The organism is Streptomyces sp. LHD-70, from assembly GCF_031157275.1.
Classification (GTDB): domain Bacteria; phylum Actinomycetota; class Actinomycetes; order Streptomycetales; family Streptomycetaceae; genus Streptomyces.
In genome coordinates, this window is sequence record NZ_JAVIFW010000024.1 from 1 (window position 1) to 57,671 (window position 57,671).

The window sequence follows — 57,671 nt, forward strand, 5'->3', positions numbered from 1 at the left end:
CCCCTGCCCTCCGCCCCCTCCTCTCCGCCCTCCCTCCTCACCGCCCCCACAGCCCGCCGTCCACCTCTCAGTTACGGATGTGAGCCCGTGGCCTCCTCGTACAGCCCCCTGCCCCGGATCAAGGCTCCGCTCGCGGGGCTCACCACGCTCGGTGTGCTGGTCGGTGCCTGGCTGATGGCAGACGGTGTGCGGGCGCAGGCGCAGCCGCCCCGGCCGCCCTCCGCGACGGCGAGCGCGGACGCCAGGGGCACGATCGAGGCGCTGCCGGTGTCCCGGCCGGTGCAGATCAGGATCCCGGCGATCCATGTGGAGGCGCCGCTCATCGCCCTCGGACTCCTCCCGGACGGCACCCTCGATGTGCCGCCGGGGAATCTGCCGCAGGTGGCGGGCTGGTTCCAGGACGGTACGACGCCGGGTTCGGCGGGCACGGCCGTCACCGCGGGCCACCTCGACTCGGCGACCGGGCCCGCCGTCTTCTACGACCTGGGCGCGCTGCGGGCCGGCAACACGGTGGAGGTGGACCGGGAGGACGGCCGTACCGCGGTGTTCACCGTCGACCGGGTGGAGCTGGTGCCCGGCGACGCGTTCCCGGACGCGCGGGTGTACGGGGAGTCGGACCGGCCCGAGCTGCGGGTGATCACCTGCGGTGGCGCGTACTCCCAGTCCACCGGCACCTACCAGGGCAACACCGTCGTCTACGCCCGCCTGACCGGCGTCAAGTAGCCCTCTGCGCACCGGAGTTCGGCAGCCGCAACGCCCCGTACGCCCCCTCCGGAACCACGGGAGAGCGCGGCGCGACCGGGGCCACGCGCGCGTACGGGGCGCCAGGCGCCGGGCGCGGGTCCTCTTCGCCCTTTGAGCCGTCGACGACGGAGATCCCCGGATGGCCGTAGAGCCGGTGGTACGGGTCGAGAACCCCCGTGTCCGCGGACCCGCCGACCGGGCAGCCGCCCAGGCGCCATCAGGTCGGAGCCCTTGCCGTAGCGGACGTTCTCGATGTGCGTGGTCGGGTTGGGGTGGACGGACGAGGTGATGGCGACGCCGCGCGTGAAGTCGGGCTCGGCGCTCGTGCCGCGGGCCTTGCGGTAGCGGCGCGGGAACGTCAACGCCCCTACCAGGACTTCGGAGTTGGTGCGGGTGAGGCGGCCGAGCGTGGCGGAGAGGCGGGGCAGGAGTCCGCGTTCGCGCAGGGTGTACAGCAGGGTCTGGTGCCGTGGGTGCCGGCGGCGAGGACCACATGGCGGGCGGTGAGGGTGCGCTGTCCCCGCCGGACGCGGCGGCCCGTCGGGCGGGTGGTGACGGCGAAGCCCTCGCCCTGTTCGCGTACGGCGACCACCGTGGTCATCGGATGGACGGTCGCTCCCGCCCGTTCGGCGAGGTACAGGTAGTTCTCCGTGAGGGTGTTCTTCGCGCCGACCCGGCAGCCCGTCATGCACGAGCCGCACTCCACGCACGCCACGCGCTCGGGCCCGGACCCGCCGAATCCGGAGCCGACGACGAGGACGCCGTAGTCGTACGCGGCTGCCCGGCCGGTGTCGTCAGCCTTGATACAGCGCCTCGATCTGCTGCTCGTACGCGCGCGCCACCGCATGCCGTTTGATCTTCAGCGAGGGCGTGAGCAACCCGTTGTCCTCGGTGAACTCGCCCTCCACGACGACGAATTTACGGATGGACTCGGCCCGCGAGACGGCCTCGTTGGCGTAGTCCACGGCCTTCTGGACGTCGGCGAGCATCCGCGGGTCCTTGATCACCTGGGACATCGGGGTGCCCCTGGGCGCCTTGCGGACGGCGAGCCAGTGCTCGACTGCGTCGGGTTCGAGGGTGATGACGGCGCCGACGAAGGGCCGGTTGTCGCCGACGACGATGCACTGGCCGATGGGCGGGCGGCTGCGGAGGCGGTCCTCCAGGACGGCGGGTGAGACGTTCTTGCCGCCGCTGGTGACGAGGATGTCCTTCTTGCGGCCGGTGATCCGCAGATAGCCGTCGTCGTCGAGCTCCCCGAGGTCCCCGGTCGCGAACCAGCCGCCGTCCAGGACCTGTTCGGTGGCGTCGGGGTTGTTCCAGTACGAGCCGAAGACGATGGGGCCCTTGATCAGCACCTCCCCGTCGTCGGCGATGCGCACCGACGTGCCGGGGACGGGCAGGCCGACGGTTCCGGGGCGCGGGCTGAGCGGCGGGATGATCGTGGCCGCGGCGGTGGTCTCGGTCAGGCCGTAGCCCTCGTACACGATGATTCCGGCGGCGTAGAAGAAGAGGTTGAGGCGGCGGTCGAGGGGCGAGCCGCCGCTGATGGCGTAGCGCAGCCGGCCGCCGATCTCCTTGCGGACGCGGCGGTAGACGAGCAGGTCGTACAGCGCCCAGGCGAGGTAGAGGCCGAGTGAGGGGCCCTTGCCCCGGTCGAGGAACTTGTCGAGGTAGGCCTCGCCGAAGCGGACGGCGATCCGGTCGGCGCGCTCGAAGGAGGAGCCGCGGCCGATCTTCTCGGCGGTGGCGCGGCCGGTGTCGTGGATCTTCTCGAAGAGGTACGGGACGCCGACGACGAAGGTGGGTTTGAACGAGCGCAGTTCGGGGCGGAGTTCATCGGGCTTGATGCTCGGGCAGTGGCCGACCTCGATCCGCGCGAGCATGCAGGCGACCTGGATGACCCGGCCCAGGATGTGCGCGAGCGGCAGGAACAGGAGCGTCGTGGCGACCTGTCCGGTGACCTCCTTGAAGATCGGGTGCAGGAGCTCGACGGTGCTGGCGGCCTCGGCGTGCAGATTGCCGTGGGTGAGGACGCAGCCCTTGGGCCGTCCTGTGGTGCCGGAGGTGTAGCAGACGGTCGCGATGGTGTCCGGGGTGAGCGCGGCCCGCCGCTTGTCCGCCTCCGCGTCGCCGATGTCCTTTCCGAGGCGGGCGAGTTCGAGGATCGCGCCGGAGTCGAGCTCCCACAACCCGGGCTGATCCCCCATCGATGCACAGGCGGCCCGTACCGTACGGGCGTTCTCCTCGGTCTCGGCGATCACGAAGCGGGCCCCGGAGTCCTCGACGATCCACGCGATCTGCTCGGCGGACGAGGTGGCGTAGATCGGCACGGTCTGGCCGCCGGCCGCCCAGATCGCGAAGTCGAGCACGGCCCACTCGTAGCGCGTACGGGACATCAGGGCGACGCGGCCGCCCGGTTCGAGGCCTGCGGCGATCAACCCCTTTGCGGCGGCGGTGACTTCACGGGCGAAGGCCGCCGCCGTCACGGGGCGCCAGGTGCCGGCCTCCTTGCGGCGCAGGACGACCGCGTCGGGCGCCTCGGCGGCGTTGGTGAAGGGGATGTCGGCGGTCGTGCCGGTGGCGGAGGCGGAGTCGAAGGCGGCGGTGCGCACCTCGCGGACGACGCCGTCCTGCCTGATCAGCTCCGTATGGACGCGAGCCGCGAGGTCGCTGCGCTGCTTCGCCCGTTTCAGATCCTTGCGTACGCCCATGGTCGGCTCCGTTGTCGGCGTGCGTGCGGTGCTGTTCGCTTCCATGCCGTGCTGTGGTGCGTGCGTGCTGCGGTGCGTGTTGCGGTGTGCCCTGCGGTGCAAGTTCTTTACGCGTCCGTCAACTTACCGATGCGTAAGCAGAAATCAATGGGGCTGGCGCATATCTGACTTCTGAGTAAGCTTACTCGCGAGTAAGGATGCGATCAGTGACGAGCGAGGAGGCTGGAGACTTCCATGGCGAGCAGCGATAACCCGAATAACCTGGACAATCTGGCGGAGTTGGACTTCGCGGGCGTATCGCCCGAGGAGTTCGCGAGGATCGTGAAGGGCCTGTCCACCAAGGAGATCAACCAGATCGCGCAGGACGAGCCCTTGCGCGCCCGGGTGCTCGCCGAGGTGTTCGGCCGCATGGGCCGGCAGTTCAAGCCGGAGACGGCGGGCAGCCTGGAGGCGCTGATCCGCTGGAAGGTGGGCGGCGGCGACAGCGAGGTGCTCTACGAGACCCGGATCGCGGACGGCACCTGCACGGTCACCGAGGGCCGCTCGGAGGCCGAGCCGCGCGTCACGCTCGTGATGGGCGACGCGGAGTTCCTCAAGCTGGTCTCCGGCAACTCCAACCCGGTCACGATGTTCATGACCCGCAAGCTCAGGATCGCGGGCGATGTCGCGCTCGCCGCCGGGCTCACCCGCTACTTCGACATCCCGAAGGCGTGAGGCCCGTATGGCCGGCTTCTCCCTCGAACTGACCGAGGAACAGCAGGACCTGAAGGACTGGGTGCACGGCTTCGCGGCCGAGGTCGTCCGGCCCGCAGCCAGCGAGTGGGACGAGCGCGAGGAGACGCCCTGGCCCGTCATCCAGGAGGCCGCCAAGATCGGGCTGTACGGGTTCGAGTCCCTCGCCGACCTCTTCGGCGACCCCACCGGCATCTCCCTGCAGATCGCCAACGAGGAACTGTTCTGGGGCGACGCGGGCATCGGCATGGCGCTGTTCGGCACCTCGCTCGCGGTCGCCGGGATCTTCTCGTCCGGTACGCCGGACCAGTTGGCCGAGTGGGTGCCGCAGTGCTTCGGCGACGAGGACGACCCGAAGGTCGCCGCGTTCTGCGTCTCCGAGCCGCAGGCCGGGTCCGACGTGTCGGCGATGCGGACCCGGGCGCGCTACGACGAGGCCAGGAACGAGTGGGTGCTGTCCGGGCAGAAGGCCTGGATCACCAACGGCGGCATCGCGAACGTGCATGTCGTCGTCGCCTCCGTCGACCCGGAGCTCGGGGCCCGCGGCCAGGCCGCGTTCATCGTGCCGCCCGGCACGCCGGGGCTCGAAGGTGCCAAGAAGATACGGAAGTTGGGCCTGCGCGCCTCGCACACGGCCGATGTCTTCCTTGACGACGTCCGCGTCCCCGGCCACTGCCTGCTCGGCGGCAAGGAGAAGCTCGACGCCCGGCTCGCCCGCGTACGGGAAGGCTCCTCCGGGGCCAAGTCACAGGCCGCGATGGCCACGTTCGAGGTGAGCCGCCCCACGGTCGGCGCGCAGGCGCTCGGCATCGCGCGCGCCGCGTACGAGTACGCCCTCGACTACGCCGGGGAGCGCGAGGCGTTCGGGCGGCCCATCGTCGAGAACCAGTCCATCGCCTTCGCCCTCGCCGACCTGCGCACCGAGATCGAGGCCGTACGGCTGCTCATCTGGCAGGCCTCGTGGATGGCCCGCAACGGCAGGACCTTCGACGCGGGCCAGGGCTCCATGTCCAAGCTCCGTGCGGGCGAACTCGCGGTCGCGGCCAGTGAGAAGGCGGTCCAGGTGCTCGGCGGGGCCGGATACAGCAGGGAGCATCCGGTGGAGCGGATGTACCGGGACGCGAAGATCTACACCATCTTCGAGGGGACGAGCGAGATCCAGCGTCTTGTGATCGCGCGGGCGATCACCGGTCGCCACATCCGGTAGACGCAGGGCCCCTTACGCCTCTCCGCGCGGACCATCCGAAGACATAACCGTGATCCTTCCGCAATCGCCCGGGCCGGTCCGATACGCCCTCTTCCGCGTCACAGTCACAAGAACTGGACGACTGAAGGGGGCGGCCGGCGATGGCTCGTGGGGACAGCTGGGTACGCAAGGGGGTGGTGGGGCTCGCCCTCGGGGGTGTGCTGCTCACCGGGTGCTCGGGCGGGGGCACGAACACCACGACGGACTCCGGCGCGGCCAAGCGGCCGGGCGGATCGGGTGAGGCGCTGCCCGCGCCCGCCGCGTCCGAACGGCCCGACGGACAGCAGGAGTCGGACGAGGGGCGGGAGTTCGTGCCACCGCCGGACTACCTCTCCACGTTCGCCCTGGACGTGGACACCGCCTCGTACGGCTATGCGCGGCGCACGCTCGGCGAGGGGCGGCTGCCCGACCCGTCGACCGTGCGGCCCGAGGAGTTCGTCAACAGCTTCCGGCAGGACTACCCGCAGCCGAAGGGCAGCGGCATCTCCGTGAACGTCGACGGCGCGCAGGCGCCGGGCGCCGCGGGCGACGACTGGTCGCTGCTGCGGGTCGGGCTCGCCACCAAGTCCGCGGACGCGGCGAAGCGGCCGCCCGCGGCGCTCACGTTCGTCATCGACATCTCCGGCTCCATGGCCGAGCCCGGCCGGCTCGACCTGGTCAAGGAGTCGCTCGGCATCATGACGGACCGGCTGCGCGCCGACGACTCCGTGGCGATCGTGACGTTCAGCGACGAGGCCGAGACCGTACTGCCGATGACGCGCCTCGCCGAGGACGCCGACCGCGACCGGGTGCACGCGGCGGTCGACGACCTGGAGCCCACCGACTCCACCAACCTGGAGGCGGGCATCCGCACCGGCTACGACACCGCCGTCGAGGGCCGGACGAAGGGCGCCACCAACCGGGTCGTGCTGCTCTCCGACGCGCTCGCCAACACCGGCGCGACCAGCGCCGACACCATCCTGGAGCGGATCTCCGAGGCCCGCCGCGAGCACGGCATCACGCTCTTCGGCGTCGGCGTCGGCAGCGACTACGGCGACGCGCTGATGGAGCAGCTCGCGGACAAGGGCGACGGTCACACCACGTACGTCTCGGATCCCGCCGAGGCCCGCAAGGTGTTCTGCGACGACCTGCCCGCGCACATCGAGCTGCGCGCCCGGGACGCCAAGGCGCAGGTCGCGTTCGACCCGAAGACCGTCGACAAGTTCCGGCTGATCGGCTACGACAACCGGCAGGTCGCCGACGAGGACTTCCGGGACGACCGGGTCGACGGCGGCGAGGTCGGCCCCGGCCACTCGGTGACGGCGCTCTATGCCGTACGGCTGAAGGAGGGCGCGGGTTCCGGCGACGGGCATGTGGCGACGGCACGTGTGCGCTGGCAGGACCCCAAGTCCCGTACGCCGCACGAGCGTTCCCAGAAGATCAGCGCCGAGCAGCTCGGGCGGCCGCTGTGGGACGGGGCGGACCGGGGCTTCCAGGTGAGCGCGGTCGCGGCGTACTTCGCGGACGCGCTGCGGGCGGCTTCGTATCGGCCTGAGCCGTCCGGGTGCCCTTACGACGACCCGACGGCGTCATGCCCCGAGCCTGCTCTCGCGGACGGCCCCGAGAGCGCGACCTCGGGCGAGGACCGGTTCACGCCGCTGCCCGGGCGGATGTCGCTGTCCGAACTGTCCGAGCACGCGGACCGGTTGGCGGGCGGGTCGGATGATCCGGCGGACGTCGACGTACAGCGTCTGGCCACGGCGGTACGGCAGGCGGCGCAGCTGCGGGCGTAGCTTCGGGCGTAGCTTCGGGCGTAGCTGCGGGCGTAGCTGCGGGCGTAGCTGCGGGCGTAGCTGCGGGCGTAGCTTCGGGCGTAGCTTCGGGGGCCGGCGCCCCCGAACCCCCGCTCCTCAACCGTGCGCCGGACGGGTGGCCCGACCCCGGGCCACCCGTCCGTGGGCTCAGCTCACAATGTCCTTGCGCGCGAAGCCGCGGAACGCGAGCGCGATCAGGATCACCGCGTACGTCACCGAGACCGCAGTGCCCTGGATCATGCCGCCCCACTCCGGGGTGGGCTGGAGTGCGTCGATCCAGGCGAACTGCCAGTGCGCGGGCAGTACGTCCCGCCAGTCGCCGAGGGCGGTGACCGCGTCCAGGACGTTGCCGACGATGGTCAGGCCGACGGCGCCGCCGACCGCGCCGAGCGGTGCGTCGGTCTTCGTGGAGAGCCAGAACGCGAGCCCCGCGGTGACCAGTTGGGACGCGAAGATGTACGCCACGACCACCAGGAGCCGCAGCGCCGAGTCGCCCGCGGCGAGCCCGCCGCCGGTGGGCAGCTCCAGTGGCCCCCAGCCGTACGCCACCGTGCCGACCGCGAGGGCGACCAGCGGCATCAGGAGCATCGCGGCGGCGCTCAGGCCGAGCGCGACGGCGAGCTTGCTCCACAGCAGCCGGGCGCGCGGCACGGGCGCGGCGAGCAGATAGCGCAGCGAGGACCAGCCGGCCTCGGAGGCGACCGTGTCCCCGCAGAACAGCGCGACGGGCACCACGAGCAGGAACCCGGCGGAGACGAACAGGCAGGTCGCGGCGAAGTTCGCGCCGGACTCGGTGGCGACCTGCATGAGCGTCGCCCCGCGCCGCGCGCTGGCCTCCGGGGTGCCGCCGATGGCGAAGGCGGCGACCAGGATCAGCGGCAGCACCGCGAGGACCGCGCCCATGACCAGGGTGCGGCGGCGGCCGAGCTGGCGGCGCAGCTCCACCCGCAGGGGCAGGGTCCGCCCGGCGCGGTAGCCGGGTGCGGCGTCCACGGCGGCGGCACTCTTGCCCTTGCCGCCGGTGACGGTCGTCGTCCCGCTCATGCCGGTCCTCCGATCAGGGTCAGGAAGGCGTCCTCCAGCCTTCGGTGCGGTCCGACGCTCGTGACCGGGACGTCGAGCCGGACGAGTTCGGCGAGGAGCTCGGCGACCGTGGCGCCGTCGAGCCGGACCAGGACGCCACTCTCCGCGGCGACGGCCGACTGCACGCCCTCCAGAGCGTCGATCTTCTCGACCAGGACCGGCTCCAGCTCCTGCTCCGTGCCGACCAGAAGCGTCTGCCCGGAGCCGACGATCTCGGCGACGGGACCGGCCTGGACGAGCCGGCCGCGGTCCATGACGACGAGGTGCGTGCAGGACTGCTCGACCTCGGCGAGGAGATGGCTGGAGACGATGACGGTGCGGCCCTGCGCCGCGTACCGGATCATCACCTCGCGCATCTCGCGGATCTGCGGCGGGTCGAGGCCGTTGGTCGGTTCGTCGAGGATCAGCAGGTCCGGCAGGCCGAGCATGGCCTGGGCGATGGCGAGGCGCTGCCGCATGCCCTGCGAGTACGTGCGCACCGCGCGGGCGAGGGCGTCGCCGAGCCCGGCGATCTCCAGGGCCTCGTCGATGTGCGCGTCCTCGGCCGGGCGGCCCGTCGCCGCCCAGTACAGCGTGAGGTTCTCGCGGCCCGAGAGGTGCGGCAGGAAGCCCGCGCCCTCGACGAACGCGCCGACCCGGGAGAGCACGGGCGCTCCGGGCCGCACGGCGTGCCCGAAGAGCCGGATCTCGCCGCCGTCCGGGGCGATCAGGCCCATCAGCATCCGCAGGGTGGTGGTCTTCCCGGCGCCGTTGGGCCCGAGCAGCCCGAGGACCTGGCCCTTCTCGACGCGGAAGGAGAGGTCGCGTACGGAATAGCTGTCCGACTTGCCGTACTTCTTGCTCAAGTCCGTGATCTGCAGCGGGACTTCGGCGAGCGTCGGGTCCGGAGCCGGTGGGGTCGTGCGGCGGCGGGCGGTGAGCAGCAGCCCGGCCGCGACGGCGAGGGCGCCCAGGGGCAGCCACCAGACCCAGGCGGGCAGCGGAGTGGCCGCGGTGGTGAGCTCGGGCACCACGGGCACGTGCAGGTCGCTCTTCGGCGTCACTGTGTAGGTGGCGGGGGCGGCCGGTGAGGCGTACCCGAGGTCGGTGGAGGAGAGGACGAGGCGCAGCCGGTGGCCGGCCCGGATCTCGTGGTCGATGGCGGGCAGCGTGAGCTCCACGTCCTTGCCGCCCTTGGCGTCCTCGACCCGGATCGGCGCGACGAGCTGGGAGGGCAGGACGCGCTGCCGTCCGTCCGGACCGACGTCGTAGACCTTGCCGAAGAGGACCGCGTCCTGGCGGTTCGACGTGATGTGCAGGTCGACCGTGGGTGAGCCGGTGATGTGCAGGTCCTGCTTCTGCGGGGCCGACTCGAAGGCGGCGTGCTGGCCGGGGAAGTCGGTGGAGAGGCCGCCGAGGCCGAGCGAGGACAGCTGGGTGAAGTTGCCGGTGAGGCCGGGGACGTTGGAGATCGCGGGCGGGCTGGCCCCGGCCGGGTTCTCGAACCGCTTGGTGCCGCCGCGCAGGGCGATGTCCCGCCGGCCGTGGTCGAGGCCCGGGTACTCGGCGTCGGTGGCGCCGCGCACCTGCGTGCGGCCGTCGGTGGAGTCGACGCCGCCGGAGCGGGTGACCCGGAACGGGCTGCCGGTGTCGGCGGACTTGTCGTCCTTGAGGTACCGGTCGAACCAGGCGGTGACGCGGGACTCCAGGCGGCTCGCCTCCATGTCGCCGCCGTCGTGTCCGCCCGCGATCCAGTCGACGGAGACGGGCGCGCCGTTGTCGCCGATGGTTCTGGCCATGGCGTCGGCGTGGGAGAGCGGGAACAGCGAGTCGGTCTGGCCCTGCATGATCAGGGCCGGTACGTCGATCTTGTCGCCGACGGCGGCCGGGCTGCGGGCCTCGAGGAGCTCGCGGGCCTTCTCGTCCGGCTTTCCGGTCTCGGCGACGCGGTTGTACATGGCGCACAGCTGCGGCTCGAAGCGGTCGCAGCCGCCGCCGGTGGACAGGAACATCCCGGCCCACAGCTTCTTGAACACGCCGTTCGGGAACAGGGCGTCGGCCAGGTTCCAGTACGTGATCGCGGGGGCGATGGCGTCCACGCGCTGGTCGTGCCCGGCCGTGAGCAGGGAGACCGCGCCGCCGTACGAGGCTCCGGTCATACCGACCAGCGGGTCGCCCTCGCCCTGCAGCTGGACCTCGGGGCGCTTCGCCAGCCAGTCGATCAGCCGGGAGGCGTCGGCGACCTCGGCCTTCGGGTCGTTGAGGCCGATGTGCCCGCCGGAGGCGCCGAAGCCGCGCGCGGACCAGGTCAGGACCGCATAGCCCTCGGCGGCGAGTTTCTCGGCCTGCGCCCTGACGTCGTTCTTGCTGCCGCCGAAGCCGTGCCCGATCAGCACGGCGGGCCGTTTCGTGTCCGCGTCCCCCGCCGTGAAGTACGACGTGTCGACGCGCACTCCGCCGCCCATGGGCAGCGCCCGGTCCTCGCGGTGCACTGCCGGTCCGTCGTCCCCTGCGGCGACGGCCGTGGCGGCGCCGGCCCCGGCGAGCACGGCGACGGCGGCCACCACTGCGAGCAGCCGCCGTCCGCGCAGCCGGGCCCGGAGCCGCCTCGGCCCTGACGTGTCTCGTTGCATGCGTTCCACCGTACGGGCGAGATCTGACAGCCGGGGCACCCGGCAGGGGGAACCTCGTCACCTCCCCCGGTCGTACGCGGCGGCTCCCGCGTACCGCAGCCGTGGTAGGAATCCGGCATGCCGACGCCGCACGACATCCGCCGCGCCACCACCGTCGGCCAACTCACTGCCGCCGGGCCGCTGTTCGACTCCCCGGCGCGTCCCGAGTGGGCCGAGCGCTTCCTGTCCGCCGCGGGCCACCACATGTTCGTCGCGTACGCCGATGGCCGGCCGGTCGGCTTCATCACGGGCATCGAGATGCTGCACCCGGACAAGGGCGTCGAGATGTGCCTGTACGAGCTGGCCGTGGCCGAGCCGTACCGGCGCCGCGGGATCGCCCGCTCCCTCATCGCCGCACTGACCGCCCTCTGCGAGGAGATGGGCTGCTACGACATGTGGGTCGGCGTGGACCTCGACAACGCCGGGGCCCTGGCGACGTACCGCGCGACGGGGGCGGCGGGCGCGGGCGGGTGCGCCGTACTGGTGTGGGATTTTGAACGGCGTTCAAAATAAGGACGAAAGTCCCTTGCCTCCCCGCAGGCCGCTCGGGCTTACTGGAGACACCGAACAAGAGCGCCGCGCTCCGGGAGCGATCCCTGGGTACGGCCCCATTGCAGGCGGGAAGCTTGCTCACCCTGAAAGGCAGCTTCCCGCACCATGCTGTTCTTCGAGTACGTCCAGATCGCCGCGGCGCTGATGATGATCACGACCTTCGCGCTGCTCTCCACCGGCACCATCCACCCGCGCAAGAGCGTCTACCCGGTCCTGCTGCTCACCGAGTCCTCGGTGATGCTCGCCGGTTCGCTGGCGCTCGGCAAGCAGACCGGGATCATCCTCCTGGAGACGGCGTGGATCGTGATCGCCGCCGCCTCGCTGGTCCGCCGCCGGCTGGAGCTGGCCAAGGTCCGCAGCGGCCGGGCCACCGACTCGACCACCACGGCGTGCGGCTGCGCCCGGGCCGCGCACTGACGCACCCATGACAGAAGCCCCCGACCACCTGCTGTGGCCGGGGGCTCATCGCCGGGTGCTCAGTGGTTGCGCGGGAAGCCCAGGTCGACGCCGGACGGGGCGTCCGCCGGGTCGGGCCAGCGGGTGGTGACGACCTTGCCGCGGGTGTAGAAGTGCGTGCCGTCGTTGCCGTAGATGTGGTGGTCGCCGAAGAGCGAGTCCTTCCAGCCACCGAAGGAGTGGTAGCCGACGGGCACCGGGATCGGCACGTTCACGCCGACCATGCCGGCCTCGACCTCCAGCTGGAAGCGGCGGGCGGCGCCGCCGTCCCGGGTGAAGATCGCGGTGCCGTTGCCGAACGGCGAGTTGTTGATGAGGGCCAGGCCCTCCTCGTACGTCTCGGTGCGCAGGACGCACAGGACCGGGCCGAAGATCTCGTCCTTGTACGCGTCGGCGGTGACCGGGACGCGGTCGAGCAGGGACAGGCCGATCCAGTGGCCGTTCTCGAAGCCCTCGACCGAGTGGCCGGTGCCGTCGAGGACGACCTCGCAGCCCTGCTCCTTGGCGCCCTGCACGTAACCGGCGACCTTGTCGCGGTGGGCGGCGGTGATCAGCGGGCCCATCTCGGACGTCGGGTCGTTGCCGGGGCCGATCTTGATCTTCTCGGCGCGCTCGCGGATCTTGGCGACGAGCTCGTCGGCGATGTCGCCGACCGCGACGACCGCGGAGATCGCCATGCAGCGCTCACCGGCCGAACCGTACGCGGCGGAGACGGCGGCGTCGGCGGCCGCGTCCAGGTCGGCGTCGGGCAGGACCAGCATGTGGTTCTTGGCGCCGCCGAGCGCCTGCACGCGCTTGCCGTTGGCGGAGGCGGTGGTGTGGATGTACTTGGCGATCGGGGTCGAGCCGACGAAGGAGACGGCGGCGACGTCCGGGTGCTCCAGGAGGCGGTCGACGGCGACCTTGTCTCCGTGCACGACGTTGAAGACACCCTCCGGAAGCCCGGCCTCCGCGAGCAGCTCGGCGATCTTCAGGGCGGCCGACGGGTCCTTCTCGCTGGGCTTCAGGATGAAGGTGTTGCCGCACGCGATGGCGAGCGGGAACATCCACATCGGCACCATCGCCGGGAAGTTGAACGGCGTGATGCCCGCGACCACACCGAGCGGCTGCCGGATCGAGGAGACGTCGACCCGGGTGGCGACCGAGGTCGACAGCTCGCCCTTCAGCTGCACGGTGATCCCGCAGGCCAGGTCCACGATCTCCAGGCCGCGCGCGACCTCGCCGAGCGCGTCCGAGTGCACCTTGCCGTGCTCGGCGGTGATCAGCTCGGCGATGGCGTCCCGGTTGGCGTCGAGGAGCGCGCGGAACTTGAACAGGACCGTGGTGCGCTGCGCGAGCGAGGACTGGCCCCAGTCCGCGTAGGCGGCCTTGGCCGCGGCGACCGCGGCGTCCACCTCGGCGACGGAGGCGAAGTCGACGCGGGTGGTCACCTCGCCGGTCGCCGGATCGGTGACCGGGCCGGAGTTACCCGACGTGCCCTGAACGGTCTTGCCGCCGATCCAGTGGTGAACGGTCTTCGTCATGGCGTACAGCTCCCTTGCGGTTCCTCACGGATGGCGGCGGCGCGGGCGTGCGCGCCTACAGGTGACGGCGGCGTGACCGCGCCTGCCGGTCGTACTCCTCACGTGCCTGGACCGCCGCCGGGCGGCTCGCGGTCTCGGCCACAGGAACATCCCACCACGCCTGCGCGGGCGGCACGCCCGACACAGTGTCGGCCGTTTCCGTCTCCACATAGACACATGTGGGTACGTCGGACGCGCACGCCTCTGCCAGCGCTTCGCGCAGGTCACGCACCGTTTTCGGGCGCAGCACCCGCATCCCGAGCGAGGCCGCGTTCGCCCCGAGGTCCACGGGCAGCGGCGCCCCGGTGTACGAGCCGTCGGGCGCCCGGAACCGGTAGGCGGTGCCGAAGCGCTCGGCGCCCACGGACTGCGAGAGCCCGCCGATGGACGCGTACCCGTGGTTCTGCAGGATCACCACCTTGACGGGCAGGTGCTCCTGCACGGCCGTGACGATCTCGGTGGGCATCATCAGATACGTGCCGTCGCCGACGAGCGCCCACACCCGCAGGCCCGGGTCGGCCAGCTGCACGCCGAGCGCGGCCGGGATCTCGTAGCCCATGCAGGAGTAGCCGTACTCGACGTGGTACTGGTGCGGGGACCGGGCCCGCCACAGTTTGTGCAGGTCGCCGGGGAGGGATCCGGCGGCGTTGATGAGGACGTCGTCGCCGTCGGCCAGCTCGTCCAGGACGCCGAGGACCTGGGCCTGGGTGGGGCGCGCCGCGGGGTCGGGGGTGGCGTAGGCGGCGGAGACCTGGTCCTCCCAGGCGGACTTGGCGCGGGTGTACTCGGCCTGGTACGCGGCGTCCACCCGGTGTGCCTGGAGGCTTTCCGTGAGTGCTTCGAGGGCGGCGCGCGCATCGGCGATCAGGGTCTGCCCGGCCAGCTTGTGCCCGTCGAAGGGCGCGATGTTCAGGTTCAGGAACCGGACGTCGGGGTTCTCGAAGAGGGTCGCGGAGGCGGTGGTGAAGTCCGACCACCGGGTGCCGACGCCGAGCACCAGGTCGGCGCCGCGGGCCAGGGCGTCGGCCGTGGCCGTCCCGGTGTGCCCGATGCCGCCCACGTCCGCCGGGTGGTCGTGGGGCAGCGCACCCTTGCCCGCCTGGGTCGAGGCGACGGGGATGCCGGTGGCGTCGGCGAGGGCGCGCAGCGCGTGCTCCGCCCCGCTGTGCCGGACCCCGCCCCCGGCGACGATCAGCGGCCTGCGGGCGGCGCGCAACTCCCGTACGGCATCGGCCAGTTCACGGGGATCGGGGTTCGGGCGGCGCACGGTCCAGACCCGCTCCTCGAAGAACCGGACCGGCCAGTCGTACGCCTCCACCTGCACGTCCTGCGGCAGCGCAAGCGTGACCGCGCCCGTGTCCGCCGGGTCGGTGAGGACCCGCATGGCCGCGAGCGCGGCCGGGATCAGGGCCTCGGGGCGGGTGACCCGGTCGAACCAGCGGGAGACGGGGCGCAGGCAGTCGTTCACGGACACGTCGCCCGCGTACGGCACTTCGAGCTGCTGCAGGACCGGGTCCGCGGGCCGGGTCGCGAAGGTGTCGCCGGGGAGCAGCAGGACGGGGAGGCGGTTGATGGTGGCGAGCGCGGCGCCGGTGGTGAGGTTGGTGGCGCCGGGGCCGATGGACGTGGTGACCGCGTGCGTGGACAGGCGCCGCGACTGCCGGGCGTAGCCGACGGCGGCGTGCACCATGGCCTGCTCGTTGCGGCCCTGGTGGAACGGCATGAGGGTGTCGTACTCGACGAGTGCCTGGCCGATCCCGGCGACGTTGCCGTGCCCGAAGATCCCCCAGGTGGCGCCGATGAGCCGCTGCCGTACGCCGTCGCGTTCGGTGTGCTGGGCGGCGAGGAAGCGGACGAGGGCCTGGGCCGCGGTGAGACGGACGGTGTCTGTTCGGTTCGGGGCGCTCATCGGTAGCCCTCCTGGTGGTCGGGGTGGAAGCAGATGTTCCATTCCCTGTCGGCGCCCGGTCCCGCCATCACGTTCAGGTAGTACATGTCGTGGCCCGGCTGGGCGATGGACGGCCCGTGCCAGCCGTCCGGCACCAACACCGCGTCGCCGCCCCGGACTTCGGCGAGCAGGTCGGTGCCGCCGGGGCGGGACGGGGAGACGCGCTGGTAGCCGAGGCCGTGCGGACCGTCGACCTCGAAGTAGTAGATCTCCTCCAGCTCGGACTCGACGCCGGGCCGGTGCTCGTCGTGCTTGTGCGGCGGGTACGAGGACCAGTTGCCGCCGGGCGTGAGCACCTCGACGGCGATCAGCCGGTCGCACTCGAAACCCTGTCGATCATCGCCTCCGGCGGGGGCAGCCGCGGCGAAGTTCCGCACCTGGCGCGCGCACTGCCCGCTGCCGCGCCGCTCCACGGGAACCTCCGGCGCGAGGCCGTGGCGGGCGGGGAGTCGACGCTCGCACTTCGCTCCTGCCAGGGCGAAGCGGCCTCCCGCGCCGGAGGCGATCTGGGCGTGGGCGTCGCGCGGCAGATAGCAGAAGTCGCTCGCCGCGCCGAACACGCTGTCCCTGCCGGTGAGTTGGAACTCCTCACCGTCCGTGCGCACCGTACAGCCACCGCTCAGCGGAAGCACGATCCATTCGCTGTCCCCGGTGTGAAAGGAGTGCGAGCCGTCCGGCCCGAGCTCCAGGATCCGCAGCGCGGCGTACGTCCATCCGGCCCGTTTCGGGTCGATGTCCAGGGCGTACGGGCCGTTCGCGGTGCTGCCCGCCGGTAGGTGCATCACGTCTCCCTCTCGGTCTGGCTCTGCGGTGCGGCCTCACTGAAGCAGCGCGGCCGCGGTGTCGACAGCCGCCGCCACGTCGTCGTCCGCCGGGTAGAGCAACGACCGTCCCACGACGAGCCCTTGCACGGTCGGCAGTTCGAGGGCCTTGCGCCAGCGCTCGTACGTCTCCTGCGGGCGCTGCCCGTGCACGTCGCCGCCGAGCAGGACGGCCGGCAGCGTGGAGGCCTCCAGGGCGCGGGCGGTGCCGTACGGCTCGTCGGTGACGGGGACCTTCAGCCAGGTGTACGCGGAGCTGCCCGCGAGTCCTGACGCGACGGCGATGGCCGTGGTGACCGCCTCCGTGGACAGGTCGTTGCAGAGCCGCCCGTCGACCCGGTGGGACAGGAACGGCTCGACGAACACCGGAAGGCGCAGCTCCGCCATCGCGGACACGGCGCGCGCGGCGGCGTCCAGGGTGGTGAGCGAGGCGGGGTCGTCGCGGTCGATACGGAGCAGCAGCTTGCCCGCGTCGAAGCGGCGGCGGCGCAGGTCCTCGGGGGTGCAGCCGGTGAAGCGGTCGTCCAGCTCGAAGGCGGAACCGGCGAGTCCGCCGCGGTTCATGGAGCCCATGACGACCTTGCCGTCGAGCGCGCCGAGCAGCAGCAGGTCGTCCAGGACGTCGGCGCTGGCGAGCACTCCGTCGACGCCGGGCCGGGACAGGGCGAGGCAGAGCCGTTCGAGGAGGTCGGTCCGGTTGGCCATGGCGAAGCGCCGCTCCCCGACCGCGAGCGCGCCGCGCGCCGGGTGGTCGGCGGCGACGATGAGCAGCCGCCCGGACTCGGCGAGCAGCGGCCTGCGCGTCCGGCGCGCGGCGGCCTCCGCCACGGCCTCGGGGTGCCGGGCACGGGTGCGGGCGAGCCCGGCGGGGTCGACGGGCCGCCGCCCGGTGGTCATCGCGCGCCCCCTTCCTCCGCGGTGCCGTCGGCCGCTCGCCCCACGGTCATCGCGCGCCCCCTTCGAGGACGGCCTCGACCTCGTGCGCGTACGGCATCGCGGGCGAGCAGGCGAGGCGGCCGGCGACGATCGCGCCCGCGGCGTTCGCGTACCGCATCGTGCGCTCGGGCGGCCAGCCCGCGAGCAGCCCGTGGCAGAGCGCGCCGCCGAACGCGTCCCCCGCGCCCAGGCCGTTGACGACCTCGACGGGAACGGGCGGCACCTCGACGCACGCGCCCGACCGGTCCAGGGCGAGCACGCCCTTCGGGCCCTGTTTGACGACGGCGAGGTCGACCCCGGCGGCGAGCAGGGCGCGGGCGGCTGCCTCGGGTTCGCGCAGGCCGGTGGCGACCTCGCACTCGTCGAGGTTGCCGACGGCGACGGTGGCGTGGGCGAGCGCCTCCGCGTAGTACGGGCGGGCCGCCTCGGGGCCCTCCGCCCAGAACATGGGGCGCCAGTCGAGGTCGAAGACGGTGGTGGCGGCCTTGGCGCGGTGGGCGAGGGCGGTGAGCGTCGCCGTGCGGCTCGGCTCCTCACACAGGCCGGTCCCGGTCATCCAGAAGATCCGCGCCCGGCGGATCGCGTCGAGGTCCAACTCCTCGGCGCGCAGGGCGAGATCGGGCGCCTTGGGCTTCCGGTAGAAGTACAGCGGGAAGTCGTCGGGCGGGAAGATCTCGCAGAACGTGACGGGCGTCGGCAGCTCCGGCACGGGTGTCGCCCACCGGTCGTCGACGCCCAACTCCCGCAGTTCCCGGCGCAGATACGTACCGAAGGGGTCCTGGCCGGTGCGGGTGACGACAGCCGTACGCCGCCCGAGCCGGGCCGCGGCCACCGCGACGTTGGACGGCGAGCCGCCGAGGAACTTCCCGAACGTCCCGACGTCGGACAGGGGCACCCCGGTCTGCAGCGGATAGAGATCGACGCCGATCCGGCCCATGGTGATCAGGTCGTACGGCAGATCCTGCTGATCCGGCTGGTTCGGCAGATCCTGCTGATCCGGCTGGCTCGGCTGATCCGGCTGGCTCGCTTCGCTCGGACCGGTCACCCTCGATGCCCCTTCCGTCGACGCTGCCCCCAGGTCTAGCCCTGGCCCCCACCCCTGTCAACACTTTGTCCTTACATTCGGACCATGCCTTGACAGCGCTCTCGGGACGCCTTGAGGCTGACGGACATGACCTTGCCGCGAATGTCGCGTATCCGCATCGGCTCGGCCCCCGACTCCTGGGGCGTCTGGTTCCCCGACGACCCCCGCCAGGTCCCCTGGCAGCGCTTCCTCGACGAGGTCTCCGAGTCCGGCTACGACTGGATCGAGCTGGGCCCGTACGGCTATCTGCCCACCGACCCCGAGCTCCTGCGCGCCGAGACCGAGCGGCGCGGCCTGCGCGTCTCCGCCGGCACCGTCTTCACCGGCCTGCACCACGGCCCCGCCGTCTGGGACGAGACCTGGGAGCACGTCGCCCGTGTGGCCGAGCTGACCCGCGCCATGGGCGCCGGGCACGTGGTCGTCATCCCCTCCTTCTGGCGCGACGACAAGACCGGCGAGGTCCTGGAGAACCGCGAGCTGTCCGCCGAGCAGTGGCGGCACCTGGCCGACGGCACCGAACGCCTCGGGCGCGAGCTCCGCGAGCGGTACGGCCTGCGGATCGTCGTGCACCCGCACGCCGACACCCATGTCGACACCGAGGAGAACGTCGCCCGGTTCCTCGACGCCACCGACCCCGACCTGGTCTCCCTGTGCCTCGACACCGGGCACTACGCGTACTGCGGCGGCGACAACCTCAAGCTGATCGAGACGTACGGGGAACGCATCGGCTACCTGCACCTCAAGCAGGTCGACCCGGAGATCCTCGCGGCCGTCCGCGCCGAGGAACTGCCCTTCGGGCCCGCCGTGGCGCGGGGGGTGATGTGCGAGCCGCCTTCCGGGCTGCCCGCGCTCGAACCCGTACTGGACGCCGCTCAGCAGCTCGGCGTCGAGCTGTTCGCCATCGTCGAGCAGGACATGTACCCGTGCCCTCCCGAGCAGCCGCTGCCGATCGCCCGCCGCACCCGCCAGTACCTGCGCGGCTGCGGCGCCTGATCACGTACATCCGTACCCGGTTCCGCGCACCCGTGCGGGCCGCGACCCCGTTCGGCGCCGCGCGCGCACGGCCGGGGCGCGCGGAGCGCAACCGCGCACCTCCACGCGCCGGGGGCGCGCGCCTTGACCACATCCGCGGCCTCTACGCACGGACGCCCCGCCCGCCCAATGCATCACTCACGTAACCAAAGTCCCCTTTCTGTCACACATGTCTCAGGAGCGCGGGTTTCCCGTCACACCCGTTCAACAGGCCCTCCCTGACGGTCACTCAGCGTCGCCCGCCGGGCACAGGCTGATGGCATGCCGGTTCGCGCCCAGCTCCCCCGACGGCTCCCCCGGGCCGCCACTGCGCGCGGACAGGGAGGTACCACTGATGACCGACCGCAAGCTCTGGTCGTACAAGGACATCGCCGCACACATCCGCGTCCAGCCGGACACGGTGCGCTCCTACCGGAAGCACGGACTGCTGCCGTCGCCCGACCACGTGGAGGGCGGAAAGCCCTACTGGTACGCGGACACCATTCGCGCCTGGGTGGCCAGCAGGCCGAGCAACCGAGGGCGCAGAGAGTGACCCCGGGCGGCCCACCCCTCTTCGTCAGACCTCCACCCGTTCCGCCAGGCCTTCCAACCGTCCCTTCAGGCCTCCAACCGTTCCTTCAGGCCCCCGCGCGACGACCGCGTGGGGGCCTTCATGTATCCACGGCTTGGAGAAGTACCCCCTAGGGGTATACAGTCGGGAGTGTCAGGAGGGGCTGTGCAGGCAGCCGACCCTCCTGCGCCGTGACCTGGGCAGCGCCATCTCGACGCTACGCGCCACCGGCCGCGGATCCGAACAGACGCCCTCGACGAGGAGAACGACATGAGCGCCCAGACCGAGACCCAGACGACCGGCTCCTGCTGCTCCCCCTCCGGCTCCTGCCACGGGGACGGCGCGGCCGCAGCCCCGCAGGGCGCCGTGACCGCCACCTACCAGGTCGCCGGGATGACCTGCGGCCACTGCGAGGGCGCCGTCTCCGCCGAGATCTCCGAGCTGCCGGGCGTGACCTCCGTCAAGGCCGTCGCCGCCACCGGCCAGGTCACCGTCGTCTCCGAGGCGGAGCTCGACGAGGCCGCGGTGCGGGCCGCGGTGGACGAGGCCGGGTACGAGCTGACCGGTCGCGCCTGACCCCGCGGGGCCGGGACGAACACCGGGCCCCGCACCCCCTCCGTACCGGCCGACGAAAAGAACCCCGTGACCTGCCATGACTGACACGGCGACCGAGCACCCCGACACCGCCGCCCAGAGCTCCGAGGTCGAGCTCGCCATCGGCGGGATGACCTGCGCCTCGTGCTCGTCCCGGATCGAGCGCAAGCTCAACCGCCTGGACGGAGTGCTTGCCTCCGTGAACCTCGCCACCGAGAAGGCGAAGGTGGCGTACCCGGACGGCGTCGAGGTGAGCGCCCTGATCGCCACGGTCGAGAAGCTCGGCTACACCGCCGAGGAGATCACCCCGCCGGAACCGGAACCGGAACCCCTGGCGGACTCCGAAGCCGTACCCGCCGAGGCGGAGGACGGCGAGACCGGGGCGCTGCGTCGGCGGCTGCTCGTCAGCGCCGTGCTCGCCCTGCCCGTCGTCCTCATGGCGATGGTCCCGGCCCTGCAGTTCGACAACTGGCAGTGGCTCTCGCTGACCCTCGCCGCGCCCGTCGTGGTCTGGGGCGGGCTGCCCTTCCACCGCGCCGCCTGGACCAACGCCCGGCACGGCGCGGCCACGATGGACACCCTGGTCTCGGTCGGCACCCTCGCCGCCTTCGGCTGGTCGCTGTGGGCGCTGTTCTTCGGCACGGCCGGAATGCCGGGCATGCGGCACGGCTTCGACCTGACCGTGGCCCGTACGGACGGCTCCGGCGCGCTCTATCTCGAAGTCGCCGCCGGAGTCGTCACGTTCATCCTGCTCGGCCGCTACCTGGAGGCCCGCGCCAAGCGGAAGGCGGGCGCCGCGCTGCGGTCCCTGCTCGAACTGGGCGCCAAGGACGCGACCGTCCTGCGCGGCGGCCGTGAAGTACGCGTCCCCGCCGGCCAGTTGCGCGTCGGCGACCGTTTCGTCGTACGGCCCGGGGAGAAGGTCGCCACCGACGGCACCGTCGTCGAGGGTTCCTCCGCCGTGGACGCGTCCCTGCTCACCGGCGAGTCCGTGCCGGCCGACGTCACCGTGGGCGACGCGGTGACCGGCGCCACCGTGAACACCTCGGGCCGCCTCGTCGTCGAGGCGAGCCGGGTCGGCGCCGACACCCAACTCGGCCGGATGGCACGACTCGTGGAGGACGCCCAGAGCGGCAAGGCCGCCGTGCAGCGCCTCGCCGACCGGATCGCCGCCGTGTTCGTGCCCGTGGTCCTGCTGATCGCCGCCGCCACGCTCGGCGCCTGGCTGGGCATGACGGGCGACGCGGCCGCCGCTTTCACCGCCGCCGTCGCCGTGCTGATCATCGCCTGCCCGTGCGCGCTCGGCCTGGCCACCCCCACGGCCCTGCTCGTCGGTACGGGCCGGGGCGCGCAGCTCGGCATCCTCATCAAGGGCCCCGAGGTCCTGGAGTCCACCCGCCGCGTCGACACGGTCGTCCTCGACAAGACCGGAACCGTCACCACCGGCCGCATGGAACTCCACGACGTGTACGCGGCCGAGGGCACCGACGAGAAGGAGCTGCTGCGGTACGCGGGCGCCCTCGAGCACGCCTCCGAGCACCCGGTCGCCCAGGCGATCGCGCAGGGCGCGCAGGCCGTGGGCGATGCGCCGCTGCCCGCGCCGGAGGCGTTCGTCAACGTCCCGGGGCTCGGCGTGCGCGGCTCCGTCGAGGGCCACACCCTCCTGGTCGGCCGTGCCCGGCTGCTCACCGAGTCCGGGATCGAACTGCCCGCCGAGCTGTCCGCCGCCCTCGCCGACGCGCAGGCCCGTGGCCGTACCGCCGTGGTCGTCGCCTGGGACGGAGTGGCACGCGGTGCCCTGACCGTCGCCGACGCGGTCAAGGAGACCAGCGCCGAGGCGGTGCGCGAGCTCCGCGCCCTCGGACTGACCCCGGTGCTGCTCACCGGCGACAACCGGGCCGTGGCGGAAACGGTGGCGGCAGAGGTCGGCATCGACGAGGTGCGCGCGGAGGTGCTGCCGCAGGACAAGGTGGCCGCCGTCCGCGAGCTCCAGGCGGCCGGCCGCACGGTCGCCATGGTCGGCGACGGCGTCAACGACGCGGCCGCCCTCGCCACCGCCGACCTGGGCCTGGCCATGGGCACGGGCACGGACGCGGCGATCGAGGCGGGCGACGTGACCCTCGTACGCGGAGACCTGCGGGTGGCCGCCGACGCGATCCGGCTCTCCCGCCGCACCCTCGGCACGATCAAGGGCAACCTCTTCTGGGCCTTCGGCTACAACGTCGCCGCGCTGCCGCTCGCCGCGGCCGGGCTGCTCAACCCGATGATCGCGGGCGCCGCGATGGCGTTCTCATCGGTCTTCGTGGTGACGAACAGCCTGCGGCTCAAGTCCTTCCGCTGAGCCCGACTCCGTACCGGGCCCGTCTCAGCGAAAGGCCCAGTCGTCTCGGGGTGCGAGAAGGCCCGGAGAAGACCTTCACGTACCCCCCACAATCCCCTTACTCTGGGGCCCCGATCATCCAATCGGGGCCCTTGTGTATGTAGCTGGACATATGCGGGAGACGTAGATCACAGAGATTCGCACGTAACCATTTGGGGGTCTCGCAGGTCTAAGAGTGCGATGGCTGGAACGTCTTGGGGGGCGTTCCTGTCCGTTTGGGGATGTCTTGGGGGACGTCTCCAGCAGAGGTATCCCCGCGCTCCAGGGCGCCGGGGAGAGCGTTGGCCGGGGCGACGTGCACCGGGGAGCTTTGAGCGGCCCTCCCGTACGTACGCGTCCCGGCGGACCGCGACGTGTGCTCGGCGCAGCACTCTTGGACGCCCGGTCGGATCCCGTGGGGGGAATCCGAACCGGGGACAAAGGGAAGCGCCCCGTAGGCCGGCCCGTGGGGGGACCGGTCGCGGGGCGCTTCTCTGTGTCCGGGTGCCGAGCTTCGCGGCGTCTCCGGGTGCCGAGCTTCGCGGCGTCTCCGGGTGCCGAGCTTCGCGGCGAGGAGTCGGTGAGGCTCCGGGTCAGCGGGACTCGACCGGGACGAAGTCGCGCTCGACGACGCCCGTGTAGATCTGGCGCGGGCGGCCGATGCGGGAACCCGGCTCCTTGATCATCTCGTGCCACTGGGCGATCCAGCCCGGCAGCCGGCCGAGGGCGAAGAGCACGGTGAACATCTCGGTCGGGAAGCCCATCGCGCGGTAGATGAGGCCCGTGTAGAAGTCCACGTTCGGGTAGAGGTTGCGCGAGACGAAGTAGTCGTCGGAGAGCGCGTGCTCCTCCAGCTTGAGCGCGATGTCGAGCAGCTCGTCGGACTTGCCGAGAGCGGACAGGACGTCGTGCGCGGCGGCCTTGATGATCTTCGCGCGCGGGTCGAAGGACTTGTACACCCGGTGGCCGAAGCCCATCAGGCGGACGCCGTCCTCCTTGTTCTTCACCTTGTTGATGAAGGCATCGACATCGCCGCCGTCGGCCTGGATCTGCTCCAGCATCTCCAGGACGGACTGGTTGGCACCGCCGTGCAGCGGGCCCCAGAGCGCGGAGATACCGGCGGAGATCGAAGCGAACATGTTCGCCTGCGACGAGCCGACCAGGCGCACGGTGGACGTCGAGCAGTTCTGCTCGTGGTCCGCGTGCAGGATCAGCAGCTTGTCGAGCGCGGAGACGACGACCGGGTCCAGGTCGTACTCGGCGGCCGGCACCGAGAACGTCATACGCAGGAAGTTCTCGACGTAACCGAGGTCGTTGCGCGGGTAGACCACCGGGTGGCCGACCGACTTCTTGTACGCGTACGCCGCGATCGTCGGAAGCTTGGCGAGAAGGCGGATCGTCGACAGGTGACGCTGCTTCTCGTCGAACGGGTTGTGGCTGTCCTGGTAGAACGTGGACAGCGCGGAGACCACCGAGGACAGCATCGCCATCGGGTGCGCGTCCCGCGGGAAGCCGTCGTAGAACCGCTTGACGTCCTCGTGCAGCAGGGTGTGCTGCGTGATTTCGTTCTTGAAAGAGGAGAGCTCGTCGACGGTGGGGAGCTCGCCGTTGATCAGCAGGTAGGCCACCTCGGTGAAGGTGGAGCGCTCCGCCAGCTGCTCGATCGGGTAGCCGCGGTACCGCAGGATGCCCTGCTCGCCGTCCAGATAGGTGACACCGGATTTATAGGCGGCGGTATTGCCGTACCCACTGTCCAGGGTCACCAGACCGGTCTGGGCGCGGAGCTTCCCGATGTCGAAGCCCTTGTCGCCGACGGTGCTGTCGATCACCGGGTAGGTGTACTCGCCATCGCCGTACCGCAGTACTACAGAGTTGTCGCTCACGTCATCCCTCACCGACGTAGTGCCTCTTCTTCGAGGTGCCCTGACTGTCTCTACCATCCCCCATTTGGCCCTGGAGAGTGCACTCGGGGTCGACCATTGGGCCTATTGACGGCACTCAGTGCCGCCAGCCTGCTCATCCTGCCCCCTTCGCCCTGGTTCCGGAACCCCCTCGTGACCTTTGCCACCGAAATGATCGATCAACGAGCGCACCTGCGCATCGTCAGTTCCCACGAAGCCGATGGTCAAGCGCCGTGCACCGGCGCCCGGCGGAGACCGTGCGCACCGCCTGGCCGAGCGCCTTGCGCGAACCGACCAGGACCACCAGCTTCTTGGCCCTCGTCACAGCGGTGTAGAGCAGGTTCCGCTGGAGCATCATCCAGGCGCCCGTGGTGACCGGAATCACCACCGCTGGATACTCACTGCCCTGCGAGCGGTGGATCGTGACCGCGTAGGCATGGGTCAATTCGTCCAGTTCGTCGAATTCGTACGGCACTTCCTCGTCCTCGTCGGTCAGGACCGTGAGGTGCTGCTCGTCCGCGTCCAGTGCGGTGACGACGCCGACGGTGCCGTTGAAGACGCCGTTTCTGCCTTTCTCGTAGTTGTTGCGGATCTGCGTCCCGACGCGGAACGTGCGGCCACCGAATCTCTTCTCCGGCAGGTCGGGCCGCGCGGGTGTCACCGCCTGCTGGAGCAGGCCGTTGAGCACACCGGCGCCGGCCGGGCCGCGGTGCATGGGGGCGAGCACCTGGACGTCCCGCCGCGGGTCGAGGCCGAACTTGGCGGGAATGCGTCTGGCCGCGACGTCCACCGTGAGGCGCCCCGCCTCCTCGGTCTCCTCCGTGACGAAGAGGAAGAAGTCGTTCAGGCCCTGAGTGAGCGGTGGTGCACCGGAGTTGATGCGGTGGGCGTTGGTGACGACGCCGGACTGCTGTGCCTGCCGGAAGATCCGGGTGAGGCGCACCGCGGGCACCGGCCCCGCCTCGTCGAGCAGGTCTCTGAGCACCTCGCCCGCGCCGACGCTGGGCAGTTGGTCGACATCGCCCACGAAGAGCAGATGGGCGCCGGGCGGCACGGCTTTGACCAGCTTGTTGGCGAGCAGCAGGTCGAGCATCGACGCCTCGTCGACCACCACCAGGTCCGCGTCGAGGGGACGGTCTCTGTCGTACGCCGCGTCCCCGCCCGGCTTCAGCTCCAACAGGCGGTGCACCGTGGACGCTTCGGCGCCGGTGAGCTCGGCGAGGCGTTTGGCGGCACGGCCCGTGGGCGCGGCGAGGACCACCTTGGCCTTCTTGGCGCGGGCCAGCTCGACGACCGAGCGGACCGTGAAGGACTTGCCGCAGCCGGGCCCGCCGGTGAGGACGGCGACCTTGCGGGTGAGGGCCAGCTTCACCGCCTCCTCCTGCTCCGGGGCGAGTTCGGTGCCCGTGCGCTGCCCGAGCCAGGCCAGGGCCTTCGTCCAGTCGACGTCCTGGAAGGCGGGCATCCGGTCCTCCTCAGTGCGCAACAGGCGCAACACCTGTGCGGACAGGGAGAGTTCGGCCCGGTGGAAGGGGACCAGATAGACGGCTGTCACCGGCCCGTCCCCCGCCGGGCCCGGCACCTGCTCGCGCACCACTCCCTCCTCCTCGCCGGCGAGTTCGGCGAGGCAGTCGATGACGAGGCCCGTGTCCACCTGGAGGAGTTTCACCGCGTCCCCGATCAACTGCTCCTCGGGCAGGAAGCAGTGGCCCTGGTCGGTGGACTGCGACAGCGCGTACTGCAGGCCCGCCTTGACGCGCTCGGGGCTGTCGTGCGGGATGCCGACGGCCTGGGCGATGCGGTCGGCGGTGAGGAAGCCGATGCCCCAGACGTCGGCCGCGAGGCGGTACGGCTGGTTCTTGACGACGGAGATGGAGGCGTCTCCGTACTTCCTGTAGATCCGCACCGCGATCGACGTGGAGACCTCGACGCTCTGCAGGAAGACCATCACCTCCTTGATGGCCTTCTGCTCCTCCCAGGCCGCGGCGATCTTCTCCGTGCGCTTCGGGCCGAGGCCCGGGACCTCGATCAGGCGCTTCGGCTCCTGCTCGATGACGTCGAGGGTGTCCAGGCCGAAGTGCTGCGTGATGCGGTCGGCGAAGACCGGGCCGATGCCCTTGACCAGGCCCGAGCCGAGATAGCGGCGGATGCCCTGGATGGTGGCGGGCAGGACCGTCGTGTAGTTCTCCACCGTGAACTGCTTGCCGTACTGCGGGTGGGAGCCCCAACGACCCTCCATGCGCAGGGACTCGCCGACCTGCGCGCCGAGCAGCGCGCCGACGACCGTGAGCAGATCGCCCGCGCCGCGGCCCGTGTCGACTCTCGCGACCGTGTAACCGCTCTCCTCGTTGGCGTACGTGATGCGTTCCAGGACGCCCTCGACCGCCGTCAGACCCCTTGCCGTGCCCGCTGTCGGGCTCCCCGCCGCTTTCGACATGGTCCGACGCTACCGCCGGGCTCGGACAGTCCGCCAAGCCTGTGGATAACTTGCCGCGGCCGCCTGTGGACAAGGGTCGGCGAGGGTGGAATCACCGGCGTCGGCTCGGCACGGAATCACCGGCGCGGCAAGGCTTCGAGGGGGCCCGGCCCCCCGGCTGGGCCCCCTCGTCTCCCCCTCGTCCCCCCTCGGCTCAGGGCCGCGATCCCCCGGATCGCATCGGATCCCCCCTTGGATCGCATCGGATCGCATCGGATCCCCCTCCGGGCCCTGACGTCCCGTACGACCCGCGTCGGTTCGGAAGGGTTGTGCGGGGGCGGGCGGTGAATTTCGGGCATCGGCGGCTGGGGCCGTCCGCGTCGGAATAAGCAGCAACGGCCGGGAGCGGGCCCGTGCTCAGTGCGCCCGCGCCACCGACCTGAACCGTTCCAGCGTCTCGGCCAGCACCTCCCTGCCGTCGCGCGCCCACAACTCCTCGTTGAACAGCTCCACTTCGACCGGACCCGTGTAGCCCGCGGCGGCCACGCGCGCGTGCCATGCGGCGAAGTCGACGGAGCCGTCGCCGAGTTGGCTGCGCCCGTTCAGTACGCCCTCGGGCAGCGGTGTCGTCCAGTCCGCGAGCTGGTACGCGTAGAGGCGCCCGGTCGCCCCCGCGCGTGCGACCTCCGCGGGGGCCCGGTCGTCCCACCACAGGTGGTACGTGTCCACGCAGACGCCCACCTCGTCGGCGGGGAAGCGCTCCGCCAGGTCGAGTGCCTGGGTGAGCGTCGAGACGACGCAGCGGTCGGCGGCGTACATCGGATGCAGCGGCTCGACGGCCAGGCGTACGCCGCGCTCGCGCGCGTACGGGCCGAGTTCGGACAGGGCGTCAGCGATGCGTTCACGGGCGCCGTGCAGGTCGCGGCTGCCGGGCGGCAGGCCGCCGGAGACCAGGACGAGCGTGTCGGTGCCGAGCGTCGCGGCCTCGTCGACGGCGCGGCGGTTGTCGTCGATCGCCCTCACGCGCGCGTGCGGGTCGATCGCCGTGAGGAAGCCACCCCGGCACAGCGTCGTCACCGTGAGACCGGCCTCGCGCATCAGCTTGGCGGTGGCGTCCAGGCCGTACTCGGCGACCGGCTCGCGCCACAGGCCGACACCCGAGACTCCCAACTCTCCGCACACCTCGGCCAGTTCGGGGATCGGCAGCTGCTTCACGGTCATCTGGTTGATGCTGAAGCGGGTCACGTCGACGGTCACCGGGCGACTCCGTACACGTCGAGGAGGGACCTCATCCGGGCCTCGGCGAGGTCGGGTTCAGGGAACAGGCCGAGCCCGTCGGCGAGTTCGTACGCCCTGGCCAGGTGCGGCAGGGAGCGGGCCGACTGGAGGCCGCCGACCATCGTGAAGTGGCGCTGGTGACCCGCGAGCCAGGCGAGGAACACGACACCTGTCTTATAAAAGCGGGTGGGCGCCTCGAAGAGATGGCGCGACAACTCCACGGTCGGGTCGAGGAGTTTGCGGAACCCCTCCGTGTCGCCCGTGTCGAGGACCCGCACCGCGTCCGCCGCCAGCGGACCGAGCGGGTCGAAGATGCCGAGCAGGGCGTGGCTGAAGCCGTGTGCGTCGCCCGCGATCAGCTCCGGGTAGTGGAAGTCGTCGCCCGTGTAGCAGCGCACGCCCTGCGGCAGGCGGCGGCGCAGGGCGATCTCGCGGTCCGCGTCGAGCAGCGAGATCTTGACGCCGTCGACCTTGTCCGGGTGCGCGGCGATGACCTCCAGGAAGGTCTCCGTGGCCGGGTCCAGGTCGGTGGAGCCCCAGTAGCCGGTGAGCGCCGGGTCGAACATGGGGCCCAGCCAGTGCAGGATCACCGGCTCGGCGGCCTGGCGCAGCAGCCGGCCGTAGAGCGCGAGGTAGTCCTCGGGGCCGCGCGCCGTCGCCGCGAGGGCCCGGGACGCCATGAGGATGGCCTGCGCGCCCGTCCCCTCCACGAGCGCGAGCTGCTCCTCGTAGGCGCCCAGGACCTCGCTCAGGGCGGTCTGCCCGGCCTTGTCGAAGTGACCGCCAGGACCGGTCAGTTGGTCGGTTCCGACGCCGCAGGCGATGCGTCCGCCGACCGCCTTCGCCTCGGCCGCCGAGCGCCGGATCAGCTCGGCCGCTCCCGCCCAGTCCAGGCCCATGCCGCGCTGCGCGGTGTCCATCGCCTCGGCCACGCCCAGGCCTTGGGACCACAGGTGGCGGCGGAAGGCGAGCGTGGCGTCCCAGTCGACGGCTGCGGGTCCGTCCGGCGAGGTGTCGGCGTACGGGTCGGCCACGACGTGGGCGGCGGAGAACACCGTGCGGGACGCGAGCGGGGCCGATCCGGACGGGCGGAACGGCTCGGTCCGCGGGACGTACGCGCGCGTGGTGCCGTTTTCGGTGGGCAGCAGGAGGGTCACAGAGTCAGCTCCGGCACGTCGTGACGGCGGCCCTCGGCCGAGGACTTGAGCCCCAGCTCGGCGAGCTGCACGCCGCGCGCGCCCGCGAGCAGGTCCCAGTGGTACGGCTCGTCGAGCACCACGTGGCGCAGGAACAGCTCCCACTGCACCTTGAAGCCGTTGTCGAACTCGCGGTTGTCCGGCACCTCCTGCCACTGGTCGCGGAACCGCTCGGCGACCGGGATGTCCGGGTTCCACACGGGCTTGGGGGTCGCCGAGCGGTGCTGGGCGCGGCAGTTGCGCAGGCCCGCGACGGCGGAGCCCTCGGTGCCGTCGACCTGGAACTCGACCAGCTCGTCGCGGTTGACCCGCACCGCCCAGGAGGAGTTGATCTGCGCGATCGCCCCGCCCTCCAGCTCGAAGATGCCGTACGCGGCGTCGTCGGCGGTCGCGGCGTAGGGCTTGCGCTGCTCGTCCCAGCGCTGCGGCACATGCGTGGCGGCCAGGGCCTGTACGGACTTCACGCGGCCGAACAGCTCGTGCAGCACGTACTCCCAGTGCGGGAACATGTCGACGACGATGCCGCCGCCGTCCTCCGCGCGGTAGTTCCACGACGGGCGCTGGGCCTCCTGCCAGTCGCCCTCGAAGACCCAGTAGCCGAACTCGCCGCGCACGGACAGGATGCGGCCGAAGAAGCCGCCGTCGATGAGGCGTTTCAGCTTCAGCAGGCCTGGCAGGAAGATCTTGTCCTGGACGACGCCGTGCTTGATGCCCGCGTTGTCGGCGAGGCGGGCCAGTTCGAGGGCGCCCTCCAGGGTGGTGGCGCTGGGCTTCTCTATGTAGAGGTGCTTTCGGGCGGCGACGGCCTTCTTGACGGCCTCCTCGCGGGCGGAGGTGACCTGCGCGTCGAAGTAGATGTCGATCGTGTCGTCGGCGAGCACCGCGTCCAGGTCGGTCGTCCAGTGCTCCAGGCCGTGCTCGTCCGCGAGCGCCTTCAGGGCGTGCGCGCGGCGGCCGACGAGGACCGGCTCGGGCCACAGCACGGTGCCGTCGCCCAGGTCGAGGCCGCCCTGCTCGCGCAGCGCGAGGATCGAGCGGACCAGGTGCTGGCGGTGACCCATTCGCCCGGTCACGCCGTTCATGGCGATACGCACCGTCTTACGTGTCACGAAAGTCCTCCGTACGCCGGTCCCCGTTGAAGCGGGCGCTACAGAAAGCACCATAGCAAGCGCTTTCTATCCGGGGAAAAGCTAGCCTGCCTGACAAGCCCCGTACAAGGGGGCCGGGCGAAGTGCCCCACGGGAGCGCCGAACCGCCGTCGACGGCGGTCGAAACGCGCGCGTGGTGGCGGTTTTCCGGTTCGTTGCGGGATCCGCTCGACGGTGGAACCGAAGAGAGCCCTCGGAGGCGTGCAGATGACCGTGACCCTGGCGGACGTGGCGGCTCGCGCCCAGGTCTCCCCCGCCACCGTCTCCCGCGTCCTGAACGGCAACTACCCGGTGGCGGCCGCCACCAGGGAACGTGTGCTGCGCGCGGTGGACGAGCTGGACTACGTCCTGAACGGGCCCGCGAGTTCGCTCGCCGCGGCCACCTCCGACCTGGTCGGCATCCTCGTCAACGACATCGCCGACCCGTTCTTCGGGATCATGGCCGGTGCCGTGCAGTCCGAGATCGGCGGTCCCGGTGGACGCGCGGGCGGGGAGCGTCTCGCGGTGGTGTGCAACACCGGCGGCTCCCCCGAGCGCGAACTGACGTATCTGACGCTGCTGCAGCGTCAGCGCGCCGCGGCCGTCGTCATCACCGGCGGGGCCATCGAGGACGCCGAGCACGCGGCGGCGCTCAACGCGAAGCTGCAGCGGCTCACCGACGCCGGTACGCGCGTGGTGCTCTGTGGCCGGCCGCCCGCGCCCGAGACCGGCGCCGTGGCGCTCAGCTTCGACAACCGCGGCGGCGGCCGCATGCTCACCCAGCACCTGCTCCTGCTCGGCCACCGCACGATCGGCTACATCGCGGGCCCCGAGGAGCGCACGACGACCCGGCACCGCCTGGAGGGCCACCGGGACGCCCTCGCCGCCACAGGCCTGCCGAGCGGCGCCGAGCTCACCCTGCACGGCCCGTACGACCGCGCCACCGGCCACGCGGCGGCCGTCGAACTCCTGCGCCGGGAGCCCGCGTTGACGGCGATCGTCGCGGCCAACGACACGGTGGCGCTCGGCGCGTGCGCGGCGCTGCGCGAGGCGGGGCGGCGCATCCCGGACGACGTCTCGGTGGCCGGCTTCGACGACCTGCCCTTCAGCGTGGACGCGGTGCCCGCCCTGACGACGGTGCGACTGCCGCTGGCCGAGGCGGCGGCGCGGGCGGGCCGCATCGCCATGGGCCGCGAGAAGGAGCCGCCCGGGGGCGTGGCGACGATCCCCGGGGAGCTGGTCGTGCGAGGGTCGACGGGGCGGGTCTGAGGACCCCGTACGGCCGGATCCCGAGCCTTGACGGAGCGGGGGCGGGTTTCTAGGGTCCGGCCAGGCCGGTCCGCCCGAAGCCGCCCCAAGCCGCCCCCGCACCCCCTCAGGAGCCCGCCGTGAAGCTGGCCTTCTCCACCCTCGGTGTGCCAGGACTCCCGCTGTCCGACGTGCTGCGCCTCGCCACCACGCACGCGTACCACGGCGTCGAGCTGCGCGCGCACGCCGAGGAGCCGGTGCACACCGGGCTCGGCGAGGCCGAACGGGCCGACGCCGCCGCCGAGTTCAAGGCCGCCGGCGTGGAGGTCCTGGGAATCGCCGGGTACGCGCGCGTGGCGGCGCCCGGCGCGGACGAGCCCGTGCTCGCGGAGCTGCGTGCCCTGTGCGAGCTGGCCCGCGACCTGGGCGCCCCGTACGTGCGGGTCTTCCCCGGCGGTACGGAGGACCAGCGCCCGGAGGAGGCGGACGCGACGGCCGCGCGCCGCTTGGGACTTGCCGCCGAGCACGCGGCCGACGTCGGCGTGCGCATCCTCCTGGAGACGCACGACTCGCACCGCTCCGGCGCCGCCGCCACGCGCGTGCTCGGCACGGTCGGGCACCTCCACGTGGGCGCCCTGTGGGACGTCATGCACACCTGGCTCGCCGGCGAGCAGCCCTCGACGTCGTACGCCTCCCTGGCGCCGTATCTCGGCTACGTCCAGGTGAAGGACATCGCCTCCGCCGACGACACCACCCCGCTCGCCCTGGGCGCGGGCGTGCTGCCGCTGACGGAGTGCGTGGAGCTGCTGAGCCGCGAGGGCTGGGACGGCTGGCTGTGCTGGGAGTACGAGGCCCGCTGGTACCCGGAGGCGGCCCCACTGTCGGACCAACTTGCGGCGGGGCGAGAGCACTTGGGGCGCCTGCTCAACGAGTCGGCTTGAGGGGCGCGTAGGTCGGGAGCCGCCTCCCCCCGCAAGCACCGCGCTTCAAATCCGGCTCCACGCGTGCGTAGTACCGGTTTCAGAGCAGTGTCTTGACTGTAAGAAACTTTCCGACTAACCGTAGCCTCCCGGAAGTTTCCTTCACCAGTCCGGGGCCGCACGGTCCACGGACGCCGGACGAGTGCGGTCTCGGGCTCCGAGTCTCGGGAGCGACATGTCCGATCGCCTCCGCACCTCCAGACGTACCCTGCTCGCCGCCACCGCCGGTTCCGCCGCCGCCGTCGCGGTGGGCGCCGGCTCCGCGCACGCGGCGGAGGAGAGCACCGTGAACCGCACCGCCCTGCGCGCCCTGATCGACCGCATGAGCCTGGAGGAGAAGGTCGGCCAGCTCTTCGTGATGCGGGTCTACGGCCACTCCGCCACCGAGCCCGACCAGGCCGACGTCGACAAGAACCTGGAAGAGGCCGGTGTGCGCAACGCCGCCGAGCTGGTCGCCAGGTACCGCGTCGGCGGCATCATCTACTTCGGCTGGGCGCACAACACCCGCGAGCCGCACCAGATCGCCGACCTGTCCAACGGCATCCAGCGCGCCGCGCTCCGACAGCCGTCCCGCGTACCGGTGTTGATCTCCACCGACCAGGAGCACGGCATCGTCGCGCGGGTCGGCGAACCCGCCACTCTCGTGCCCGGCGCGATGGCGCTCGGCGCCTCCGGATCACGCGCGGACGCCCGCAAGGCCGCCCGGATCGCGGGGCGTGAGCTGGCCGCGATGGGCATCCGGCAGAACTACGCGCCGGTCGCCGACGTGAACGTGAACCCGGCCAACCCCGTGATCGGCGTGCGCTCCTTCGGCTCCGACCCGCAGGCCGTCGCGCGGCTCGTCGAGGCGCAGGTCGAGGGGTACGAGAGCGGTGGAGTGGCCGCGACCTGCAAGCACTTCCCCGGGCACGGCGACACCAAGGACGACAGCCACTACTCACTGCCGACGATCCACCACACGCGCGAGGAGTGGCAGCGGCTCGACGCGCCGCCGTTCGAGGCGGCGATCGCGGCCGGGATCGACTCGGTCATGACGGCGCACATCGTGGTCCCCGCGCTCGACCCGGCCGAGGACCCGGCGACGCTCTCCGCGCCCATCCTCACCGGCATCCTGCGCGAACAGCTCGGCTACGACGGCGTGGTCGTCACGGACTCCCTGGGCATGCAGGGCGTCCGCACCAAGTACGGGGACGACCGGGTCCCGGTACTCGCCCTGAAGGCGGGCGTGGACCAGCTGCTCAACCCGCCGAAGCCGGCGGTCGCGTGGAACGCGGTGCTCCAGGCGGTCAAGGACGGGGAGCTGACCGAGGAGCGGCTCGACGTGTCGATCCTGCGCATCCTCGAACTCAAGGCCCGCCGCGGCCTGTTCCGGGACCCGTACGTCACGCACGCGCGCGTGGAGCGCGAAGTCGGCACCCGCGCGCACCTCGCCGCCGCCGACCGGATCGCCGACCGTACGACGACGCTCCTGGTCAACGAGGGCGGGCTGCTGCCCCTCTCGCCCCGCGAGCAGCGCGATGTCCTCGTGGTCGGCGCCGACCCGGCCTCCCCGTCCGGCACCACGGGACCGCCCACGACCGTCCTGGCCGGCGCCCTCACCGAGCTCGGCTTCACGGCCACCGCACTGTCCACCGGTACGGCCCCGTCCGCGGCGAGGATCGACGAGGCGGTGGCGGCGGCCGCGGGCAAGGACGCGGTGGTCGTCGGGACGTACAACGTGACGGCGGGCAGCTCCCAGCGCACGCTCGTGGAGCGGCTGCGCGCGAGCGGCGTCCCGGTGGTCGCGGTCGCCATCCGCAACCCGTACGACGTGGCTCAGCTGCCGCAGGTCGCCGCGTACCTGGCGGCGTACTCGTGGACCGACACGGAGCTGGGGGCGGCGGCACGGGTGATCGCCGGGCGTGCCGAACCGGAAGGGCGGCTGCCGGTTCCGGTGCAGCGGGCGGATGATCCGGGGCACGTGCTGTATCCGGTCGGGTACGGGCTGTCGTACTGAGTGGGGCGCCGGAGGGGCTGGGATCCCATGCTGAGATCCCAGCCCCTCCGGGCTTCGAGGAGGCCGGTCCGACAGGACGAGCCCCCACGGTCCTACGCCCCCGGCCCGAGCCCCCTGCGTCCCTGGTCCTCAGTTTGTTGCCGCGGGATGAAATGGCCGGGTGGCGGCGTTGGTGATTCCGTCAGTGCAGAGCGGCGGGAGGCCTATACGTGACCGGGGCAGAGCAGCAGCAGGGGTGGGCTCGGCGGCTCGCGGGCTACGCCTGGCGGTACCCGAAGGACGTGGTGCTCGCGCTCGGCGCCTCCCTCGTGGGCATGGCCGTGATGGCGCTCGTCCCGCTGATCACGAAGGTGGTGATCGACGACGTCATCGACACCTCCAAGCGCTCCCTGGCCGTCTGGACCGGGCTCCTCGTAGGCGCGGCCGTCGTCGTGTACGTACTGACGTACATCCGCCGCTATTACGGCGGCCGGCTGGCCCTGGACGTGCAGCACGACCTGCGCACGGATATGTACGACACGATCGCGAAGCTGGACGGGCGGCGGCAGGACGAGCTGTCCACCGGGCAGGTCATAGGCCGCGCCACCAGCGACCTTCAGCTGATCCAGGGCCTGCTCTTCATGCTGCCGATGACCATCGGCAACATCCTGCTGTTCCTGATCTCCCTGGTGATCATGGCCTGGCTGTCGCTGCCGCTGACACTGGTCGCCCTGGCCGTGGCACCCGCCCTGTGGTTCATCGCCAAGCGCAGCAAGACACGCCTCCACCCCGCCACCTGGTACTCCCAGGCGCAGGCCGCCGCCGTCGCGGGCGTGGTCGACGGCGCGGTGTCCGGGGTCCGGGTCGTGAAGGGCTTCGGGCAGGAGGAGCAGGAGACCGGGAAGCTGCGCGAGGTCGGCCGGAAGCTGTTCGCGGGCCGGCTGCGCACGATCCGCCTGAACTCCCGGTACACCCCGGCGCTGCAGGCCGTGCCCGCGCTCGGCCAGGTCGCGATGCTGGCGCTCGGCGGCTGGCTCGCGGTGCGCGGGCAGATCACGCTCGGCACGTTCGTGGCGTTCTCGACGTATCTGGCGCAGCTGGTCGGCCCGGTCCGGATGCTCGCCATGGTGCTGACCGTGGGCCAGCAGGCGCGCGCGGGTGTGGAGCGCGTCCTGGAGCTGGTCGACACGGAGCCCGCACTCAAGGACGGCACGAAGGAGCTCCCGTCGGACGCGCCCGCGACGGTCGAGTTCGACGACGTCTCGTTCGGGTACGAAAGCGCCTCGGAGGGCGGCTCCAGGACCAAGCCCGTGCTCGAAGGGTTCTCGCTCTCCATCCGCCCCGGCGAGACCGTGGCCGTCGTCGGCTCCTCCGGCAGCGGCAAGTCGACGGTCTCGCTGCTCCTTCCGCGTTTCTACGACGTGACGCACGGCGCGGTCCTGGTCGGCGGCCACGACGTCCGCGAGCTGACCCTCCATTCGCTGCGCGCCGCGATCGGCCTCGTCCCCGAGGACTCGTTCCTGTTCTCGGACACGGTCCGCGCCAACATCGCGTACGGCCTGCCGGACGCCACGCAGGAGCAGATCGAAACCGCCGCACGCGCGGCGCAGGCCGACGGCTTCATCGCCGATCTGCCCGACGGGTACGACACGACGGTCGGCGAGCACGGGCTGACCCTCTCCGGCGGTCAGCGCCAGCGCCTCGCCCTGGCCCGCGCGATCCTCACCGACCCGCGCCTCCTCGTCCTGGACGACGCCACTTCGGCCGTCGACGCGCGCGTGGAGCACGAGATCCACGAGGCCCTGCGGGGCGTGATGGCCGGCCGTACGACGCTGCTGATCGCGCACCGCCGCTCCACGCTCGGCCTGGCCGACCGCATCGCCGTGCTCGACGACGGCCGCCTCGCCGACATCGGCACGCACGAGGAGCTCCAGGAGCGCTCCGCCCTCTACCGCCGCCTGCTCACCGACCCGGACGAGCTGGGCGGTGTCTCCCCCGGCCACATCGCGCCGGCCGCGGTCGCCTCCACCGCCGACGACGACACCTCCGTACGGGCCGAGCTGGACGCCGAGTTCGACGCCGAGCGCGGGATCACGCCGAAGCTGTGGACCGGGGACCGCGAGCCGAAGGATCTCGCCCTGGCGGGCACGCCGGCGACGCCCGAGCTGCTCGCTCAGGTGGACGCGCTGCCGCCGGCCACGGACACCCCGAGCGTGGACGAGGCGCGGGCGGTCACTCCGGAGGAGTCGTACGGACTGCGGCGGCTGCTGCGCGGGTTCGGGCGGCCGCTGCTGCTCGCGCTGCTGCTCGTCGCGGTGGACGCCGGTATGGGGCTGCTGCTTCCGGTGCTGATCCGGCACGGCATCGACGAGGGCGTGGAGCAGGTCGCGCTCGGCGCGGTGTGGGCGGCGGCGGCGCTCGGGCTGCTCACGGTGCTTGTGCAGTGGACGGCGCAGATCGGCGAGACCCGGATGACGGGCCGGACCGGCGAGCGCGTGCTGTACTCGCTCCGCCTGAAGATCTTCGCGCAGTTGCAGCGGCTCGGACTCGACTACTACGAGCGGGAGTTGACCGGGCGGATCATGACCCGGATGACGACCGACGTGGACGCGCTCTCCACGTTCCTGCAGACCGGCCTGGTCACCGCGTTCGTGTCCGTAGTGACGTTCTTCGGCATCATGGTCGCCCTCGTCGTGATCGACCTGCAGCTGGCGCTCGTGGTGTTCGCGACGCTGCCGGTCCTGATCGTCGGCACGTACTTCTTCCGCAAGTCCAGCGTGAAGGCGTACGAACTGGCGCGTGAGCGCATCTCGGTGGTCAACGCCGACCTCCAGGAGTCCGTCTCCGGGCTGCGGATCGTGCAGGCCTTCCGCCGCGAGCAGTCCGGCGCCACGCGGTTCCGGGAGCGCAGCAACAGCTACCGCGAGGCCCGTATCCGCGGCCAGTGGCTGATCTCCGTGTACTTCCCGTTCGTCCAGCTCCTGTCGTCGGTGGCGGCGGCCGCGGTGCTGATCTTCGGCGCGCACCGGGTCGACGCGGGCACGCTGACTACGGGTGCCCTGGTGGCGTATCTGCTCTACATCGACCTGTTCTTCGCGCCGGTGCAGCAGCTGTCGCAGGTCTTCGACGGATACCAGCAGGCGACGGTCTCGCTCGGCCGCATCCAGGAGCTGCTGCGGGAGCCGACGTCCACGAAGAACGCCACCGAGCCGCTCGACGTGCTGTCCCTGCGCGGCGAAATTGCCTTCGAGGACGTGCAGTTCGGTTACGGCGCCGAGGCGGCGGAGTCCGACGACAGCGCCCTCGCCGACGTCAACCTGCGCATCCCCGCCGGCCAGACCGTCGCGTTCGTCGGCGAGACCGGCGCGGGCAAGTCCACGCTCGTCAAGCTCGTCGCCCGGTTCTACGACCCGACGGCGGGGCGCGTCACCGTCGACGGCACGGACCTGCGCGACCTCGGTCTGGCCTCGTACCGGCACCGGCTCGGTGTGGTGCCGCAGGAGGCGTACCTCTTCGAGGGCACCATCCGTGACGCGATCGCGTACGGGCGGCCGGACGCGAGCGACGCCGAGGTGGAGGCGGCGGCGCGCAGCGTCGGGGCGCACGAGATGATCGCCCGGCTCGACGGCGGCTATCTGCACCCGGTGACCGAGCGCGGCCGCAACCTCTCCGCCGGACAGCGGCAGTTGATCGCCCTGGCCCGCGCCGAGCTGGTCGACCCGGACATCCTCCTGCTCGACGAGGCCACGGCCGCGCTCGATCTGGCCACCGAGGCGCAGGTCAACGCGGCCGCGGACCGGCTCGCCGGCCGCCGCACCACGCTCGTGGTGGCGCACCGCCTGACGACCGCCGCCCGCGCCGACCGCGTCGTGGTGATGGACCGCGGCCGGGTCGCGGAGGACGGCACGCACGACGAACTCCTCGCCCTGGACGGCAAGTACGCCCGTCTGTGGCGCACGTTCATCGGGGAGCCGGTGGAGGAGTCGCCCGATTCGCCCGTGGGGGTCAGTACTTCGACTTGATGTCGGAGATCTTCCGGGTGGCCAGGTCCGACTGCACCGCGATGTAGGTGTACGTGCGGTCCTGGCCGCTGCCCCAGGTGAGCCGGACCGTGGACCAGGTGTGGCCCATGCCGCTGTCGCCGGGGGTGACCTTCCAGGCGGTCGGCACGTCCTGCGCCATCAGAACGCCGTCGGCCTCGTTCTGCTGCTCCCACTTGGCGAGCCGGGAGCGCAGCTCGGACGTCAGGTAGAACTTGCGGAGTTCGGTGGCCGCGGTGTCGTCCCCGGAGTCGCCGGAGTCGTTGGCGACGTCGACGTACGCGGCGTAGAAGTGCGCCACGCGCTCGGCGACGTTCCGGGGGCCGCCCGAATGGGACGGGGCAGCGGCTGAGCGTTCCTTCGTCTGTACGGGTACGGGTTCCGTCTGCACCGCGGCCGCCGCGGGGACCGCTGCGAGCGCGGTGAGGGTCGCGGCGACGAGGAGTAACCGGCCGGTGCGGCCGGACGTACGCGGAGGCGTCTTCGCCATGGGGACCGCCTTTCTCTCTGACTGTTCGACGAAGGCGGCCCCCAGGAGGTTGCCCTGTGCCCCGGTAAAGCTCCGGCCGTTCCTGCAACCGCCCCCTCTAGGGGGAGCGTCCGTACTTCAGTACGCTGCAGCAATGGGAGGGGCGACAGTGCACAGTGGGATAGGGGCCTCGGGTACCGGACGCTCCGCACGCGCGCGTGGCGGCGGTTTTCCCGAACGGACCCGGCGGACTCAGCGGACTCAGCCGACTCAGCGGACCCAACAAGCCCGACGGACCCGGCGGACCCGGCGGACGCTGCTCGGCTGCGTGACGCTCGCCGCCGCCCTGCTGTTCGCCCTCGTCGGCCCCGCCACCGCTCAAGCCGCCGCGGCGGGCCCCTGCCAGGGCCACAAGATCAAGACGTTCACGTTCTCGACCGGCCGGGTCACCGTCTTCAAGGGCGCCGGTTTCGTCTGCGCCCTCACGTACGCCGAGAACCCGGGCCGCGCCCGCAAGATGTCCGTCACGCTGCAGGCCCGCGGGCACCGTGCCGTAACCCGTTCCGGCACGTTCCGGAAGTACGCGGGCCCGCTGTCGGTGCGGGCCGCCCACCGTTGTGTGAAGGTCACCGGCTCGGTCGGCGGCGGTTCGCTGAAACCGCGCTGGATCCAGTGCTGAACTTCCACTGCACTGCCCCTGAACCGCCACTCAGCTCCCAATCCCCCCTGGTGCCACAGGAGTTGCTCCGATAGGTTCCGGCGGACATCCGTGACACAGGGGAGGGTGCATGCGCAACGCACTCAGATGGCTGCTGTCGCTCGTGGTGCTCATAGGCACCGTGAGCGCGGCGGGCGCGGCCACCGCCGCACAGCCGCAGACAGCGCCGCGGGCCGACCAGCCCGCCACGAACGACGCTTCCGCCACCACCGACATCAAGGACCGGCTGCTCGCCATCGACGGCATGCGGCTGATCGAGGAGAAGCCGTACCCGGGCTACCGCTTCTTCGTCCTCGGCTACACGCAGCCGGTCGACCACCGCAGTCCCGCCAAGGGCACGTTCGAGCAGCGGCTCACCGTCCTGCACAAGGACACCGCCCGGCCGACGGTCTTCTACACGTCCGGCTACCACGTCTCCACGACCCCGCGGCGCAGCGAGCCGACGCAGATCGTGGACGGCAACCAGATCTCCCTGGAGTACCGCTACTTCAGCCCGTCGCGCCCCGACCCCGCCGACTGGTCGAAGCTCGACATCCGGCAGGCCGCCGCCGACCAGCACCGCCTCTTCGAGGCCCTCAAGCCGATCTACACCAAGAAGTGGCTGGCGACGGGCGGTTCGAAGGGCGGCATGACCGCCACGTACTACGAGCGTTTCCACCCGCGCGACATGGACGGCATCGTCGCGTATGTCGCGCCCAACGACGTGGTGAACAAGGAGGACTCGGCGTACGACCGGTTCTTCGAGAACGTCGGGCCGAAGGAGTGCCGCGAGGCGCTGCAGGCCGTCGAGCGGGAGGCGCTGGTGCGCCGCGAGCCGATGCAGAAGCTGTACGCGGACTACCTGGCCGCGGGCGACTACACCGTGAAGACCGTGGGCACCCTCGACAAGGCCTACGAGGCGACCGTCCTCGACACGGCGTGGGGCTTCTGGCAGTACAGCCTGGAGAAGGACTGCGCTGACGTGCCGGACGCCGCCGCGGTCAGCGACAAGGAACTCTTCGACTACATCGACACGATCGCCGGCTGGTCCGCCTACACCGACCAGAGCCTGGCCAACTACACGCCGTACTACTACCAGGCCGGTACCGAGCTGGGCGCGCCCACCATCCAGCAGCCGCACCTGGAGGGCCTGACGCGGTACGGCTACCAGCCGCCGCGCACCTTCGTGCCGCGTGACATCCCGATGACCTTCGACCCGTCGGCGATGCGCGACGTGGACCGCTGGGTGCGGCACAACGCCGAGCGGATGCTCTTCGTCTACGGCCAGAACGACCCGTGGGGCGCCGAGCCGTTCCGCCCGGGCCGGGGCACCGAGGACTCGTACGTGGTGACCGCGCCCGGCGCCAACCACGGGGCCAACGTGGCCGGTCTCGTCGCCGACGAGAAGGCCAGGGCGACCGCCGACATCCTGGAGTGGGCGGGCGTCGCCCCGGCCGCCGTCAAGGCCGACCCGGCGAAGGCGAAGCCGCTGGCCGCCCCGGACAAGAAGCTGGACAAGCGGGATGTACGGGAGGGGCTGCGGCCGTAGCCGCACCCCGCACCGTCTCTGCACCGCATCGCAGATCGCCCTGCGGGCTCGTCCTCAAACGCCGGACGGGCTGAAATAAGCGCCGGGCGGGCTCAAGAACTGAGCCCGCCCGGCATCTTGATGTGGCCTCAGATATGCGTCGGCGCGAACATCTTCAGCACCGCCGGCAGCACGACCACCGAAGGCCCCGGCGCCGCAAGGGACTTGGCGAGGTCCTCGGAGAGGGTCTCCACCGAGGTCCGCACCGCGGGCACCCCGAAGGACTCGGCGAGTGCCACGAAGTCCGGGCGGGACAGCTCGGTGGCTGTCGCCTCGCCGAACGCGTCCGTCATGTACTCGCGCAGGATGCCGTACCCGCCGTCGTCCACGATCAGCCAGGTGACGTTCAGGTCGTACTGCCGGGCCGTGGCGAGCTCCGCGATCGAGTACATCGCGCCGCCGTCGCCGGAGACCGCTAGCACCGGGCGGGTGGGCTCGGCGACGGCCGCGCCGAGTGCGGCCGGGAAGCCGTATCCGAGGCCGCCCGCGCCCTGGGCGGAGTGCATCGCTCCGGGCCAGGCGGACCAGGCCCAGTAGGCGAGGATCGTCATGTCCCAGAACGACGGCGACGTGGCGGGCAGTGCCTCGCGGACCGCTCCGAGCACCTGCCGTTCTAGCGCCAACTCCTGGCCGTCCAGGCGCTCCTGGACCTTGGCGAGCAGCTCGGCGACCCGGCCGGCCGCGTCCGCGTCGGGCCGCTCCTCGACCGTGTCGAGCAGGGCCGAGAGGGCGAGGCGGGCGTCCGCGTGCACGCCGAGCGCCGGGTGGTTGGACTCCAGCTTCCCGGCGTCCGCCTCGATCTGCACGACCCGGCCGCGCGGCGCGAACGTGTGGTAGTTCGAGGAGAGTTCGCCGAGGCCGGAGCCGACGACGAGCAGGACGTCGGCGTCCTCCAGGAGGTCGGTGGTATGCCGGTCCTCCATCCAGGACTGCAGCGACAGCGGGTGCTCCCAGGGGAAGGCGCCCTTGCCGCCGAAGGTGGTGACCACCGGGGCGTTGATCTTCTCGGCGAGGGCGAGCAGCTTGCCCGCCGCGTCGGAACGCACCACTCCGCCGCCCGCGATGATCGCCGGACGCTCGGCCCTGGAGAGCAAATCGGCGGCGACCGCGGTCAGTTCGGGCCGGGGCACGAGCTCGCGGGGCGTGGCGTCCATCGCGGTGACGACGGGCAGCGTCGTCTCGGCGAGCAGGACGTCCTGCGGGATCTCCACCCAGACCGGTCCGTGCGGCGCGGTGAGCGCGGACTCCCAGGCCGCCGCGATCGCCGAGGGGATCTGCGACTGCGTACGGACGGTGTGGACGGACTTGACCACGTCCCGGAACGAGGCCTGCTGGTCGCGGAGTTCGTGCAGATAGCCGTGGCGGCCGCCGCCGAGTCCGGCCGCCGGGACCTGGCTGCCGATCGCGAGGACCGGGGCGCTCGCGGCGGCGGCCTCCTGCAGGGCGGCGAGCGACATCAGGGCGCCGGGTCCGGTGGAGAGCAGCAGCGGGGCGGCCTCGCCGGTGACACGGCCGTACGCATCGGCGGCGAAGCCCGCGTTGTTCTCCACGCGCAGGCCGACATAGCTGAGGTCGGAGCGGCGCAGCGCGTCGAACATGCCGAGGGCGTGCTGCCCGGGCAGGCCGAACACGGTGGCCGCGCCGAGGCCGCGCAGGGTCTCGACGACCAGGTCTCCCCCGGTCCGCCCGGCGGGCGGGTTGAGGGCGGCCTCGGTCTGGGCGGCGGTGGGCAGCAGTTCCAGGTCGTGGTCGTGGGTCACGCGGTGGTCCCTTCCCGGTTCGCGGCGATCTGACGGGACATGATCGTGGTCAGTTCGTACGCCGTGTGGGAGGCGGCGACTGCGGTGATCTCGGCGTGGTCGTACGCCGGGGCGACCTCCACGACGTCGGCCGAGACCAGGTTGCAGGAGGACAGTCCGCGCAGGATCTCCAGGAGTTCGCGGGAGGTCATGCCGCCCGCCTCCGGGGTGCCGGTGCCCGGGGCGTGGGCCGGGTCGAGGCAGTCGATGTCGATGGAGATGTACAGCGGGCGGTCGCCGATGCGCTGGCGGAGCTGGTCCGCGACCTCGTCGGCGCCCCTGCGGTAGACGTCCGCCGAGGTGACGATGCCGAAGCCCATCTTCTCGTCGTCGGTCAGGTCCTGCTTGCCGTAGAGCGGGCCGCGGGTGCCGACGTGGGAGAGCGCCTCGGTGTCGAGGATGCCCTCCTCCACGGCGCGGCGGAACGGGGTGCCGTGGGTGTACTCCGCGCCGAAGTACGTGTCCCAGGTGTCGAGGTGGGCGTCGAAGTGGAGCAGCGCGACCGGGCCGTGCTTCTTCGCGACCGAGCGGAGCAGCGGCAGGGCGATGGTGTGGTCGCCGCCGAGGGTCATCATGCGGGCGCCGGTGCCGAGGAGGTCGTCGGCGGCGGCCTCGATGGTCTCCACCGCTTCGTTGATGTTGAAGGGGTTGGCGGCTATGTCACCCGCGTCCGCGACCTGGGCGAGCGCGAACGGCGAGGCGTCCTGCGCCGGGTTGTACGGCCGCAGCAGGCGGGAGGCCTCACGGATGGCGTTACCGCCGAAGCGGGCGCCGGGGCGGTACGAGACGCCCGTGTCGAACGGCACGCCGACCACCGCGACGTCCGTCTTCCCGCCGACCTCGTCGAGGCGGGGCAGGCGGGCGTACGTCGCCGGGCCGGCGTAGCGCGGGACGCGGGAGGAGTCGACGGGGCCGCGGGGGGTGGGGGTCTCGGCGCTGCTCATGGTCGGTTCTTCCTCCTGCTGTGCTGGGTGCGATTCCTAGTGTTGCGCGGCCCACTGACAATCGGGCCGCGCACGGGTTCAGCTGCTGGTCACGGGCGCCGGGGTCTCCTCCGGCTCCTCGGCGCGGCCCGCGAGGCGCTCGCGCCAGGCGTCGAGGACGGCGGCGTCGGTCGGCGGCGTTGCCAGGGAGACGACGACGTACACGGCGAGGGAGGTCAACAGGCCGTAGTAGATGGGCTGGTTGGCGAGGATGCCGTAGTGCCACATCAGGCCGATGACGGAGAGGCCGCCGGCGACGACGGAGGCGAGCGCTCCGGGCGCGGTGCCGCGGCGCCACAACAGGCCGCCGAGGATCGGCACGAGCAGTCCGCCGACGAGCAGGTTGTAGGCGACGGTCAGGGCCTGCACGACGTCATTGAGCGCGATGGCGATGACGACGACCACGGCACCCATGATCAGGATGAACAAGCGGTTGCCCTTGACCTCGTCGTGCGGCCCCTCGTCCTGCCCGGGGCTCTTCACGATGCCGCGCACCCGCGACCAGATGTCGTTGTTCGCGACGGTGGCGCAGGCGATGAGCGCGCCGGACGAGGTGGACATCACGGCGGCGAGCGCGGCGGCGAGCACCAGGCCGCGCACGCCCATGGGGAGTTCGTCCTTGACGATGGTGGCGAACGCGGCGTCGGCGCTCTCCAGGTTCGGGTACATGACCTTGGCCGCGGTGCCGATGACGGCGCCGGCGATCGCGTAGACGAGGCAGTACGTGCCGGCCGCGGCGCCGCCGATGCTGGCGACCTTGTCGCTGCGGGCGGTGAAGACGCGCTGCCAGATGTCCTGCCCGATGAGCATGCCGAACGTATAGATCAGCACGTACGTGAAGATCGTCTCGCCGCCGATGCCCAGCGGGTCGAAGTACTCGGTCGGCAGCTTGGCCTTCATCTCGCTGAAGCCGCCCGCCTTGATCACGGCGATGGGCAGCAGCAGGAGCAGCACGCCGATCGTCTTGACGACGAACTGCACCATGTCGGTGAGCGTGATCGCCCACATGCCGCCGAGCGTCGAGTAGGCGACGACGATGGTGCCGCCGAGGATGATCGCCACGGTGCGGTGGACGTCGAAGAGGACGTCGAAGATGGTGGCGTACGCGATGGTCGAGGTGACCGCGAGCATCAGCGTGTACGCCCACATGACGACGCCGGAGATGACGCCCGCGCGGCCCCCGTAGCGCAGGTCGAGCATCTCGGAGACGGTGTAGACCTTCAGACGCGCGATGCGGGCCGAGAAGAAGATCGACAGGGCCAGGATGCCGAGGCCGATGGTGAACACCATCCAGGCGCCGGACAGGCCGTACTGGTAGCCGAGGCCCACGCCGCCGATGGTGGAGGCGCCGCCGAGGACGATCGCGGCCATCGTCCCGGAGTAGAACCACGGTCCGAGGCGGCGCCCGGCGACCAGGAACTCGCTCTTGGACTTGGCGCGGCGCATGCCCCACCAGCCCATGGCGAGCATGCCGACGAGATAGATGACGATCACTGTGTAGTCGACGGCCATGCGGCCCTCCTTTGCGCACCTCGGTGGCGTGTCGTGCAGATACGGGGGTGGGGGGTGACCGGCCGTGGGGACATCCGCCCGTACCCGTGGCCAGTGGTCGGCACGACCTTAAGGTGGCCGTAAAGCAACCCTGAAGTGTACGTTTCCTCCACTTCCCGCAGCACGAATGGAGGGAACGTCCACCCTCATGCCCACTCCCCCGTCTCTGCCCTCCTCCACCCCGTCAGCCCCTCCAGTGGCGCCGGTGGCGCTGTCTGCGCTGCTCGCCCTCGACTCGCTCGGCCTGCGCCAGATCGCCGGCCCCGACGCGCGCGAAGCGGGCACCGTCGTCCACTGGGCGCACACCTCCGAACTGGCCGACCCGTCCCCGTACCTGCTGGGCGGCGAGCTGCTCCTGACGGCCGGCGTGCACATCGGTGAGGCGGGGGACGGCGACCTGGACGCGTATGTGGCGCGGGTCGTGGCGGCGGGCGGCGCGGCGCTCGGCTTCGGTGTGGCCCCGGTCCACGACACGGTGCCGCCCGCCCTGGTGGAGGCCTGTGACCGGCACGGCCTGCCGCTGGTCGAGGTGCCGCCGCGGACGACGTTCAGCGGGGTGGCACGCGCGGTGTGGCGGTTGATGGCGGAGGCGCGGCACGCGGAGCTGCGCCGGGTCGCCGAGGCGCAGCAGGGCCTCGCGACCGCGGCGGCACGGCCGGACCCGGTCCCGGCGGTCCTGCGCCAACTGGCCACCCGCCTGGGCGGAGCGGCGCTGCTTTACGGGCCGGACGGGACGGAGCTGCAGTCCGCGGGCCGGACCGGCGAGGCGGCCCGAACGGCGCTGCGCGAGCTGACCGCCGTCGTGCGCCGCGCGACGCCGGGCGCGCCCACCGCGGCCGCGGACACGGCCGGTCCCGTGCACCTGACCGCGTACGCCCTGGGCGGCGGTCGCGGCTTCGCGCTCGGCGTCGCGACCGAGCACCGAGCGGCGGGCGATCACACCATCACCGGGGCCGCGGTGGTGCTGCTCTCGCTGCTCGCCGGTGAGCATCAGAGCGCCTCGGAGGGGGCCCGTTCGGCGGCGCTCGTCCGGCTGCTGCTCGGTGCCGGTCCGGAGCGGGCCGGAGGGCTCCTGGGCAGTGAGGCGTGGCGCGTGGTGCACGCGCGCGTGCTGCCGTCCCGCGCCGAGCGGACCCGGCCCTCCCCGTCGGCGCTCGCCGTGTCCCTGGGCACACCCCTGGTCGACCCCGCCGAGGACGATCCCGAGACCGACGTCGTACGGCTGCTCGTCCCCGCCGACCACGCCCTGGACCCGCCGCCCGGCTGGACGCTCGGGGTGTCCGCGCCCGCCGATGTGGCGGACCTGGGGGCGGCCGACGCACGCGCGGCGCGGGCGCTGCGGCGCGCGGAGGTCACCCGGGCGCCGCTGGTGCTCGACCGGGAATCGGGGCTCGCCGCGCTCGTCGCGCCCGCGGAGGCCGAGGCGCACGCGCGCGTGCTGCTCGAACCGGTCGCGGGAAACCCGGCACTGGTGGAGACCCTGCGCACCTGGCTCTCGCTGCACGGGAGTTGGGACCGTACGGCCGCGGCACTCGGCGTGCACCGCAACACGGTCCGGCAGCGGATCGCCCGCTGCTCCACGCTGCTTGAAACGGATCTGGACGATCCGGATGTGCGCATGGAGTTGTGGTTCGCCCTACGGAACTGCTGATTCCGCCCCCATGGGTCCCTTGGGTGCGGTTTTCCGCGTACGGAGCGGGTCCAGGGTTCGGGACAGCGGGCCCGGCCGCCCGGAGCCGACGGCACAATGGGGGGCATGCCGATACCCAGCCGTGCCGCACTCGTCAACCACCTTGTCCGCACCCGTATCGCCGGCGACGTCGCCACACCCCGCGACAACAACCTCTCCCACTACCGCAAGCTCGCGAACGGCGACCGCCACTACTGGCTGGGCCTGGAGCTCGGCGACCGCTGGACCGACGAGCAGGACGTGCTCGCCGTGATGGCCGAGCGGTGCGGTGTGGTCGACGACCCCGGGCACCGCACGGGCCAGGACACGATCGACCCGGACCTGACGGTCGACGCCCTGGAGCGGATGGCGGCCCGGCTGCGCAAGGCGGCCGCGGGCAAGGAGCGCGTCCTGTTCGCGACCGGCCACCCCGGCGGCCTGCTCGACGTGCACCGCGCGACGGCGTCGGCGCTGCGCGCGGCCGGCTGCGAGATCATGGTGATCCCCGCCGGGCTCACCGCCGACGAGGGCTACGTCTTCCAGTTCGCCGACGTGGCGGTCCTGGAGCGCGGCGCCACCCTGTGGCACACCCACTCCCCGGAGCCCATGAAGGCGATCCTGGACGGCCTGGAGCGCGAGGGCCGCCCCCAGCCCGACCTGGTCGTCGCGGACCACGGCTGGGCCGGGTACGCCGGTCAGCGCGGCCTGGACTCGGTCGGGTACGCGGACTGCAACGACCCGGCGCTGTTCATCGGCGAGGCCGAGGGCACCGTGCAGGTCACCGTCCCGCTCGACGACCACGTCACCGACCCGCGCTTCTACGACCCGATGACGGCGTACCTCCTTGACTCGGCGGGGCTCACTCCGGAGGCGTGAACACGAAATCGGCCTCCACGCGCGTGGAGGCCGATTTCACCGATCGCACTTCACGGTTCGCACGGGAGGCGATTTTCGCTCAGGTACCGCGCGGTACCCGCACCACGCCCTCCTGGATGACGGAGATCGCGAGCCGTCCGTCCTGCGTGTAGATCCCGGCCTGACCGAGGCCGCGCCCGCCGGAGGCCGACGGCGACTCCTGGTCGTAGAGCAGCCATTCGTCGGCGCGGAACGGCCGGTGGAACCACATCGCGTGGTCGAGCGAGGCGCCCACCACGTCGCCGACCGCCCAGCCGCCGCGCCCATGGGCGAGCAGTACCGAGTCGAGCAGCGTCATGTCGGAGACGTACGTGGCGAGGCAGACGTGCAGCAGGGGGTCGTCCACGAGCTTGCCGTTGGTGCGGAACCACACCTGGGAGCGCGGTGCGCGCGGGGTGCCGACGCTGCCCCACGGCGGGGTGTCCACATAGCGCAGGTCGACGGCCGCGCGGGCCTCGATCAAGCGCTCGGCGACGTCGGCCGGGAGGTTCCGGGGCAGCATCTCGGCGGCCGTCGGCAGCGACTCCGGGGCGGGCGCCGCAGGCATGTCCACCTGGTGCTCCAGGCCTTCCTCGTACTCCTGGAAGGACGCGGAGAGGTGGAAGATCGGCTGTCCGTGCTGAACCGCCACCACGCGTCGCGTGGTGAAGGATCTGCCGTCGCGGATGCGGTCGACCGTGTAGACGATCGGGGCGCCCGGGTCGCCGGGGCGCAGGAAATAGGCGTGCAGGGAGTGCGCCCCGCGTCCTTCGGGGACCGTGCGGCCGGCGGCGATCAGGGCCTGGGCCGCGACCTGGCCGCCGAACACCCGGGGCACGATCGCCGAGCGTGACTGGCCCCGGAAGATGTCCTGCTCGATCCGCTCCAGGTCGAGCAGATCGAGCAGGGCGTCGAGCTCGAAGGTCACAGACCCATGTCCTTCGCGATGATCATCTTCATGACCTCGTTGGTGCCGCCGTAGATGCGGTTGACGCGGTTGTCGGCGTAGAGGCGGGCGATCGGGTACTCGTTCATGAAGCCGTAGCCGCCGTGCAGCTGGAGGCAGCGGTCGATGACGCGGTGCGCGACCTCGGTGCAGAACAGCTTGGCGGAGGCGGCCTCGGCCGGGGTCAGCTCACCCTGGTCCAGCGCTTCCAGGGCGCGGTCGGCGACGGCCTCGGCGGCGTCCACCTCGGCCTGGCAGGCGGCCAGTTCGAACTTGGTGTTCTGGAACGAGGCGACGGACTTGCCGAAGACCGAGCGGTCCAGGACGTACTGCTTGGCGAACTGCACGGCGGCCTTGGCCTGCGCGTACGCGCCGAAGGCGATGCCCCAGCGCTCGGACGGCAGGTTCTGGCCGAGGTAGTAGAAGCCCTTGTTCTCCTCGCCGAGCAGGTCCTCGACGGGCACCTTCACGTCGACGAACGCCAGCTCCGCGGTGTCGGAGGTCTTCAGGCCGAGCTTGTCCAGCTTGCGGCCGACGGAGTAGCCCTCGGACTTGGTGTCGACGGCGAACAGCGAGATGCCGAAGCGGCGGTCATCTGCGGTCGGCGCGGAGGTGCGGGCGCAGACGATGACCTTGTCGGCGTGCACACCGCCGGTGATGAAGGTCTTGGCGCCGTTGAGGACGTAGTGCGTGCCGTCCTCCGAGAGCTTGGCGGTGGTCTTCATGCCCGCGAGGTCGGAGCCGGTGCCCGGCTCGGTCATCGCGAGGGCCCACATCTCCTCACCGGTGACGAACTTCGGGAGGTAGCGCTTCTTCTGCTCATCGTTGGCGAGCATCTGGATGTACGGCAGGCCGAGCAGGACGTGCACACCGGAGCCGCCGAAGGAGACGCCGGCGCGGGCGGTCTCCTCGTACATGACGGCCTCGAACTTGTGCGAGTCGATGCCCGCGCCGCCGAACTCCTCGGGCACGCGGATGCCGAAGACACCCAGCTCGCCGAGCTTGTAGTAGAAGTCGCGGGGCGCCTGACCGGCCTCGAACCACTCGTCGTAGACAGGCACGACCTCGGTCTCGATGAAGGCACGCAGGGTCTCCCGGAACGCCTCGTGGTCCTCATTGAAAACGGTACGGCGCACGGTCGGCCTCCTGGTCGTCTGGCTCGGGTCGCTGCGGGCGGCGCGTCGGCACACCGGTTTCGGCACACCGCACAGCACGCTGGCTAAGCGCTTGCTCAGACTGAAGTTACCCGGCAGTCGCCAAGGCTGTCCAGAGCGGACGATCTGCGGATCGGCTCACACTCGCCCGCGCCCAGGCCGTACGGCCCCCGGGTCAGGCCGCGCCGTTCGAGGCGGCCGCGGCGAAGGCGCCACGGGCCAGGCGGTGCAGCAGCGTCGCCATCGTGGTGCGGCCGGGCAGCGCGCCGGGGCGGCTGAGGTGCGGCGTGGAGTTGAGCAGGCCGAAGACCGCGTGCACGGTCGCCCGCGCCTCCGACTCGACCATGGCGGGGTAGACGTCCCGCACGACCTCGACCCACAACTCCACGTACTGCCGCTGCAGTTGGCGGACCAGCTTGCGGTCGCTGTCGCGCAGCCGGTCCAGCTCGCGGTCGTGCAGGGTGATCAGCGGGCGGTCGTCGAGCGCGAAGTCGATATGCCCCTCGATCAGCGAGTCGAGCAGCGCCTCGGCCGCGTCGCCACCGCTGCGCGCCTCGGCCGCGCGCCGCTTGCCGCCCGTCAGGAGCCGGCCGCTGATGCCGACGAGAAGCTCGGCGAGCATCGCATCCTTGCCCGCGAAGTGGCGGTAGAGACCGGGGCCGCTGATGCCCACGGCAGCCCCTATCTCATCGACGCCGACGCCGTGGAATCCACGCTCGGCGAAGAGGCGGGCGGCCTCTTTGAGGATCTGCTCGCGGCGCGTCAGGGCCGCGCTGGTGGCGCTCATGAATTCATTCTAGACAGGGCGGTTAGCGGTCGTTAACCTGGAGGAGCGAGTTAACGGTCATTAACGTCGTGCGCGGTCGTCGTGCGGCGCAACAGGCAGTCGTAACGGGCAGTCGTACGAGCAAGGGAGCTCAGGCGATGCAGCAGGCACCGGTCCTTCACAGTGGGGCGGATCCCGCCTCGGAGGCCTGGCGGGCCAACGAGTCGGCGCACCACGCCCTCGTCGAGGAGTTGCGCGGCAAGCTCGCGCGGGCCGAGGCGGGCGGCGGCGAGAAGGCCCGCGCCCGGCACGTGGCGCGCGGCAAGCTGCTGCCCCGGGACCGTGTGGACGCCCTGCTCGACCCCGGCTCCCCCTTCCTCGAGCTGGCCCCGCTCGCGGCGGAGGGGATGTACGGCGGGGACGCACCGGCCGCCGGAGTCATCGCCGGGATCGGCCGGGTCTCGGGCCGCGAGTGCGTGATCGTGGCCAACGACGCCACGGTCAAGGGCGGCACCTACTACCCGATGACGGTCAAGAAGCACCTCCGCGCCCAGGCCGTGGCCCTGGAGAACCGCCTCCCCTGTATCTACCTGGTGGACTCGGGCGGCGCCTTCCTGCCCATGCAGGACGAGGTCTTCCCGGACCGCGAGCACTTCGGGCGGATCTTCTACAACCAGGCGCAGATGTCGGGCCAGGGCATCCCGCAGATCGCCGCCGTGCTCGGCTCGTGCACGGCGGGCGGGGCCTATGTCCCGGCGATGAGCGACGAAGCGGTGATCGTGCGGGGCCAGGGCACGATCTTCCTGGGCGGCCCGCCGCTGGTGAAGGCGGCCACGGGCGAGGTGGTCACCGCCGAGGAGCTGGGCGGCGGCGAGGTGCACTCACGCATCTCCGGCGTGACGGACCACCTCGCGGAGGATGACGCACACGCGCTGCGCATCGTGCGCAACATCACGGCGACGCTCCCCGCGCGCGGCCCCCTGCCCTGGACCGTGACCCCGGCCGAGGAGCCCAAGGTCGATCCGTACGGCTTGTACGGCGCGGTGCCGGTGGACTCGCGCACGCCGTACGACGTCCGTGAGGTCATCGCGCGCGTGGTGGACGGCTCCCGCTTCCAGGAGTTCAAGGCGGAGTACGGCACGACCCTTGTCACCGGCTTCGCCCGGATCCACGGCCACCCGGTCGGCATCGTCGCCAACAACGGCATTCTGTTCTCCGAATCCGCCCAGAAGGGCGCGCACTTCATCGAGCTGTGCGACCAGCGCGGCATCCCGCTGCTGTTCCTGCAGAACATCTCGGGCTTCATGGTCGGCAGGGACTACGAGGCGGGCGGCATCGCCAAGCACGGCGCCAAGATGGTCACGGCGGTGGCCACCACGCGCGTACCCAAGCTGACGGTCGTCGTCGGCGGTTCGTACGGCGCGGGCAACTACTCGATGTGCGGCCGCGCCTATTCACCGCGCTTCCTGTGGATGTGGCCGAGCGCCAAGATCTCCGTGATGGGCGGCGAGCAGGCGGCCTCGGTGCTCGCGACCGTCAAGCGGGACCAGATGGAGGCGCGCGGCGAGACCTGGCCGGCCGAGGACGAGGAGTCCTTCAAGGACCCCATCCGCGCGCAGTACGAAACCCAGGGCAATGCCTATTACGCGACGGCCCGGCTCTGGGACGACGGCGTGATCGATCCGTTGGAGACCCGCCAGGTGCTCGGGCTCGCCCTGACCGCCTGCGCCAACGCCCCCCTGCCCGAGAAGGACGACGCGGCGCCCGGCTTCGGCGTCTTCCGGATGTGAGGACCATGACTTCCACACCCCTTTCGACGCCCACGGCTTCCACGCCGGGCGCCTCGACGTCCACCGCTTCGACGTCCACCGCCGCCCGTTCCGGGACTGCCGGCGCGGCGCCGATGTTCGACACCGTGCTCGTGGCCAACCGAGGCGAGATCGCGGTCCGCGTCATCCGCACGCTGCGCGAGCTCGGAGTGCGCTCGGTGGCCGTGTTCAGCGATGCGGACGCCGACGCCCGGCATGTGCGCGAGGCGGACACGGCCGTGCGCATCGGACCGCCGCCCGCGGCCGAGAGCTATCTCTCCGTGGAGCGGCTCCTCGGAGCGGCCACCCGGACCGGCGCCCAGGCGGTGCACCCCGGCTATGGCTTCCTCGCGGAGAACGCCGGGTTCGCGCGGGCCTGCACCGAGGCCGGCCTGACCTTCATCGGGCCGCCCGCCGACGCCATCTCCCTGATGGGCGACAAGATCCGCGCCAAGGAGACCGTGCGGGCCGCCGGTGTCCCCGTGGTCCCCGGCTCCTCGGGCTCCGGCCTGAGCGACGACGAACTGGCCGAAGCGGCACGGGACATCGGCATGCCGGTGCTCCTCAAGCCCTCGGCGGGCGGCGGCGGCAAGGGCATGCGGCTGACGCGGCTCGAATCGGCGCTCCTGGAGGAGATCGCCGCCGCCCGGCGCGAGGCGCGGGCCTCCTTCGGGGACGACACCCTGCTCGTGGAGCGCTGGGTCGACCGGCCCCGGCACATCGAGATCCAGGTCCTCGCCGACGGCCATGGGAACGTGATCCACCTCGGCGAGCGCGAGTGCTCGCTGCAGCGCCGCCACCAGAAGATCATCGAAGAGGCGCCGTCGGTCCTCCTTGACGAGGCCACGCGCGCGGCGATGGGCGAGGCCGCGGTCCAGGCGGCCCGCTCCTGCGGCTATGTCGGCGCGGGCACGGTGGAGTTCATCGTGCCGGGCGACGACCCCTCGGCGTACTACTTCATGGAGATGAACACCCGCCTCCAGGTGGAGCATCCGGTCACCGAGCTGATCACCGGAATCGACCTGGTGGAGTGGCAGCTGCGCGTCGCCGCCGGAGAGCAACTGCCGTACGGCCAGGACGACATCGGCCTCTCCGGGCACGCCGTGGAGGCGCGGATCTGCGCCGAGGACCCCGCCCGGGGATTCCTCCCCTCAGGGGGCACTGTCCTCGCGCTGCACGAACCGCAGGGCGACGGAGTGCGCACGGACTCCGGACTCACCGAGGGCACGGAGATCGGCAGCCTCTACGACCCGATGCTCTCCAAGGTGATCGCGCACGGCCCGGACCGGGCGACCGCCCTGCGCAGGCTGCGGGCCGCCCTCGCCCGCACGGTCACGCTCGGCGTGCCGACCAACGCGGGCTTCCTGCGCCGCCTGCTCGCCCACCCGGACGTGGTGGCCGGGGAGTTGGACACGGGCCTGGTCGAGCGGGTGGCGGACGAGCTGGTGGACGCTTCGGTGCCGGACGAGGTGTACGAGGCGGCGGCCGCGGTGCGCCGGGACGTATTGGCGCCGGAGGCCGGCGGCTGGGTCGACCCGTTCTCGGTGCCGTCGGGCTGGCGCCTCGGCGGCAGGCCCGCTCCGCTCGACTTCGACCTCCGGGTGCCGGGACTCGAACCCGTCACCCGCGCGGTGAGCGACGAGAGCGCCCGCGTCACGGAGGACCGCGTGACGGTCACGCTCGACGGCGTCACGCACACCTTCCACCGCGCGGGCGACTGGCTGGGCCGGGACGGCGACGCCTGGCAGGTGCAGTCGTACGACCGGGTCGCGGCCTCGTTGACCGGTGGGGCGCATGCCGGGGTGGACGCGATGACGGCGCCGATGCCCGGCACGGTCACGGTGGTGAAGGTGGCCGTCGGCGATCAAGTGGCGGCGGGCCAGAGCCTGTTGGTGGTCGAGGCGATGAAGATGGAGCACGTCATCTCCGCGCCGCACGCGGGCACGGTCACCGAACTCGACGTCACCCCCGGGACTACGGTCGCCATGGACCAGATCCTCGCGGTGGTCGCGCCGGACGAGGACCCGGCCGGGACCACGCAGGACGCCGACGCAGCGACGGACGCCGGGGCGCCACAGGACGCCGAGGCAGCGACGAACACCGGGACCACGACGGACGCCGGGACCACGACGGACGCCGAGGCAGCGACGAACGCCGGGACCACGACGGACGCCGGGACCGCGACGGACGCCGAGGCAGCGACGGACGCCGGGACCGCGACGGACGCCGAGGCAGCCGCCCCGAAGGACGAGGAGGTGGCGCGATGAGCGCGGGCATCGGCAGCGAAACCGAGACCGAGACCGAAACCGGCACCGTAAAGGGCCCCGCAGCCCTCCCCATGACCGTCCCCGCCCCAGGGCTCCCCGCGCGTGTGCGGATCCATGAGGTGGGTGCGCGGGACGGGCTGCAGAACGAGAAGGCGACGGTGCCGACCGACGTCAAGGCGGAGTTCGTGCACCGGCTGGCGGCGGCCGGCCTGGGCACGGTCGAGGCGACCAGCTTCGTCCACCCCAAGTGGGTGCCCCAACTCGCCGATGCCGAGCAGCTCTTCCCGCAACTCGGGGACATCGAGGACGTACACCTGCCGGTGCTCGTGCCGAATGAACGCGGGCTCGACCGGGCCCTGGACCTGGGCGCGCGCCGTATCGCGGTCTTCGGTTCCGCCACCGAGTCCTTCGCGCGGCGCAACCTCAACCGCTCGGTGGCGGAGTCGCTTGCGATGTTCGAACCGGTCGTCGCGCGGGCGAAGGACGCCGGAGTGCATGTGCGCGGCTACCTGTCGATGTGCTTCGGCGACCCCTGGGAAGGGCCGGTCCCGGTCGATCAAGTGGTCGGCACGGCAAAGGCGTTGATGGACCTCGGCTGTGACGAGCTGAGCCTCGGCGACACCATCGGCGTGGCCACACCGGGCCATGTCCGCGCCCTGCTGACCGGGCTCAACGACCACGGCGTCGCCACCGAGACGATCGGCGTGCACTTCCACGACACGTACGGCCAGGCGCTCTCCAACACCCTGGCCGCCCTGCAGCACGGCGTGACCACCGTGGACGCCTCGGCGGGCGGGCTGGGCGGCTGCCCGTACGCGAAGAGCGCCACCGGGAACCTCGCCACCGAGGACCTGGTGTGGATGCTGCACGGCCTCGGCATCGAGACCGGGGTCGACCTCACCGCGCTCACGGCCACCAGTACCTGGCTCGCCGGGCACCTGGGCCGACCCAGCCCGTCCCGCACCGTCCGGGCCCTCGCGGGGGCCGCCGCGGAACAACCGGAGACACCCCTCCGCACCGCCGGACGGCAGACGCAGAACCCCGAGGCCCACAAGGCCGTACAGAAAACCGAGGAGTGACCACGATGTCTCTGGACCACCGGCTCTCCGCCGAGCACGAGGAACTGCGGCGCACCGTCGAGGAGTTCGCGCACGACGTGGTCGCCCCCAAGATCGGGGACTTCTACGAGCGGCACGAGTTCCCGTACGAGATCGTCCGCGAGATGGGGCGGATGGGCCTGTTCGGGCTGCCGTTCCCCGAGGAGTACGGCGGCATGGGCGGGGACTATCTCGCCCTCGGCATCGCCCTGGAGGAGCTGGCGCGGGTCGACTCCTCGGTGGCGATCACCCTGGAGGCCGGGGTGTCGCTCGGTGCGATGCCCGTGTACTCCTTCGGCACCGAGGAGCAGAAGCGTGAGTGGCTGCCGCGGATGTGCTCCGGCGAGATGCTTGGCGCGTTCGGGCTCACGGAGCCGGAGTGCGGTTCGGACGCGGGCGGTACGCGGACGACGGCCGTGCGGGACGGCGACCAGTGGGTGATCAACGGCACGAAGTGCTTCATCACCAACTCCGGTACGGACATCACCGGCCTGGTGACGGTGACCGCCGTGACCGGCAGAACCGAGGACGGCAGACCGCTGATCTCGTCGATCATCGTGCCGTCGGGCACGCCCGGCTTCACGGTCGCGGAGCCCTACTCGAAGGTGGGCTGGAACGCCTCGGACACCCGGGAGTTGTCCTTCGCGGACGTGCGGGTGCCGGTGGAGAACCTGCTCGGTGAGGAGGGGCGCGGGTACGCGCAGTTCCTGCGGATCCTGGACGAGGGCCGGATCGCGATCTCGGCGCTCGCGACGGGTCTGGCGCAGGGCTGTGTGGACGAGTCACTGCGGTACGCGAAGGAGCGGCGGGCGTTCGGGCGGCCGATCGGGGACAACCAGGCGATCCAGTTCAAGCTGGCGGACATGGAGATGAAGGCGCACACGGCCCGGCTGGCCTGGCGGGACGCGGCCTCGCGCCTGGTGAGCGGGGAGCCGTTCAAGAAGGAGGCGGCGCTGGCGAAGCTGTAC

General features: G+C 71.7%; 42 protein-coding genes and 1 pseudogene (1 of these 43 running past the window's edge). 22 read left to right on the forward strand and 21 right to left on the reverse strand.

Annotated elements, in window-relative coordinates:
• Positions 1 to 87: 87 nt before the first annotated feature.
• On the forward strand, positions 88 to 723 hold the full coding sequence (locus RCO28_RS33250) for a class F sortase (RefSeq protein ID WP_374991294.1): 636 nt from the start codon (positions 88 to 90) through the stop codon (positions 721 to 723).
• On the opposite strand, the pseudogene RCO28_RS33255 reads toward RCO28_RS33250, so the two are convergent.
• Together RCO28_RS33255 and RCO28_RS33260 are read right to left on the reverse strand one after the other, a co-directional pair.
• Positions 716 to 1,543, reverse strand: a pseudogene (locus RCO28_RS33255) (GMC oxidoreductase); the annotation flags it as partial. The gene RCO28_RS33250 and the pseudogene RCO28_RS33255 sit on opposite strands and share 8 nt — an antisense overlap.
• Positions 1,539 to 3,455, reverse strand: a complete 1,917-nt coding sequence (locus RCO28_RS33260) for an AMP-dependent synthetase/ligase (protein ID WP_308945066.1) — start codon at positions 3,453 to 3,455, stop codon at positions 1,539 to 1,541. The pseudogene RCO28_RS33255 and the gene RCO28_RS33260, both read right to left, overlap by 5 nt.
• A 234-nt stretch (positions 3,456 to 3,689) precedes the next feature.
• On the opposite strand from RCO28_RS33260, the gene RCO28_RS33265 reads away from it, so the two are divergent.
• From RCO28_RS33265 to RCO28_RS33275, 3 genes are all read left to right on the forward strand, one after another.
• Positions 3,690 to 4,169, forward strand: coding sequence for an SCP2 sterol-binding domain-containing protein (locus tag RCO28_RS33265; RefSeq protein ID WP_308945067.1), 480 nt, complete (start codon positions 3,690 to 3,692; stop codon positions 4,167 to 4,169).
• A 7-nt stretch (positions 4,170 to 4,176) separates the two neighbouring features.
• Positions 4,177 to 5,394: an acyl-CoA dehydrogenase family protein gene (locus tag RCO28_RS33270; protein WP_308945068.1), complete on the forward strand. Its 1,218-nt coding sequence runs from the start codon at positions 4,177 to 4,179 to the stop codon at positions 5,392 to 5,394.
• A 140-nt stretch (positions 5,395 to 5,534) separates the two neighbouring features.
• Positions 5,535 to 7,205: a von Willebrand factor type A domain-containing protein gene (locus RCO28_RS33275; RefSeq protein WP_308945069.1), complete on the forward strand. Its 1,671-nt coding sequence runs from the start codon at positions 5,535 to 5,537 to the stop codon at positions 7,203 to 7,205.
• Between the two features lie 168 nt (positions 7,206 to 7,373).
• Here the strand turns inward: RCO28_RS33275 and RCO28_RS33280 are convergent, their stop codons facing one another.
• Both RCO28_RS33280 and RCO28_RS33285 read right to left on the reverse strand, forming a co-directional pair.
• The gene (locus tag RCO28_RS33280) at positions 7,374 to 8,270 is read right to left on the reverse strand and encodes an ABC transporter permease (protein WP_308945070.1); all 897 of its coding nucleotides are present in this window, start codon (positions 8,268 to 8,270) and stop codon (positions 7,374 to 7,376) included.
• Positions 8,267 to 10,921, reverse strand: a complete 2,655-nt coding sequence (locus tag RCO28_RS33285) for an alpha/beta fold hydrolase (RefSeq protein ID WP_308945071.1) — start codon at positions 10,919 to 10,921, stop codon at positions 8,267 to 8,269. Before RCO28_RS33285 ends, RCO28_RS33280 begins: the two co-directional genes overlap by 4 nt.
• A gap of 117 nt (positions 10,922 to 11,038) precedes the next feature.
• Here RCO28_RS33285 and RCO28_RS33290 point away from each other — a divergent pair, with 117 nt between their 5' ends.
• Both RCO28_RS33290 and RCO28_RS33295 read left to right on the forward strand, forming a co-directional pair.
• On the forward strand, positions 11,039 to 11,473 hold the full coding sequence (locus RCO28_RS33290; RefSeq protein ID WP_308945072.1) for a GNAT family N-acetyltransferase: 435 nt from the start codon (positions 11,039 to 11,041) through the stop codon (positions 11,471 to 11,473).
• A gap of 144 nt (positions 11,474 to 11,617) precedes the next feature.
• A complete protein-coding gene (locus RCO28_RS33295) occupies positions 11,618 to 11,929 on the forward strand; it encodes a hypothetical protein (RefSeq protein WP_308945073.1) in 312 nt (103 codons plus the stop codon).
• Between the two features lie 59 nt (positions 11,930 to 11,988).
• Here RCO28_RS33295 and mmsA read toward each other — a convergent pair whose 3' ends face one another.
• From mmsA to iolC, 5 genes are read right to left on the reverse strand one after another with little or no spacing between them, the layout of a single operon-like run.
• The gene (gene mmsA, locus RCO28_RS33300) at positions 11,989 to 13,491 is read right to left on the reverse strand and encodes a CoA-acylating methylmalonate-semialdehyde dehydrogenase (protein WP_308945074.1); all 1,503 of its coding nucleotides are present in this window, start codon (positions 13,489 to 13,491) and stop codon (positions 11,989 to 11,991) included.
• A gap of 55 nt (positions 13,492 to 13,546) precedes the next feature.
• Positions 13,547 to 15,439, reverse strand: a complete 1,893-nt coding sequence (iolD, locus tag RCO28_RS33305; RefSeq protein WP_308945075.1) for a 3D-(3,5/4)-trihydroxycyclohexane-1,2-dione acylhydrolase (decyclizing) — start codon at positions 15,437 to 15,439, stop codon at positions 13,547 to 13,549.
• Entirely contained in the window at positions 15,436 to 16,260 is an 825-nt protein-coding gene (gene iolB, locus RCO28_RS33310) for a 5-deoxy-glucuronate isomerase (protein ID WP_308945076.1), read from the reverse strand. Before iolB ends, iolD begins: the two co-directional genes overlap by 4 nt.
• Before the next feature lie 36 nt (positions 16,261 to 16,296).
• On the reverse strand, positions 16,297 to 17,196 hold the full coding sequence (locus tag RCO28_RS33315; RefSeq protein ID WP_308945077.1) for a deoxyribose-phosphate aldolase: 900 nt from the start codon (positions 17,194 to 17,196) through the stop codon (positions 16,297 to 16,299).
• 46 nt (positions 17,197 to 17,242) lie between these two features.
• Positions 17,243 to 18,172 (reverse strand): 5-dehydro-2-deoxygluconokinase, encoded by a 930-nt coding sequence (iolC, locus tag RCO28_RS33320; RefSeq protein WP_374991297.1) that lies wholly within the window; start codon positions 18,170 to 18,172, stop codon positions 17,243 to 17,245.
• Between the two features lie 234 nt (positions 18,173 to 18,406).
• On the opposite strand from iolC, the gene RCO28_RS33325 reads away from it, so the two are divergent.
• The 4 genes from RCO28_RS33325 (at position 18,407) to RCO28_RS33340 (ending at position 22,836) form a co-directional block, all read left to right on the forward strand.
• Positions 18,407 to 19,312 (forward strand): sugar phosphate isomerase/epimerase, encoded by a 906-nt coding sequence (locus RCO28_RS33325; RefSeq protein ID WP_308945078.1) that lies wholly within the window; start codon positions 18,407 to 18,409, stop codon positions 19,310 to 19,312.
• A 373-nt stretch (positions 19,313 to 19,685) separates the two neighbouring features.
• Positions 19,686 to 19,883: an AlpA family transcriptional regulator gene (locus RCO28_RS33330; protein WP_282534452.1), complete on the forward strand. Its 198-nt coding sequence runs from the start codon at positions 19,686 to 19,688 to the stop codon at positions 19,881 to 19,883.
• A gap of 288 nt (positions 19,884 to 20,171) precedes the next feature.
• The gene (locus RCO28_RS33335) at positions 20,172 to 20,477 is read left to right on the forward strand and encodes a heavy-metal-associated domain-containing protein (RefSeq protein ID WP_308945079.1); all 306 of its coding nucleotides are present in this window, start codon (positions 20,172 to 20,174) and stop codon (positions 20,475 to 20,477) included.
• A gap of 76 nt (positions 20,478 to 20,553) precedes the next feature.
• On the forward strand, positions 20,554 to 22,836 hold the full coding sequence (locus RCO28_RS33340) for a heavy metal translocating P-type ATPase (RefSeq protein ID WP_308945080.1): 2,283 nt from the start codon (positions 20,554 to 20,556) through the stop codon (positions 22,834 to 22,836).
• A 611-nt stretch (positions 22,837 to 23,447) separates the two neighbouring features.
• Here RCO28_RS33340 and RCO28_RS33345 read toward each other — a convergent pair.
• The 5 genes from RCO28_RS33345 to RCO28_RS33365 all read right to left on the reverse strand — a co-directional run bounded on the left by RCO28_RS33345 (position 23,448) and on the right by RCO28_RS33365 (position 30,754).
• Positions 23,448 to 24,737 carry a citrate synthase gene (locus tag RCO28_RS33345; RefSeq protein WP_308945081.1) on the reverse strand — a complete coding sequence of 430 codons (1,290 nt, stop codon included), beginning with the start codon at positions 24,735 to 24,737 and terminating at the stop codon, positions 23,448 to 23,450.
• Positions 24,738 to 24,957: 220 nt separating this feature from the next.
• A complete protein-coding gene (locus RCO28_RS33350; RefSeq protein WP_308945082.1) occupies positions 24,958 to 27,192 on the reverse strand; it encodes an ATP-dependent RecD-like DNA helicase in 2,235 nt (744 codons plus the stop codon).
• A gap of 396 nt (positions 27,193 to 27,588) precedes the next feature.
• Positions 27,589 to 28,392 (reverse strand): sugar phosphate isomerase/epimerase family protein, encoded by an 804-nt coding sequence (locus RCO28_RS33355; protein ID WP_308945150.1) that lies wholly within the window; start codon positions 28,390 to 28,392, stop codon positions 27,589 to 27,591.
• Positions 28,393 to 28,424: 32 nt separating this feature from the next.
• Positions 28,425 to 29,606 carry a dihydrodipicolinate synthase family protein gene (locus RCO28_RS33360; RefSeq protein WP_308945083.1) on the reverse strand — a complete coding sequence of 394 codons (1,182 nt, stop codon included), beginning with the start codon at positions 29,604 to 29,606 and terminating at the stop codon, positions 28,425 to 28,427.
• A complete protein-coding gene (locus RCO28_RS33365; RefSeq protein ID WP_308945084.1) occupies positions 29,603 to 30,754 on the reverse strand; it encodes a Gfo/Idh/MocA family oxidoreductase in 1,152 nt (383 codons plus the stop codon). Before RCO28_RS33365 ends, RCO28_RS33360 begins: the two co-directional genes overlap by 4 nt.
• A 246-nt stretch (positions 30,755 to 31,000) precedes the next feature.
• Here RCO28_RS33365 and RCO28_RS33370 point away from each other — a divergent pair, with 246 nt between their 5' ends.
• The 4 genes from RCO28_RS33370 to RCO28_RS33385 all read left to right on the forward strand — a co-directional run bounded on the left by RCO28_RS33370 (position 31,001) and on the right by RCO28_RS33385 (position 38,997).
• Entirely contained in the window at positions 31,001 to 32,041 is a 1,041-nt protein-coding gene (locus tag RCO28_RS33370; protein ID WP_308945085.1) for a LacI family DNA-binding transcriptional regulator, read from the forward strand.
• Between the two features lie 119 nt (positions 32,042 to 32,160).
• Positions 32,161 to 32,961: a sugar phosphate isomerase/epimerase family protein gene (locus RCO28_RS33375; protein WP_308945086.1), complete on the forward strand. Its 801-nt coding sequence runs from the start codon at positions 32,161 to 32,163 to the stop codon at positions 32,959 to 32,961.
• Positions 32,962 to 33,175: 214 nt separating this feature from the next.
• Positions 33,176 to 34,996: a glycoside hydrolase family 3 protein gene (locus RCO28_RS33380; RefSeq protein ID WP_308945087.1), complete on the forward strand. Its 1,821-nt coding sequence runs from the start codon at positions 33,176 to 33,178 to the stop codon at positions 34,994 to 34,996.
• Between the two features lie 209 nt (positions 34,997 to 35,205).
• On the forward strand, positions 35,206 to 38,997 hold the full coding sequence (locus RCO28_RS33385) for an ABC transporter ATP-binding protein (protein WP_308945088.1): 3,792 nt from the start codon (positions 35,206 to 35,208) through the stop codon (positions 38,995 to 38,997).
• On the opposite strand, the gene RCO28_RS33390 is transcribed toward RCO28_RS33385, so the two are convergent.
• Positions 38,981 to 39,505 carry a hypothetical protein gene (locus RCO28_RS33390; protein WP_308945089.1) on the reverse strand — a complete coding sequence of 175 codons (525 nt, stop codon included), beginning with the start codon at positions 39,503 to 39,505 and terminating at the stop codon, positions 38,981 to 38,983. The genes RCO28_RS33385 and RCO28_RS33390 overlap by 17 nt on opposite strands.
• 307 nt (positions 39,506 to 39,812) lie before the next feature.
• Between RCO28_RS33390 and RCO28_RS33395 the strand changes: the two genes are divergently transcribed.
• Positions 39,813 to 40,163 (forward strand): hypothetical protein, encoded by a 351-nt coding sequence (locus tag RCO28_RS33395; RefSeq protein WP_308945090.1) that lies wholly within the window; start codon positions 39,813 to 39,815, stop codon positions 40,161 to 40,163.
• Positions 40,164 to 40,272: 109 nt separating this feature from the next.
• A complete protein-coding gene (locus tag RCO28_RS33400) occupies positions 40,273 to 41,730 on the forward strand; it encodes an aminopeptidase (RefSeq protein WP_308945091.1) in 1,458 nt (485 codons plus the stop codon).
• Positions 41,731 to 41,858: 128 nt separating this feature from the next.
• Here the strand turns inward: RCO28_RS33400 and RCO28_RS33405 are convergent, their stop codons facing one another.
• The 3 genes from RCO28_RS33405 to RCO28_RS33415 all read right to left on the reverse strand — a co-directional run bounded on the left by RCO28_RS33405 (position 41,859) and on the right by RCO28_RS33415 (position 46,063).
• Positions 41,859 to 43,529 (reverse strand): thiamine pyrophosphate-binding protein, encoded by a 1,671-nt coding sequence (locus RCO28_RS33405; RefSeq protein ID WP_308945092.1) that lies wholly within the window; start codon positions 43,527 to 43,529, stop codon positions 41,859 to 41,861.
• Positions 43,526 to 44,512, reverse strand: a complete 987-nt coding sequence (gene speB, locus RCO28_RS33410) for an agmatinase (RefSeq protein WP_308945093.1) — start codon at positions 44,510 to 44,512, stop codon at positions 43,526 to 43,528. The genes RCO28_RS33405 and speB overlap by 4 nt, the downstream gene beginning before the upstream one ends.
• Before the next feature lie 78 nt (positions 44,513 to 44,590).
• Positions 44,591 to 46,063: a sodium:solute symporter gene (locus RCO28_RS33415; RefSeq protein ID WP_308945094.1), complete on the reverse strand. Its 1,473-nt coding sequence runs from the start codon at positions 46,061 to 46,063 to the stop codon at positions 44,591 to 44,593.
• A 166-nt stretch (positions 46,064 to 46,229) separates the two neighbouring features.
• Here RCO28_RS33415 and RCO28_RS33420 point away from each other — a divergent pair, with 166 nt between their 5' ends.
• Positions 46,230 to 47,753, forward strand: coding sequence for a PucR family transcriptional regulator ligand-binding domain-containing protein (locus tag RCO28_RS33420; RefSeq protein WP_308945095.1), 1,524 nt, complete (start codon positions 46,230 to 46,232; stop codon positions 47,751 to 47,753).
• 105 nt (positions 47,754 to 47,858) lie between these two features.
• Positions 47,859 to 48,647, forward strand: coding sequence for a phosphatase (locus tag RCO28_RS33425; protein WP_308945096.1), 789 nt, complete (start codon positions 47,859 to 47,861; stop codon positions 48,645 to 48,647).
• Positions 48,648 to 48,726: 79 nt separating this feature from the next.
• Here the strand turns inward: RCO28_RS33425 and RCO28_RS33430 are convergent, their stop codons facing one another.
• The 3 genes from RCO28_RS33430 to RCO28_RS33440 all read right to left on the reverse strand — a co-directional run bounded on the left by RCO28_RS33430 (position 48,727) and on the right by RCO28_RS33440 (position 51,552).
• Positions 48,727 to 49,593, reverse strand: coding sequence for an acyl-CoA thioesterase II (locus RCO28_RS33430; protein WP_308945097.1), 867 nt, complete (start codon positions 49,591 to 49,593; stop codon positions 48,727 to 48,729).
• Positions 49,590 to 50,747: an acyl-CoA dehydrogenase family protein gene (locus RCO28_RS33435; protein WP_308945098.1), complete on the reverse strand. Its 1,158-nt coding sequence runs from the start codon at positions 50,745 to 50,747 to the stop codon at positions 49,590 to 49,592. The genes RCO28_RS33430 and RCO28_RS33435 overlap by 4 nt, the downstream gene beginning before the upstream one ends.
• 193 nt (positions 50,748 to 50,940) lie before the next feature.
• A complete protein-coding gene (locus tag RCO28_RS33440) occupies positions 50,941 to 51,552 on the reverse strand; it encodes a TetR/AcrR family transcriptional regulator (protein WP_308945099.1) in 612 nt (203 codons plus the stop codon).
• A 137-nt stretch (positions 51,553 to 51,689) separates the two neighbouring features.
• Here RCO28_RS33440 and RCO28_RS33445 point away from each other — a divergent pair, with 137 nt between their 5' ends.
• The 4 genes from RCO28_RS33445 to RCO28_RS33460 form a co-directional block, all read left to right on the forward strand.
• The gene (locus RCO28_RS33445) at positions 51,690 to 53,321 is read left to right on the forward strand and encodes a carboxyl transferase domain-containing protein (RefSeq protein ID WP_308945100.1); all 1,632 of its coding nucleotides are present in this window, start codon (positions 51,690 to 51,692) and stop codon (positions 53,319 to 53,321) included.
• A gap of 113 nt (positions 53,322 to 53,434) precedes the next feature.
• Positions 53,435 to 55,606, forward strand: coding sequence for an acetyl-CoA carboxylase biotin carboxylase subunit (locus RCO28_RS33450; protein ID WP_308945151.1), 2,172 nt, complete (start codon positions 53,435 to 53,437; stop codon positions 55,604 to 55,606).
• A gap of 71 nt (positions 55,607 to 55,677) precedes the next feature.
• Positions 55,678 to 56,685, forward strand: a complete 1,008-nt coding sequence (locus tag RCO28_RS33455) for a hydroxymethylglutaryl-CoA lyase (RefSeq protein WP_308945152.1) — start codon at positions 55,678 to 55,680, stop codon at positions 56,683 to 56,685.
• A 5-nt stretch (positions 56,686 to 56,690) separates the two neighbouring features.
• On the forward strand, positions 56,691 to 57,671 hold the 5' portion of the coding sequence (locus RCO28_RS33460) for an acyl-CoA dehydrogenase family protein (protein WP_308945101.1). The gene runs 180 nt beyond the window's last position; the window shows 981 of its 1,161 coding nt (coding positions 1–981); it begins with the start codon at positions 56,691 to 56,693; the stop codon falls past the right edge of the window.

Coding starts and splice junctions, on each gene's coding strand:
- RCO28_RS33295 (WP_308945073.1), top strand. CDS start 11,618: ATGCTGTTCTTCGAGTACGTCCAGATCGCCGCGGCGCTGATGATGATC.
- RCO28_RS33315 (WP_308945077.1), bottom strand. CDS start 17,196: ATGACCACCGGGCGGCGGCCCGTCGACCCCGCCGGGCTCGCCCGCACC.
- iolB (WP_308945076.1), bottom strand. CDS start 16,260: ATGCACCTACCGGCGGGCAGCACCGCGAACGGCCCGTACGCCCTGGAC.
- iolD (WP_308945075.1), bottom strand. CDS start 15,439: ATGAGCGCCCCGAACCGAACAGACACCGTCCGTCTCACCGCGGCCCAG.
- RCO28_RS33285 (WP_308945071.1), bottom strand. CDS start 10,921: ATGCAACGAGACACGTCAGGGCCGAGGCGGCTCCGGGCCCGGCTGCGC.
- RCO28_RS33400 (WP_308945091.1), top strand. CDS start 40,273: ATGCGCAACGCACTCAGATGGCTGCTGTCGCTCGTGGTGCTCATAGGC.
- RCO28_RS33290 (WP_308945072.1), top strand. CDS start 11,039: ATGCCGACGCCGCACGACATCCGCCGCGCCACCACCGTCGGCCAACTC.
- RCO28_RS33420 (WP_308945095.1), top strand. CDS start 46,230: ATGGAGGGAACGTCCACCCTCATGCCCACTCCCCCGTCTCTGCCCTCC.
- RCO28_RS33450 (WP_308945151.1), top strand. CDS start 53,435: ATGTTCGACACCGTGCTCGTGGCCAACCGAGGCGAGATCGCGGTCCGC.
- RCO28_RS33325 (WP_308945078.1), top strand. CDS start 18,407: ATGACCTTGCCGCGAATGTCGCGTATCCGCATCGGCTCGGCCCCCGAC.
- iolC (WP_374991297.1), bottom strand. CDS start 18,172: ATGGGCCGGATCGGCGTCGATCTCTATCCGCTGCAGACCGGGGTGCCC.
- RCO28_RS33260 (WP_308945066.1), bottom strand. CDS start 3,455: ATGGGCGTACGCAAGGATCTGAAACGGGCGAAGCAGCGCAGCGACCTC.
- RCO28_RS33270 (WP_308945068.1), top strand. CDS start 4,177: ATGGCCGGCTTCTCCCTCGAACTGACCGAGGAACAGCAGGACCTGAAG.
- RCO28_RS33370 (WP_308945085.1), top strand. CDS start 31,001: ATGACCGTGACCCTGGCGGACGTGGCGGCTCGCGCCCAGGTCTCCCCC.
- RCO28_RS33335 (WP_308945079.1), top strand. CDS start 20,172: ATGAGCGCCCAGACCGAGACCCAGACGACCGGCTCCTGCTGCTCCCCC.
- speB (WP_308945093.1), bottom strand. CDS start 44,512: ATGAGCAGCGCCGAGACCCCCACCCCCCGCGGCCCCGTCGACTCCTCC.
- RCO28_RS33415 (WP_308945094.1), bottom strand. CDS start 46,063: ATGGCCGTCGACTACACAGTGATCGTCATCTATCTCGTCGGCATGCTC.
- RCO28_RS33355 (WP_308945150.1), bottom strand. CDS start 28,392: ATGACCGTGAAGCAGCTGCCGATCCCCGAACTGGCCGAGGTGTGCGGA.
- RCO28_RS33330 (WP_282534452.1), top strand. CDS start 19,686: ATGACCGACCGCAAGCTCTGGTCGTACAAGGACATCGCCGCACACATC.
- RCO28_RS33440 (WP_308945099.1), bottom strand. CDS start 51,552: ATGAGCGCCACCAGCGCGGCCCTGACGCGCCGCGAGCAGATCCTCAAA.
- RCO28_RS33445 (WP_308945100.1), top strand. CDS start 51,690: ATGCAGCAGGCACCGGTCCTTCACAGTGGGGCGGATCCCGCCTCGGAG.
- mmsA (WP_308945074.1), bottom strand. CDS start 13,491: ATGACGAAGACCGTTCACCACTGGATCGGCGGCAAGACCGTTCAGGGC.
- RCO28_RS33280 (WP_308945070.1), bottom strand. CDS start 8,270: ATGAGCGGGACGACGACCGTCACCGGCGGCAAGGGCAAGAGTGCCGCC.
- RCO28_RS33380 (WP_308945087.1), top strand. CDS start 33,176: ATGTCCGATCGCCTCCGCACCTCCAGACGTACCCTGCTCGCCGCCACC.
- RCO28_RS33390 (WP_308945089.1), bottom strand. CDS start 39,505: ATGGCGAAGACGCCTCCGCGTACGTCCGGCCGCACCGGCCGGTTACTC.
- RCO28_RS33350 (WP_308945082.1), bottom strand. CDS start 27,192: ATGTCGAAAGCGGCGGGGAGCCCGACAGCGGGCACGGCAAGGGGTCTG.
- RCO28_RS33455 (WP_308945152.1), top strand. CDS start 55,678: ATGACCGTCCCCGCCCCAGGGCTCCCCGCGCGTGTGCGGATCCATGAG.
- RCO28_RS33425 (WP_308945096.1), top strand. CDS start 47,859: ATGCCGATACCCAGCCGTGCCGCACTCGTCAACCACCTTGTCCGCACC.
- RCO28_RS33340 (WP_308945080.1), top strand. CDS start 20,554: ATGACTGACACGGCGACCGAGCACCCCGACACCGCCGCCCAGAGCTCC.
- RCO28_RS33265 (WP_308945067.1), top strand. CDS start 3,690: ATGGCGAGCAGCGATAACCCGAATAACCTGGACAATCTGGCGGAGTTG.
- RCO28_RS33275 (WP_308945069.1), top strand. CDS start 5,535: ATGGCTCGTGGGGACAGCTGGGTACGCAAGGGGGTGGTGGGGCTCGCC.